This is a genomic window from Thermococcus sp. 9N3 (genome assembly GCF_012027685.1).
In the GTDB taxonomy this organism is placed as follows: Archaea; Methanobacteriota_B; Thermococci; order Thermococcales; family Thermococcaceae; genus Thermococcus; species Thermococcus nautili.
Genome location: NZ_SNUV01000001.1, coordinates 1149680 through 1204210, shown reverse-complemented (window position 1 = coordinate 1204210; position 54531 = coordinate 1149680). Strand labels below are relative to the sequence as shown.

60 protein-coding genes (2 of these 60 only partly in view) are annotated in these 54531 nt (G+C 54.9%); 30 read left to right on the top strand and 30 right to left on the bottom strand.

What is annotated here, in order from left to right:
* The 4 genes from E3E30_RS06795 to E3E30_RS06780 all read left to right on the top strand — a co-directional run.
* Positions 1 to 276, top strand: partial view of an acetyl-CoA carboxylase biotin carboxyl carrier protein subunit gene (locus E3E30_RS06795; protein ID WP_167729027.1) — the 3' portion only. The gene continues 183 nt to the left of window position 1, outside the view; only the last 276 of its 459 coding nucleotides appear in the window; the start codon falls outside the window, past its left edge; its stop codon occupies positions 274 to 276.
* A gap of 6 nt (positions 277 to 282) precedes the next feature.
* Positions 283 to 1422 carry a sodium ion-translocating decarboxylase subunit beta gene (locus tag E3E30_RS06790; RefSeq protein WP_167728803.1) on the top strand — a complete coding sequence of 380 codons (1140 nt, stop codon included), beginning with the start codon at positions 283 to 285 and terminating at the stop codon, positions 1420 to 1422.
* Positions 1423 to 1492: 70 nt separating this feature from the next.
* A complete protein-coding gene (locus E3E30_RS06785) occupies positions 1493 to 2335 on the top strand; it encodes a CBS domain-containing protein (RefSeq protein WP_167728802.1) in 843 nt (280 codons plus the stop codon).
* 36 nt (positions 2336 to 2371) lie between these two features.
* Positions 2372 to 3373 carry a homoserine dehydrogenase gene (locus tag E3E30_RS06780; RefSeq protein ID WP_167728801.1) on the top strand — a complete coding sequence of 334 codons (1002 nt, stop codon included), beginning with the start codon at positions 2372 to 2374 and terminating at the stop codon, positions 3371 to 3373.
* Here E3E30_RS06780 and E3E30_RS06775 read toward each other — a convergent pair.
* Both E3E30_RS06775 and E3E30_RS06770 read right to left on the bottom strand, forming a co-directional pair.
* Positions 3360 to 3770, bottom strand: a complete 411-nt coding sequence (locus tag E3E30_RS06775; RefSeq protein ID WP_167728800.1) for a hypothetical protein — start codon at positions 3768 to 3770, stop codon at positions 3360 to 3362. The genes E3E30_RS06780 and E3E30_RS06775 overlap by 14 nt on opposite strands.
* Positions 3771 to 3783: 13 nt before the next feature.
* A complete protein-coding gene (locus E3E30_RS06770) occupies positions 3784 to 4188 on the bottom strand; it encodes a hypothetical protein (RefSeq protein WP_167728799.1) in 405 nt (134 codons plus the stop codon).
* A 90-nt stretch (positions 4189 to 4278) separates the two neighbouring features.
* Here E3E30_RS06770 and E3E30_RS06765 point away from each other — a divergent pair, with 90 nt between their 5' ends.
* Entirely contained in the window at positions 4279 to 4803 is a 525-nt protein-coding gene (locus E3E30_RS06765) for an ASCH domain-containing protein (RefSeq protein WP_167728798.1), read from the top strand.
* Positions 4804 to 4890: 87 nt separating this feature from the next.
* The gene (locus E3E30_RS06760; RefSeq protein WP_167728797.1) at positions 4891 to 5835 is read left to right on the top strand and encodes a hypothetical protein; all 945 of its coding nucleotides are present in this window, start codon (positions 4891 to 4893) and stop codon (positions 5833 to 5835) included.
* Here the strand turns inward: E3E30_RS06760 and E3E30_RS06755 are convergent.
* The 9 genes from E3E30_RS06755 to E3E30_RS06715 form a co-directional block, all read right to left on the bottom strand.
* Positions 5822 to 6541, bottom strand: a complete 720-nt coding sequence (locus tag E3E30_RS06755) for a ZPR1 zinc finger domain-containing protein (RefSeq protein ID WP_167729026.1) — start codon at positions 6539 to 6541, stop codon at positions 5822 to 5824. The two genes, E3E30_RS06760 and E3E30_RS06755, sit on opposite strands and share 14 nt — an antisense overlap.
* 75 nt (positions 6542 to 6616) lie before the next feature.
* Complete coding sequence (sepF, locus tag E3E30_RS06750; protein ID WP_042692686.1) at positions 6617 to 7012, bottom strand: cell division protein SepF; 396 nt, start codon at positions 7010 to 7012, stop codon at positions 6617 to 6619.
* 51 nt (positions 7013 to 7063) lie between these two features.
* On the bottom strand, positions 7064 to 7351 hold the full coding sequence (locus E3E30_RS06745; RefSeq protein WP_167728796.1) for a hypothetical protein: 288 nt from the start codon (positions 7349 to 7351) through the stop codon (positions 7064 to 7066).
* A 21-nt stretch (positions 7352 to 7372) separates the two neighbouring features.
* Positions 7373 to 8191: an exosome complex protein Rrp42 gene (gene rrp42 / locus E3E30_RS06740; RefSeq protein WP_206203807.1), complete on the bottom strand. Its 819-nt coding sequence runs from the start codon at positions 8189 to 8191 to the stop codon at positions 7373 to 7375.
* A complete protein-coding gene (gene rrp41, locus E3E30_RS06735; RefSeq protein ID WP_042692692.1) occupies positions 8184 to 8933 on the bottom strand; it encodes an exosome complex exonuclease Rrp41 in 750 nt (249 codons plus the stop codon). The genes rrp42 and rrp41 overlap by 8 nt, the downstream gene beginning before the upstream one ends.
* Positions 8917 to 9690, bottom strand: coding sequence for an exosome complex RNA-binding protein Rrp4 (rrp4, locus tag E3E30_RS06730; protein ID WP_042692694.1), 774 nt, complete (start codon positions 9688 to 9690; stop codon positions 8917 to 8919). The genes rrp41 and rrp4 overlap by 17 nt, the downstream gene beginning before the upstream one ends.
* Positions 9687 to 10397: a ribosome assembly factor SBDS gene (locus E3E30_RS06725; protein WP_042692697.1), complete on the bottom strand. Its 711-nt coding sequence runs from the start codon at positions 10395 to 10397 to the stop codon at positions 9687 to 9689. Before E3E30_RS06725 ends, rrp4 begins: the two co-directional genes overlap by 4 nt.
* Before the next feature lie 11 nt (positions 10398 to 10408).
* Positions 10409 to 11191, bottom strand: a complete 783-nt coding sequence (gene psmA / locus E3E30_RS06720; protein ID WP_042692700.1) for an archaeal proteasome endopeptidase complex subunit alpha — start codon at positions 11189 to 11191, stop codon at positions 10409 to 10411.
* Positions 11192 to 11252: 61 nt separating this feature from the next.
* Entirely contained in the window at positions 11253 to 11468 is a 216-nt protein-coding gene (locus E3E30_RS06715) for a hypothetical protein (RefSeq protein ID WP_042692701.1), read from the bottom strand.
* A 54-nt stretch (positions 11469 to 11522) separates the two neighbouring features.
* Here E3E30_RS06715 and E3E30_RS06710 point away from each other — a divergent pair, with 54 nt between their 5' ends.
* From E3E30_RS06710 to E3E30_RS06695, 4 genes are all read left to right on the top strand, one after another.
* The gene (locus E3E30_RS06710) at positions 11523 to 11987 is read left to right on the top strand and encodes an HIT family protein (RefSeq protein WP_167729025.1); all 465 of its coding nucleotides are present in this window, start codon (positions 11523 to 11525) and stop codon (positions 11985 to 11987) included.
* Positions 11988 to 12048: 61 nt separating this feature from the next.
* Entirely contained in the window at positions 12049 to 12378 is a 330-nt protein-coding gene (locus E3E30_RS06705) for a hypothetical protein (protein ID WP_167728795.1), read from the top strand.
* 13 nt (positions 12379 to 12391) lie between these two features.
* Positions 12392 to 14011, top strand: coding sequence for a hypothetical protein (locus E3E30_RS06700; RefSeq protein ID WP_167728794.1), 1620 nt, complete (start codon positions 12392 to 12394; stop codon positions 14009 to 14011).
* Positions 14008 to 14907, top strand: a complete 900-nt coding sequence (locus tag E3E30_RS06695) for a hypothetical protein (RefSeq protein WP_167728793.1) — start codon at positions 14008 to 14010, stop codon at positions 14905 to 14907. The genes E3E30_RS06700 and E3E30_RS06695 overlap by 4 nt, the downstream gene beginning before the upstream one ends.
* 258 nt (positions 14908 to 15165) lie before the next feature.
* Here the strand turns inward: E3E30_RS06695 and E3E30_RS06690 are convergent, their stop codons facing one another.
* Complete coding sequence (locus E3E30_RS06690) at positions 15166 to 15453, bottom strand: hypothetical protein (protein WP_167728792.1); 288 nt, start codon at positions 15451 to 15453, stop codon at positions 15166 to 15168.
* Between the two features lie 115 nt (positions 15454 to 15568).
* Here E3E30_RS06690 and iorA point away from each other — a divergent pair, with 115 nt between their 5' ends.
* Positions 15569 to 17476: an indolepyruvate ferredoxin oxidoreductase subunit alpha gene (gene iorA / locus E3E30_RS06685; protein WP_167728791.1), complete on the top strand. Its 1908-nt coding sequence runs from the start codon at positions 15569 to 15571 to the stop codon at positions 17474 to 17476.
* Here iorA and E3E30_RS06680 read toward each other — a convergent pair.
* The 3 genes from E3E30_RS06680 to E3E30_RS06670 are packed head-to-tail and all read right to left on the bottom strand — an operon-like array spanning position 17473 to position 18844.
* Positions 17473 to 17895 carry a PIN domain-containing protein gene (locus E3E30_RS06680; RefSeq protein ID WP_167728790.1) on the bottom strand — a complete coding sequence of 141 codons (423 nt, stop codon included), beginning with the start codon at positions 17893 to 17895 and terminating at the stop codon, positions 17473 to 17475. The two genes, iorA and E3E30_RS06680, sit on opposite strands and share 4 nt — an antisense overlap.
* A 10-nt stretch (positions 17896 to 17905) precedes the next feature.
* Positions 17906 to 18121 (bottom strand): hypothetical protein, encoded by a 216-nt coding sequence (locus tag E3E30_RS06675; protein ID WP_167728789.1) that lies wholly within the window; start codon positions 18119 to 18121, stop codon positions 17906 to 17908.
* Between the two features lie 39 nt (positions 18122 to 18160).
* On the bottom strand, positions 18161 to 18844 hold the full coding sequence (locus E3E30_RS06670) for a DUF4152 family protein (RefSeq protein WP_167728788.1): 684 nt from the start codon (positions 18842 to 18844) through the stop codon (positions 18161 to 18163).
* Between the two features lie 64 nt (positions 18845 to 18908).
* On the opposite strand from E3E30_RS06670, the gene E3E30_RS06665 reads away from it, so the two are divergent.
* Positions 18909 to 19283, top strand: a complete 375-nt coding sequence (locus E3E30_RS06665) for a hypothetical protein (protein ID WP_042692713.1) — start codon at positions 18909 to 18911, stop codon at positions 19281 to 19283.
* A 6-nt stretch (positions 19284 to 19289) separates the two neighbouring features.
* On the opposite strand, the gene E3E30_RS06660 is transcribed toward E3E30_RS06665, so the two are convergent.
* Entirely contained in the window at positions 19290 to 19607 is a 318-nt protein-coding gene (locus E3E30_RS06660) for a hypothetical protein (protein ID WP_167728787.1), read from the bottom strand.
* Between the two features lie 46 nt (positions 19608 to 19653).
* Between E3E30_RS06660 and E3E30_RS06655 the strand changes: the two genes are divergently transcribed.
* Positions 19654 to 20691 (top strand): AI-2E family transporter, encoded by a 1038-nt coding sequence (locus E3E30_RS06655; RefSeq protein ID WP_167728786.1) that lies wholly within the window; start codon positions 19654 to 19656, stop codon positions 20689 to 20691.
* Here E3E30_RS06655 and E3E30_RS06650 read toward each other — a convergent pair.
* Positions 20627 to 21163: a nicotinamidase gene (locus E3E30_RS06650; protein ID WP_042692721.1), complete on the bottom strand. Its 537-nt coding sequence runs from the start codon at positions 21161 to 21163 to the stop codon at positions 20627 to 20629. The genes E3E30_RS06655 and E3E30_RS06650 overlap by 65 nt on opposite strands.
* Positions 21164 to 21209: 46 nt before the next feature.
* Entirely contained in the window at positions 21210 to 21614 is a 405-nt protein-coding gene (locus E3E30_RS06645; RefSeq protein WP_346765903.1) for a DUF2240 family protein, read from the bottom strand.
* Positions 21615 to 21659: 45 nt separating this feature from the next.
* On the opposite strand from E3E30_RS06645, the gene E3E30_RS06640 reads away from it, so the two are divergent.
* Positions 21660 to 22046 carry a PaaI family thioesterase gene (locus E3E30_RS06640; RefSeq protein WP_167729023.1) on the top strand — a complete coding sequence of 129 codons (387 nt, stop codon included), beginning with the start codon at positions 21660 to 21662 and terminating at the stop codon, positions 22044 to 22046.
* Here the strand turns inward: E3E30_RS06640 and E3E30_RS06635 are convergent.
* Positions 22016 to 22831, bottom strand: a complete 816-nt coding sequence (locus tag E3E30_RS06635) for a helix-turn-helix domain-containing protein (protein ID WP_167728785.1) — start codon at positions 22829 to 22831, stop codon at positions 22016 to 22018. The two genes, E3E30_RS06640 and E3E30_RS06635, sit on opposite strands and share 31 nt — an antisense overlap.
* Before the next feature lie 82 nt (positions 22832 to 22913).
* Here E3E30_RS06635 and E3E30_RS06630 point away from each other — a divergent pair, with 82 nt between their 5' ends.
* From E3E30_RS06630 to E3E30_RS06610, 5 genes are all read left to right on the top strand, one after another.
* Positions 22914 to 23633 carry an ABC transporter ATP-binding protein gene (locus tag E3E30_RS06630; RefSeq protein ID WP_167729022.1) on the top strand — a complete coding sequence of 240 codons (720 nt, stop codon included), beginning with the start codon at positions 22914 to 22916 and terminating at the stop codon, positions 23631 to 23633.
* The gene (locus E3E30_RS06625; RefSeq protein WP_167728784.1) at positions 23630 to 24688 is read left to right on the top strand and encodes an ABC transporter permease; all 1059 of its coding nucleotides are present in this window, start codon (positions 23630 to 23632) and stop codon (positions 24686 to 24688) included. The genes E3E30_RS06630 and E3E30_RS06625 overlap by 4 nt, the downstream gene beginning before the upstream one ends.
* A gap of 49 nt (positions 24689 to 24737) precedes the next feature.
* Positions 24738 to 25025 (top strand): helix-turn-helix transcriptional regulator, encoded by a 288-nt coding sequence (locus E3E30_RS06620; protein ID WP_167729021.1) that lies wholly within the window; start codon positions 24738 to 24740, stop codon positions 25023 to 25025.
* A 3-nt stretch (positions 25026 to 25028) separates the two neighbouring features.
* Positions 25029 to 26198 (top strand): MFS transporter, encoded by a 1170-nt coding sequence (locus E3E30_RS06615; RefSeq protein ID WP_167728783.1) that lies wholly within the window; start codon positions 25029 to 25031, stop codon positions 26196 to 26198.
* 87 nt (positions 26199 to 26285) lie between these two features.
* Entirely contained in the window at positions 26286 to 27272 is a 987-nt protein-coding gene (locus E3E30_RS06610; RefSeq protein ID WP_167728782.1) for an asparaginase, read from the top strand.
* Here E3E30_RS06610 and E3E30_RS06605 read toward each other — a convergent pair.
* Complete coding sequence (locus E3E30_RS06605; RefSeq protein WP_167729020.1) at positions 27256 to 27468, bottom strand: hypothetical protein; 213 nt, start codon at positions 27466 to 27468, stop codon at positions 27256 to 27258. The genes E3E30_RS06610 and E3E30_RS06605 overlap by 17 nt on opposite strands.
* 65 nt (positions 27469 to 27533) lie before the next feature.
* Between E3E30_RS06605 and E3E30_RS06600 the strand changes: the two genes are divergently transcribed.
* Positions 27534 to 28847 (top strand): hypothetical protein, encoded by a 1314-nt coding sequence (locus tag E3E30_RS06600; protein ID WP_167728781.1) that lies wholly within the window; start codon positions 27534 to 27536, stop codon positions 28845 to 28847.
* Here E3E30_RS06600 and E3E30_RS06595 read toward each other — a convergent pair.
* On the bottom strand, positions 28844 to 29098 hold the full coding sequence (locus tag E3E30_RS06595; protein WP_042692740.1) for a hypothetical protein: 255 nt from the start codon (positions 29096 to 29098) through the stop codon (positions 28844 to 28846). The genes E3E30_RS06600 and E3E30_RS06595 overlap by 4 nt on opposite strands.
* Positions 29099 to 29144: 46 nt before the next feature.
* Positions 29145 to 31367, bottom strand: coding sequence for a DHH family phosphoesterase (locus tag E3E30_RS06590; RefSeq protein WP_167728780.1), 2223 nt, complete (start codon positions 31365 to 31367; stop codon positions 29145 to 29147).
* A gap of 177 nt (positions 31368 to 31544) precedes the next feature.
* Between E3E30_RS06590 and E3E30_RS06585 the strand changes: the two genes are divergently transcribed.
* Entirely contained in the window at positions 31545 to 33773 is a 2229-nt protein-coding gene (locus E3E30_RS06585) for a methyl-accepting chemotaxis protein (protein WP_167728779.1), read from the top strand.
* On the opposite strand, the gene E3E30_RS06580 is transcribed toward E3E30_RS06585, so the two are convergent.
* Both E3E30_RS06580 and E3E30_RS06575 read right to left on the bottom strand, forming a co-directional pair.
* On the bottom strand, positions 33770 to 34918 hold the full coding sequence (locus E3E30_RS06580; protein WP_167728778.1) for an MFS transporter: 1149 nt from the start codon (positions 34916 to 34918) through the stop codon (positions 33770 to 33772). The genes E3E30_RS06585 and E3E30_RS06580 overlap by 4 nt on opposite strands.
* A 104-nt stretch (positions 34919 to 35022) precedes the next feature.
* On the bottom strand, positions 35023 to 36501 hold the full coding sequence (locus tag E3E30_RS06575; protein WP_240922633.1) for an S-layer protein: 1479 nt from the start codon (positions 36499 to 36501) through the stop codon (positions 35023 to 35025).
* A gap of 63 nt (positions 36502 to 36564) precedes the next feature.
* Between E3E30_RS06575 and E3E30_RS06570 the strand changes: the two genes are divergently transcribed.
* Genes E3E30_RS06570 through E3E30_RS06560 form a run of 3 tightly spaced genes read left to right on the top strand, consistent with a single transcriptional unit; the run spans position 36565 to position 38847 of the window.
* Entirely contained in the window at positions 36565 to 37083 is a 519-nt protein-coding gene (locus tag E3E30_RS06570; RefSeq protein WP_240922544.1) for a DUF2391 family protein, read from the top strand.
* The gene (locus tag E3E30_RS06565; protein WP_167728777.1) at positions 37084 to 38106 is read left to right on the top strand and encodes a DUF3226 domain-containing protein; all 1023 of its coding nucleotides are present in this window, start codon (positions 37084 to 37086) and stop codon (positions 38104 to 38106) included.
* 39 nt (positions 38107 to 38145) lie between these two features.
* Positions 38146 to 38847 carry an HAD family hydrolase gene (locus tag E3E30_RS06560; RefSeq protein ID WP_167729017.1) on the top strand — a complete coding sequence of 234 codons (702 nt, stop codon included), beginning with the start codon at positions 38146 to 38148 and terminating at the stop codon, positions 38845 to 38847.
* 9 nt (positions 38848 to 38856) lie between these two features.
* Here E3E30_RS06560 and E3E30_RS06555 read toward each other — a convergent pair whose 3' ends face one another.
* Genes E3E30_RS06555 through E3E30_RS06545 form a run of 3 tightly spaced genes read right to left on the bottom strand, consistent with a single transcriptional unit; the run spans position 38857 to position 45066 of the window.
* The gene (locus E3E30_RS06555) at positions 38857 to 44340 is read right to left on the bottom strand and encodes a DNA polymerase domain-containing protein (protein WP_167728776.1); all 5484 of its coding nucleotides are present in this window, start codon (positions 44338 to 44340) and stop codon (positions 38857 to 38859) included.
* Positions 44337 to 44810: a DUF3368 domain-containing protein gene (locus tag E3E30_RS06550; RefSeq protein ID WP_167728775.1), complete on the bottom strand. Its 474-nt coding sequence runs from the start codon at positions 44808 to 44810 to the stop codon at positions 44337 to 44339. Before E3E30_RS06550 ends, E3E30_RS06555 begins: the two co-directional genes overlap by 4 nt.
* On the bottom strand, positions 44794 to 45066 hold the full coding sequence (locus E3E30_RS06545; protein WP_042692757.1) for a hypothetical protein: 273 nt from the start codon (positions 45064 to 45066) through the stop codon (positions 44794 to 44796). Before E3E30_RS06545 ends, E3E30_RS06550 begins: the two co-directional genes overlap by 17 nt.
* Before the next feature lie 80 nt (positions 45067 to 45146).
* Here E3E30_RS06545 and E3E30_RS06540 point away from each other — a divergent pair, with 80 nt between their 5' ends.
* Complete coding sequence (locus E3E30_RS06540; protein ID WP_167728774.1) at positions 45147 to 46502, top strand: RsmB/NOP family class I SAM-dependent RNA methyltransferase; 1356 nt, start codon at positions 45147 to 45149, stop codon at positions 46500 to 46502.
* On the opposite strand, the gene E3E30_RS06535 is transcribed toward E3E30_RS06540, so the two are convergent.
* Positions 46499 to 47116, bottom strand: coding sequence for a TIGR00296 family protein (locus E3E30_RS06535; protein WP_167728773.1), 618 nt, complete (start codon positions 47114 to 47116; stop codon positions 46499 to 46501). The two genes, E3E30_RS06540 and E3E30_RS06535, sit on opposite strands and share 4 nt — an antisense overlap.
* Before the next feature lie 91 nt (positions 47117 to 47207).
* Between E3E30_RS06535 and E3E30_RS06530 the strand changes: the two genes are divergently transcribed.
* The 4 genes from E3E30_RS06530 to E3E30_RS06515 are packed head-to-tail and all read left to right on the top strand — an operon-like array spanning position 47208 to position 50578.
* Positions 47208 to 47513, top strand: a complete 306-nt coding sequence (locus tag E3E30_RS06530) for an MTH1187 family thiamine-binding protein (RefSeq protein WP_167729016.1) — start codon at positions 47208 to 47210, stop codon at positions 47511 to 47513.
* Positions 47513 to 48679 (top strand): DUF373 family protein, encoded by a 1167-nt coding sequence (locus E3E30_RS06525; RefSeq protein WP_167728772.1) that lies wholly within the window; start codon positions 47513 to 47515, stop codon positions 48677 to 48679. The genes E3E30_RS06530 and E3E30_RS06525 overlap by 1 nt, the downstream gene beginning before the upstream one ends.
* Positions 48636 to 49700 (top strand): hypothetical protein, encoded by a 1065-nt coding sequence (locus tag E3E30_RS06520; RefSeq protein ID WP_167728771.1) that lies wholly within the window; start codon positions 48636 to 48638, stop codon positions 49698 to 49700. Before E3E30_RS06525 ends, E3E30_RS06520 begins: the two co-directional genes overlap by 44 nt.
* A 32-nt stretch (positions 49701 to 49732) precedes the next feature.
* Positions 49733 to 50578 carry a deoxyribonuclease IV gene (locus tag E3E30_RS06515; protein ID WP_167729015.1) on the top strand — a complete coding sequence of 282 codons (846 nt, stop codon included), beginning with the start codon at positions 49733 to 49735 and terminating at the stop codon, positions 50576 to 50578.
* Here E3E30_RS06515 and E3E30_RS06510 read toward each other — a convergent pair.
* A complete protein-coding gene (locus E3E30_RS06510) occupies positions 50575 to 52188 on the bottom strand; it encodes a radical SAM protein (protein WP_240922543.1) in 1614 nt (537 codons plus the stop codon). The two genes, E3E30_RS06515 and E3E30_RS06510, sit on opposite strands and share 4 nt — an antisense overlap.
* Before the next feature lie 121 nt (positions 52189 to 52309).
* Entirely contained in the window at positions 52310 to 53359 is a 1050-nt protein-coding gene (locus tag E3E30_RS06505) for a P1 family peptidase (RefSeq protein WP_167728770.1), read from the bottom strand.
* An 85-nt stretch (positions 53360 to 53444) separates the two neighbouring features.
* Here E3E30_RS06505 and E3E30_RS06500 point away from each other — a divergent pair, with 85 nt between their 5' ends.
* Positions 53445 to 54531: the 5' portion of an iron ABC transporter permease gene (locus E3E30_RS06500; RefSeq protein ID WP_167728769.1), read on the top strand. It continues 539 nt past the right edge of the window; the window shows 1087 of its 1626 coding nt (coding positions 1-1087); the start codon lies at positions 53445 to 53447; its stop codon lies beyond the right edge, outside the window.

Genomic DNA, 54531 nt, shown 5'->3' with positions numbered 1-54531 from the left:
TCAGTTCCGGCCCCTGCCCCCGCTCCGGCGCCGGCACCTTCGCCTGCTCCCGCGAGTGCCTCGCCCAACACCGTCACTGCCCCAATGCCTGGAAAAATCCTGAGGGTTCTCGTGAGCGAGGGTCAGGAGGTCAAGGCGGGTCAGGGGTTGGTTGTGCTTGAGGCTATGAAGATGGAGAACGAGATTCCGGCTCCGAAAGACGGCGTCGTGAAGAAAATCTACGTCAAAGAAGGCGACACCGTCAACACCGGCGACCCACTGGTTGAGCTCGGGTGATGGGGCATGGCGACGTTCGTGGACTTCCTCAACACCATGGGCCTGCTCCACCTCACGGTAGGGAACATCATCATGATTGCAGTGGGCCTGACGCTGGTCTACCTCGCGATACGCTACGAGATGGAACCGCTGTTGCTTTTGCCCATAGGCATCACGGCGGTTCTCGTTAACCTTCCCCTCAACGGAATCGCGAACTGTCCGACCGTCGGTGGGCTGTGCTCTCACCCCGGTCTTCTTGACATAGTCTACCACTACCTCATCAAGACGGAGATAGTGCCGCTCCTCATATTCTTCGGCCTCGGAGCGATGACGGACTTCGGACCGCTCATAGCTGACCCCAAGACGGCGCTCCTCGGTGCCGCGGCCCAGATAGGCGTCTTCGTGGCGATGCTTACGGCCCTCGCGCTGGGCTTCAACATACACGAGGCCGCTTCGATAGGAATAATCGGCGGTGCAGACGGCCCGACGACGATATACCTCACCACCAAGCTCGCACCCCAGATACTAGCCGCGACCGCAGTGGCCGCTTACTCCTACATGAGCCTCGTCCCGCTGATTCAGCCACCTATCATAAAGGCACTAACAACGCCGGAGGAAAGGCGCATAAGGATGGAGCAGTTGAGGCCGGTCTCAAAGCGCGAGAAAATCCTCTTCCCGATAGTCACGATGATAGTCATCGGCCTGCTCGTTCCCAGCGCGGCGCCGCTGATAGGAATGCTCATGATGGGCAACCTCTTCCGCGAGAGCGGCGTCGTTCCAAGGCTCACCAAGGCGGCACAGGAGGAGCTCATGAACATCGTGACGATATTCCTCGGCCTCGGCGTCGGCTCAACCATGCGCGCTGAGAGCTTCCTCACGCCCCAGACCCTCATGATTCTCGGTCTCGGAATAGTGGCCTTCGCCAGCGCAACTGCTGGGGGAGTGCTCTTCGGAAAGCTCATGATGAAGCTCTCGGGCGGAAGGATAAACCCGATGATAGGCGCCGCGGGAGTTTCAGCTGTCCCGATGAGCGCGCGCGTTGTGCAGAGACTGGCCAGCGAGGAGGACCCCGGCAACTTCATCCTCATGCACGCAATGGGTCCGAACGTCGCGGGAGTCATCGGAACGGCCGTCGTTGCCGGTGTTTTCCTCGCCCTCCTGGGCTGACGTTTCGCCCATTTCCTTTTCTAAAACCTTAAATAGGGGGACACCGTCTTAGGTTAAGCGGTGGTAGAACATGAGGGTAAAGACCCTGATGACAAAGGACCCAGTGGTAATACAGTTGCCGGCGACGAGGGATTACGCACTTGAGCTGTTCAAGAAGCACAACGTTCGTTCCTTCCCGGTCGTTAACAAGGAGGGAAAGCTCGTCGGGATAATAAGCATAAAAAACGTCCTCATACATCCTGACGAAGACCAGCTCGCCATGCTCGTCAGACGGGATGTTCCGACGGTCAAGGCGAACGACGACCTTAAGAAGGCCGTTAGGAGAATGCTCGAGACCGACTACCGGCGCGTTGTAGTTGTTGATGACGAGGACAGGCCGATAGGAATACTTACCGTTGGCGACATCGTTAGGCGCTACCTGGCCAAGAACGAGAAGCTCAAGGACATAACGATTGACCCCTACTACCAGAGGAACGTCGGTGTCGTCTGGCGCGGAACTCCCCTCAAGGTCGCGCTCAAGGCCCTCCTCCTCTGCAACGCAATGGCGATTCCGGTCATAGACGACGACGGCAACCTCGTCGGCATGGTCGACGAAACCGACCTCCTTAAGGACGGGGAAGTGGTTAGAGTCATGAAGCAGACTGCGCTGGCCGCTTCAAGTGAGGAGGACTGGATTCTGGAGAGCAACCCGACGCTCCTCTTCGAGAAGGCTGAGCTCCAGCTTCCCCAGAAGCCGGTTGAGGAGATAATGAACCCCAACGTCGTCGTTGCCACACCACATATGAGCGTCTACGAGGTCGCGCAGAAGATGGTCCAGCACCACATCGAGCAGCTGCCCGTCATCAAGGGTGAGGGCGAGCTCGTCGGCATAGTCAGGGACATGGACATAATCAAGGTAATCCTCAACAAGTGATTTAAGCCCCTCCTCCTTTTCTATTCCGGTGGTTGGATGGAGGTGAAGGTTGGGCTCTTCGGCTTCGGCAACGTTGGCAAAGCCGTTGCTCGCGTTTTGATTGAGAAGGAGCGCTTCTTCCGGGAGAAGTACGGTTTATCCTTCAGGGTCGTCATCATTTCAGACACTAGCGGAACCGTGTGGCTTCCCGAGGGAATTGACCTGAGGGAGGCTCTGCTCGTCAAGGAGAACTTTGGAAAGCTCTCCGCGTGGACGAACGACTACGAGGTCTACAGCTTCTCGCCGGCTGAGGCGGTTAAGGAGATTGAGGCCGACGTGGTTATTGACGTGACCAACGATAGAAACGCCCACGAGTGGCATTTGGAGGCGCTGAGGGACGGGAAGGCTGTCGTTACGAGCAACAAGCCACCACTGGCGTTCCACTACGCGGAGCTTACTGGTGAAGCCGAGCGGAGAGGTCTGCCCTACCTCTTCGAGGCGACGGTTATGGCAGGGACGCCAATCATCGGGCTCCTCCGCGAGAACCTGCTCGGCGACACGGTAAGGAGAATAAAGGCCGTCCTGAACGCGACGACGACGTTCATACTCTCCAGGATGGAGCAGGGAATTGACTTCGAGAAGGCGGTAAAGCAGGCTCAGGAGCTTGGTATAGCCGAGAGGGACCCGAGCGGAGACGTCCTCGGAATTGACGCCGGCTATAAGGCCACAATCCTCCACTGCGTTGCCTTCGGGCCGATTACCTTCGACGAGATTACCGTCAAGGGAATCGCGGAGGTTACTGTTGACGAGGTTAAGAGGGCCCTCGCAAAGGGAAAGAGGATTAGGCTCGTCGCGACAGTCGAGGAAAACAACGTTAGGGTCGCCCCGGAAGAGGTTTCAGGCCCGCTCGCGGTTTCAAGCAACGAGAACGTTGCCCTAATCGAGACCGACCTTCTGGGAGAGCTCCTCGTTAAAGGAGCCGGCGCCGGGCTGAAGGAGACGGCGAGCGGGGTGGTGAGCGACCTCGTGAAGGCATCGCTGAAACTCAGGGCAAGGTGATTTCTTTTCCTTCGGCCTTTATTCTGAGCTCCACTTTGCCAAAGCGATGTCTAATCGCGCGGATTCCCAGCGTTCCACAGGGAGTTTCGAGCGTTTTCTCCTCGAAGAGGGGGAAGAAGTCCCTTGCGAGAACCTTTCCCTCCGTGTCCTTGAGGGTTATGGTGGACGTTGCGTAATCCGGAACGAGGAGAAGCGTTTTTCCGTTGCACTCCACTCTGAGGGCACGAAAGCGGTTTGCCAGGGCGAGGAAACCGAGGGCTATAAAAACGTTCATCAGCGATAGGACTGGCCGTTTTTCAATTAATCCCACCGTGAGGAGAAGGAGTGAGAGGGCAAGGTATGACAGACCAAACTTCCAGAGGCGCTGGTTTTTGACACGGGTCTTTTTCACGTTCACTTCACTGCCCCCCTTAGGGCAGACGGTACCTCCTACCTTCCACCTCAACAATCAGGACGGTTCCGAACCAAGCGGGATTGTGGTAGAACTTAACAGGGACTCCGCACACGGTGGTCTCAACGGGTTCTTCCACCCAAATCTCCCGTGAGGTGTACTTATCCTCCAGAATTATGACCTTCTTCAGGCCATCGTGGGCCGAAATCTCGCAGACCCTTCCGCCCTTCTCTATCCTTAAAACCGGTGTTCCCCATATTGCCTGCCCCAGGAGTGGTCCTATTACAAAGCTTCCTACGAGGATGTAGAAAGCAGTGGAAGGAATTTCGAGAAAGAGAAGGAATACTAAGAGTACAAGCCCTACCACGACTCCAAGGACTGACGCCCTAAGCTCCTTCCGCCGGGTCTTTTTAACGGTTACCATCCTAATCCCTACTAAAATTCAACCTTGGGAAGTTAAAAGCTTTGCCCAAACCTTTTTATTCCCTCCATCGAGGGTTCGCCAGGTGAAAGCATGGAGCACGTCATAGCGCTCCACCAGGTTTACGCCGAGCTGATATTCAGGGGCCTCAAAACGGTCGAGGTCAGGAAGAGGAAGGCCTTCGACGAGGGTGACCTGGTGTTCCTCTACATAGCGCGCGGAAACCCCTACGAGCTGAGAGACACGCTGAGGAGGCTCAACCTTCACGAGGAGCAGACTCTGACTCAGAGGGGAACCATCGCCGGGGGCTTTGAGGTCGGCGAGGTGATAAAGGCTGACTTAGAAACTCTCTGGGAGATGGCGAAGGATACGAGCGGTTTAACCCTCGTCCACGGCGAGAACGGGAAGAACTGGCTGGCCAACTACATCAAGGACTACGGCTACGTCTTCACCATCGAGAGGCCGTTTCTCTTCAAGGAACCGATGAGCAGGGAGGAGATGAAGGAGCGCTACGGAATCCACGTCGAGGGCATAATTCACCTCTCAAGGAAGACGAGGAAGCCCTGGGTAAGGGCCCTGATTGAAGATTTGCTCGCAAGGGACTACTTCTACCCCTGATGATTTTAGGGCTTCCTAACGCGCCTGCAAACCTTTTTAAGCTCCTCCTTCTCAGTTCAGGATTACCGAAGTATGGATGTGTTCTGAATGAGGTTTGGGATTAGATACGTTCTGGCGTTTCTTCTCGTGGGACTCGTTCTCGCGGGAAGCGGGTGTATGAGCTCTGGAACAGGCAGTTCGACTCCGTCTGCAACAGACACCTTCTCAGAGAAAAGCTCCGAGAAAACCCCGACCGAGACAACCGAAGACGTCAAGCTCAACGCCGACCTGCCCGTCACGCTCAAGTTCGACACGATGAGGGTCGTTGTATCGGACGTTGACGAGCCCCTCATCGAGGTCATAACGAGCGAAACCGGGAGCACCGACGCGGTCGTGGTTGTTCCGGAGGACTCCTACGAGGTTCTCGAAACCGACGACGGCTACGTCGTTAAAATAGACTACTCAGACGGTTACTACGTCAACATTGACTACTCCTACAGCGACGATGAACCCCTCAAGACGTTCTATTACCTTGAAACCGACGATGACTACCTCGTTGTCAAATCGCGCGACTATTTTGGCGCGGTTGACGACACCGACCTGGATGGCGACATCGAAAATGCGGTGGAGCTGGCCAAGAGCGCGGACAACCTTGGCGAGTACACCCTTATGGTGGCCGAGCCCAACGGTAAGCACATGACTTTCAACCCGAACAGCGATGACGTTGACATCCTCACGGGCAACATTTACATGGCCGATGAGGACGTTGCGAAGGTTGACAAGCCCTACGTTTTCATTCAAATCGTTGACAACGGCGATTCACTCGACGTGAGCGACGTCACCAAGGGCGTCGCCGGCGACATGGCCTTTGGAATACCCTTCATACTTGAATACTCCAACTACGTGAACGGCGACAACGTCTTCAGCGTCATCGCGGTAAGCATGGACGACTATAAGAAACTCGCGAACGGGGAAGCTGAACTCAACTTCGACGGAAGAAACGTGGAGGTAAATGGAATCGAGGACAAGGTCTTCGTCCTCATTTCTCACTGAGCTCTTTCCCCTCTTTTTCGTTTTCTCTTGGGTTTTTACCGCCTTCCTCGGCCTCTTCTTGCCCTTCAAGCTCCTCCGGGTTAACTATCTGGTAGGGCCCGAGGCTCAGCTTCTGGATTTCCTCCTCCGTCAAAAGCCTGCTCTTGACCTTCTCGCCTATGAGCGCGCTGTTGCCAAGGGGGTCGGCTATCTTCACCGTCAGCGGCTTCTTCCCTTCCTTGACGTCCTCGATGTACTGCAGTATCTCGTCGGCCTTCTTTACCGCTTCTTCGTCGCCCTCCTGCTTCCTGAACTCCCTCGCCATTAGCAGGGTTTCGCGAACCCTCTCAAGAACGCCCTCGACGTTCGTGATGAAGCCTTCTGCGGCCGGTCCCGGTTCAATCTTGACGCCTATCTCCTCCAGCTCTATCGTCCCGCTCTTGCTCCTAACCACGCGGGTGAAGAGGTCCTTCTCGTTCTCGACCTTAACCGTGTAGAGCTTCGGTGGCCTGTCCTCGAGTATCATGACGTCAGCGTTTCTGTAACCACACTTCTCGCAGATTATCGTGCTCTCCATGACCTTGCCGAAGTAGGGAATCTCGTGGATGTGCTGAATGGCCTTGAGCGTTCCCTTTCCACCGCAGATGGGACAGTCGCCGAGGCTTATGACCTGAACCTCGCCGAGTTCGGGATTAACCTCAACCTTCTCGCCTTTCTTCTCGCCCATGAGCATCACCGAGAAGAGAACCAGGGATGCCTTTATAAAGTCATGGTTTCGGTTGAAGTTTGAAAAAGGAAAACCTCATTTGGCAATCTTTATGTCCTCAGGAAGGAGGATGAGCTTAACCTCGGTCTTGCATATCTTCGCCGCCTGTCCGCCGAAGGCGTTGACCATGCCCTTAATCTGCTCGGCGACCTTTTCAAGGACGTCGGGCCTCTTCTCGAGCGGGGTCAGGTCAACTATGACTATGTTGCCCTCCTGAAGCTCGCTGGAAATCCTCTCAAGGTCGGAGTAGCTGGTCACGGTTATCTTCTTCAGGTAGCGGAGCTGGGGCTTAACGAGCTCCTTAGCAAGAACATCCTCCTCAATCGGTACGACATCGATGTCATGCCTGGGAGCGACTTCCTTCTTAACGCTCGCGGGAGGTTTCATTTTAGGCTTGTTCTCCTTCTTTTTGAGGCTGTCAAACAATCCCATGAGGGTTCCCCCCGGTTAATCGTAAAGCCGTTTAGTTTTATGCCTTTTCCTTTATAGCTCTTTCCCAAACTCCTTGGGGCTCTCCTCGCGAAGCTTGAAGAGCCCAAAGAAGGACAGGGAGAAAGCCACAACGCCCGAGAGCATCACAAGGGCGCTTGGAATGCCCCATCCCTTCTTTCCGGCGATGTAGAGACCCCACACGAAGAGGGCCAGACCCCAGAGGGCCGTTGTGAGGAGCAGGTCCTTTTTCCTCTCCTCCCGCAGAAGGAGGTAGACGGTCCTCACCGCGAAACCGGCGAAAATTACTGACGCAACGATGCTCATGAAGTCCATCGCCACCACCGGAAAAGAGGGAAAGGGTCAGGCCTTTCCAACGGCCTCAAGGACGATTTTCCTGAGTTCCTCGGCCTTCTTGAAGGCGGTATCCACTGCGTACATGACCTCTTCAAGCTTGAAGCTTCCGCCCTCGCCCTTCTGAACCGCTGAAATGTGGCCGTTCTCGTCGGTGGTTATCGTAATCCTGCCGTCCATGACGCGCTCCTCGTCTATGTTGGGGTCAACGACCATCGTGTTGCCGATTTTCGCGAAGGTGACCGGTATCGGGACGCTCTTAACCGGCAGGGGCTCGTACTCGTCGAGTATCTTTACCTCCCCACTCTCCTCGTCGTACTCAATCTTCGGAATCTTGGTGCTCATCAGGGCCGCTATTGCACCTATTCCGCTCGCGTCGAGCAGGTTGCCGTCGTGGTCGAGAACGTGGACGTCGATGAAGATAACCCTGACGAGCTTGCCGGGGACGATGACGAGCTTCTCGAGCTCAACGGCCCCGCTCTCCCTTATTCCCCTGTCCACAACACGGGCGAGCTCGATGGCGTTCTCGTCCGGCGGACCGGGCTCGAAGGTCGGCGAGGCAAGGGGAACGAGCTCGACGTTGGTCGTCATGACGCCCTTCTCCGGCAAATCCGGAAACGGCTCGCCGAGGTCAACCTTTATTCCGACGAGGACCTGCGTGTTGCCGAGCCTGACCCAGGCAGAGCCCTCGGCCTTCTCTATGACGTTGACCTTGACCTCGAGGTCGCGGTAGTCCTCGAAGCCCCTTCCGTCAATCCTCTTGCCCTCCCTGAGGAGGTTTATGATGTGGTCGCGCATTATGCTGGCCATGACTTCCATCTCACTCATTGCCCGCCACCTCCTGGGCTATGCGGAGGTATTTTTCTTTGAGCGCTTCCCTCTGCTTCTGGTAAACCGCCTTGGCTCCTTTTATGGCGAGCTTCACTGCCTCAATGAACTCCTCCCTCGTCAGGTAGCCGTCCATCTGAAGGAGCGTTATGTCGTTCTTGAGGGGCATTATTGCAACGGGAACGTCTGCTTCACCGTAGTTGTCCTCGTCCTTGTTGAGGTCGAGGACTATCTCTCCGTCAATCTTTCCGGCGGCGCACGCTGCCACAAGGTCTTTCATCGGTATTCCAGCGTCCGCGAGGGCAAGCGAGGCCGCTGTTATTCCGGCAACCCTTGTCCCTGCGTCGGCCTGGAGAACCTCTATGAAAACGTCTATCGCCGTTCTCGGAAACATCTCGAGGATTAAGGCCGGCTCAAGCGCGCCCCTTATGACCTTGCTTATCTCGACGCTCCTCCTGTCCGGTCCGGGCTTTTTCCTTTCCTCAACGCTGAAGGGAGCCATGTTGTAGCGGACGCGCAGAATTGCCCTGTCCGGCCTCTGGAGGTGCTTGGGATGAATCTCCCTTGGGCCGTAGACAGCGGCCATTATCTTGTTCTTGCCCCACTCGACATAGGCCGAGCCGTCGGCGTTTTTGAGGACGCCAACCTCCATTTTAATGGGCCTAAGCTCGTACTTCTTCCTGCCGTCGATTCTCCTACCGTTCTCGTCGATGAGCTTTAAACCCTCAGGCCTGCCCATCATCATTCTCACCTTCCTTCTCCTCAAGCTGGGGGATTTCCTCAATAACTCCCTGCTCCTTGAGCTCCCTGAGCCTCGAAAGCAGGTACTCCTTGACCCTGTCGGTCAGCCCCTGCGTGTGGCTCTCGCGGTCAACCTTGAGTATCGCCTCTATCGCGAGCTTCTCGAGCTCATCGTTCTTTCCGCTCACCCAGACCCAGCCGTTCTGGCCCACTATGATTCTCGTCCCGGTGAGCTTCTTAATCATGTTAATCATCGAACCGCCCTTGCCTATGAGCCTCGGCACCTTGGAAGGCGTTATCGTGACGAGCTGTCCTCCCCTGAGCGGGCCGCCCTTGAAGGGCATACCCTTCGTTGTGAGGTCAATCTGGTTTATCTCGTTGAAGGCCTTCACCTTGGCGTAGATTATGTCGCCTATGTCGTAAATCTTCCGCAGGTCGGTCTTGAGCAGGTCTATGCGCTCCTCAACCGCGTCCTGAACGCGTAAATTGGCCTGGTACGGTGCCCCTATGTCAACGGTCCAGTTGGAGAACTTGACGTCCACTATCTTTCCGAGGACGTTGTCCCCAACCTCCGGGATGTAGGGCCCTTCGAGCGGAATGACCCTTATGAGGTCTCCCCTTATCTCGACGAGTCCTATCACCGTTGAGTAAATCCTGTTGCCTTCCCTGAAGGTTCCCCTTCCGTTCTTAAACGGCCCCTGGGCGAGCAACGTCCCAGGGACGACCAGTTCCCTTGGTTTTACAAAAATCCGCCTCATAGTCCCTTCCTCTCTACAAGTTTAGTAAGAGCGGTGCCCTTCGTCAGGGCGTTAAGCTTCTCATAAAACTCCTCCTCGATTCCTCCGGGAATCTCGATGAGGAACATCCACGAGCCGTCGCTGGCCCACTCCTCGCGTTTTATCGTTCCGAACTTTCTAACCTCGCCGTAGGCCTTCCCAACGTAGTCGCTCGGTATCTTCACCGCTATGACCTTGACCTCGAGCTTTATCGGGAGCAACGGTCTAATCGCCTTGATAACCTTCGGAACCTGCGCCTCCGCGTCCTTGAAGAGGTCAATGTGAACCCCTGCCTCTTCCATCGCCCTCAGGATTCTGTCCACCGGGTGCGGATAGCCGGTCCTCGGGTCAACCGCGTGCCTGTGGATTATCGTCGCTATGTAGCGCTTTTTCTCCTCGAGCATCTGCCTCCTCTGCTCCGCGGTGAGCTGAACCTCGCCCTTCTGGAGGATTATTTTAGCGACTTCATAGGGGTCGCTGGTTCCGAAGATTTTCTCCATCTCGTGCTCGCTCGCCTTGTCGCCCTTGTGGGCATCTTTGAAAACGTAAGGAGTTGCGAGGATTTCTTCTATGGGAACTTCCTTGCCCTCCTTGAAGTCCCTCGCGAGGTATGGGTCAACGAGTATCTCGAAGGTCTCGCCGTGCGTCTTCAGACGGGCGATTACCGCTTTGTCAACGCTAATCGGCATCGCCCGCCACCTCAGTAGTTCTGGTCGAGCTCGGAGTAGTCCTCGGCCTTCTCCTCAACCTCTTCCTCTTTAATCTCCTCGAGGACCTCGTTGAGGTACTTCTCAAGCTCTTCCCTTGGAAGCTTCTTCCAGCGCTTGTCCTCGGTGGTTATGTAGGCCACCTCTATCGAGTCGGCGGTTGGCTCCTCAAGGGTCTTTGAGAGTGCCAGTATGGCGAGCTTTATTGCCCCGTCCCTGTCAAGGTTCTCGTCGTAGTGCTCCTCGAAGATGGCCATCGCCACGTTCCTTCCGCTTCCTATGGCGACGGCCTTCCATTCGAAGTAGGCACCGCTCGGGTCGGTCTCGTAGAGCTCGGGCTTGTCGTTAACGCCCGCCATGAGCAAAGCGGCACCGAAGGGCCTCACACCGCCGTACTGGGTGTGGGCCTGCTTGAGGTCGCAGATTTTCTTCACCAGAACGGTGAGCGGAACGGGTTCGCCGTAGGTGAGGCGGTAAATCTGGGCCTCCAGCCTGGCCCTGTCAACGAGAACCCTTGCATCAGCGATGATACCGCTCGGAGCGGCCGCTATGTGGTCGTCAATCTGGAAAATCTTCTCGTAGCTCCTCGGCTCAATGAGCCTGCTCGTGATTCTCTTCTCAACGGCCAAAACGACTCCGTCCTTCCACTTAACTCCTACAGCCGTTGCGCCTCTTTTTACAGCTTCCCTCGCATAGTTTACCTGAAACAGCCTTCCGTCCGGGCTGAAAACGGTTATCGCCCGGTCGTAGCCGGCCTGCGGTGGTACAAACGCCATTCTACATCACCCCTGTTTCTCACTCCTTTTCGATAGTTGCCGGGTTTTCTATTAAGCTTTTCTATCCTCCCCTGAAGGCTATAACCGCCATCCTCCTCGCGGTTCTCTTGGCGAGCTCAAGCGGTATGAAAGCCAGCGCGAAGACGACGAGACCGATGTAGAGGGACGCCTTTCCCAGAGGCTTGAATATCAACAGTGCAAAGCCGAGCAGGAGGGTGAGCAGTCCAGCCGAGAGCAACTTCTTATAGGTTCGCTCCATCTCCTTGAGCTCCTCCATGCCACCACCGGGAGCTTTTTTAGGCGGGAGGATTTTAAGCCTTTGGTGTTGCCGATGGAGTGCCCCTTCTGCAGACCGCCGAGGGAACAACTCCTCTACGAGGATAGCCTAATAAGAATCCTGCTCGACGCTTACCCGGCCAGCAGGGGACACCTCCTCGTCGTCCCGAGGAGGCACGTCGAGCGCTGGGAAGATTTGACGGGAGAAGAGAAGCTCGCCCTGATAAGGGGCATGGAGCTGGCGATGGAAGTCCTGAGGGAGACTCTGAAGCCAGACGCCTTCAACGTCGGCATGAACCTCGGAAAGGAGGCAGGTCAAACGGTCCCGCACCTGCATCTGCACGTCATTCCACGCTGGAGGGGCGACAGCAAAAACCCGAGGGGAGGAGTTAGAAAGGCAGTGCTGGATTTAGAGGACGAAAACTTAAGTTTGAAGGAGCGGTGGGTGAAGAACCGACTCAAACCCGAAGAGGTTTCACGGTTGAGGGAGGCTTTTAACGGGGTCTTGGGTAGTGGTTAGTCTGTTCCGCAATATTTTTAATTTTTGGAATCTCAGTTTCACACCGGAACAACATTCGGTGGTGATAAAAGTGAGAAAGGCGGTTGTGGTGTTTCTCATTGTGCTGGTGGTTTTGAGCGGGATGGTGCATCCAACTGTGAAAGCACTGTCAAAAACCCAAACTGGGGAGAGGGGCGTAATTAACCCCTTCTTCGAGGGATACCTAAAATCCCTTCAGAACGCCACTCCTGATGAGCGGAAGGCGATTCTTGCCCTGATTGAGGTCCTCTTAAACGGGACTCTGAGCGGTGATGTCGTGGTTTCGGACTACATGAAAATCAAAAACGCCCACTGGAATGGGACTGACCTGATATTCCAATCTGGTGGTACAACGGAACCGAGCCGGCTTTAATCAAAACGTATCTGTGGCAGAACCCCTATTCTGCCCTCAGTGCAGTTGCAACGTCGGCCCGAGGGACCCTGACAAAGACCTCAAGGTTTACGTCAAATACGAAAGCATACTTGAAAAGGCCGGAATTGGGGGTGAAATCATCGGCATGAAAACGATTGAAGGCGTTAGCGACGTCACGGTGAAAGATGGAACTACAGCATTCTCAATAGCAAAACCGAAAAGCCTGAAGGTTGCACAGGTCAGGCTGGAGAACGGAACGGTAATCAACGTCACCCTCGTGAACACCTACGGGGCTAAGCTGACTTCTCCAAGGGATGACGTCGTTGCGATGGCGAACTCTCCAAGTTCCGCTGAAGTTTTGGGCAATGAGATTACAGGCAACGATGCAGTGACGTTCAAAGGTGACGTTAAAGCGGTGACTCCTTCCGGAGAAGTGCCCCTGAACTCCAATCTGGTCGTCACGTACTCCTCGGCCGATGCACCGGACGGCGAAATCTGGTTCGTTGTAACCACCAACGACGCCGACGGAATACCCTTCTACCGCGAAATCGAGCTGAACAGGGAGCTTGAGGCGAACGGATTTACCGTGCGCTTTGACCCAACGGACAAAAATAACGCCGACCTGAACGGTGACTACGACGGCGACGGCGTTCCTAACGCGGTGGAGCTTTTGATTGGGAAAGACCCGGCGAAGAGAGATATACTCGGCATTGAGCTGAATATCTCAGTAGAATGGAAGATGAGCGAAGAAGACAAGAAGAACCTGATTTACAGCATCAGGAAGGCGAGTGACTTCATCTACGACTACACGGATGGCTACGCGATGATAACCAGGGTTACAATCTGGGATGACAAGAGGAACTGGGACATGGCAGATGTTAGGGTTCATAATGAGGTAGTGGACTTTTGGGAAAGGGATTCGGATGCGTGGCCACATGCTTCAGTTGGTGGATACTGGATACGTAGGGATGGGGCAATACAAGATAAGTACAAATCCAATGTCCACGTTGAATTGCCAAAAGCGTTTGGGTCTCTGCTAAGGAACATTGACCATCTTGATGAATACATCCAAACGTGTTCAGCGATTCCGGGTATAGGTGCGTGTGTTTTGGCAAAACTTCTTGGTGATAAAGTGGAAATGGGCTCAGTGGACTATGATAGGGCTATTGCCCATGAACTCGGTCACTACGTGTTCATACTCGGCGATGAGTACATGGACTGGAAGGGCAGAATTTACTACACTTATGACCTCTTTGATAAACTCATATTCATGAGCGATGCGTGGTGGTTCTACCATAACAACGTGCCTCCACACTCAGTAATGAACAATGCCTACAGGTATAGTGAGTTGAGCTGGCCTGCTGATTACGAGAGGTTCAAGGCTAAGCTGATACAGAGATTCGGAGACAACTGGGAAGAACATATGACGGACCAGTGGGGTAAATGGAAAGAATGTTCTCGTGAGACTTTAAGTCAGTTACTCGACGGAAACTTGCAATTTACATTTCAGATGGATAATTCCACAGTTACTATACGTCCCAATAAGGCAGGAATTGAATTTTTACTATTAGATACTCCCTATACTGGTCCCTATACCGGCGTCGGCTACTTCATGGAGGTGATTTGGGGATGAAATGGACCGGGGCTCTTTTTATTTTTATTCTTCTCGCAGTATCACTGTGGGGCCTCCAGGCTTACAAAGTCCGCGAGACGTTAACAAGTCCAGATAAGACCTTTGAGATGGCAACCGTAGAGAACGCACAACTAATTGCCGCATACGTCGATAAAGGAATACTCGCCCCCACATGGCATTTCGCCTTCTACAATCCAAAAACACGGGAGATTTTTGTTACCAGCGTAAAGGGAAGCCTCTGGCCATGGCCACACGTCACTCTCAAAAGACAGACTTACTCAACCGAGTATAATTACTCCTCTCTGGCTCTTCAAAAAACACTCTTGAAAAACTGGAGGGGGCAAGCTCCCGCGCTCCTCTTCAATGACACATGGTACTCTCAGGATAATCAAAAAAACGTACTTTCAAGGCTCACAAGTCTCAGGATTCAAAACGCATCATTTGGTAAAATTGGATTGTTCTACTCTAAAAATGGCTTCTGGGTGGGGCTAAATGAGATAAAATCCTGTGGAGGAGACTACTCTTTCCCACCCGCTGGGCCTGGAGGCATTTTAGTTCCTCCAGAGTTGTCAGGCAAAAATCTCCCGACAGTCATAGAGATTACGTGGAACTCCCCCTACGGCTCAGAAAGAGCATTGGTGTTTTTTAATGGAGCCATGATTAAAGCCCATACAACAAAACCCCTCACCTGTCCGTTTGAACTTCAAAACCTTACCAGCGCTTTGAGAATCTGGAGGGAATACTTTGAATACAACCCCAATAGAATGGCACTGTGGGTCTCCCGCCCCCTTGATACTTCGTCCAAGGAGTGCACCAACGAAACAACATGGGTCATCATTGCCCTCCGTAATGGAGATTGTGGAAACGAATGGTGGGGAAACCTTGAGGACACGTGATGCCAAAGAGATTAATCTAAAAACCGGCCCATACACTGGCGTTGGTTACTTCATGGAGGTGGTTTGGGGGTGAGGGTTAAGGTTTTGCTTGTTTTTCTCATTATTTCCTTCCTGCTTGGCGGATTAGCTTATACAAAGCACGCAAGGAACGAAGAGTTAAAGGATCCAAAATTCGTTTACGAGCATTATCTAAAAACCTATGAGGTGGAAAACTACACTCTCCCAGAGTTTACTTTGGAGCTTGATAGCGTCCTTAAATCAGTAGGCGTAGCTCTCGCTCTTCCTGAGGAGTTCGAGGGTCTTCAGGAGTCTCTCAACTTCTTCCCTTGGGTAATACTCCTCGACGTCGCTCTCCGGGTCGAGCCTCCCAAGTTCCGCCCTGAGCTTTTCTAAATCTTCTAAATCCTCCTGAATCTCGACGGCCCTCTGGGCGAACTCGTAGCTCGTGTAGGGGCTCTCAAAAATCCTCTGCTGGTTGACTACGAGCGCTATCCGGAGGTGGCCTATCGTTTCTTCCAAAAGCTCAAGGAGTTCTTTGACCTTCATAAAACTTCCTCTACGTCACGGTATATAAGCCTTGGTTCGAAAATCTTTCGAAATCCGTGCGGAGCGGTTGAAGGCAGAGTTTTAACCTCCTGTGTCAATCCACTACGGTGGTGACATGGAGGCGGTTAAGGCTTACCCTTCTGATTCGGCCGAGGTGAAAGGTGAGAGGCGAGAGAAGAAGCTTCTCATGGGAAACGAGGCGATAGCCTACGGCGCCCTTGAGAGCGGCGTTGTTTTTGCCACCGGCTACCCCGGAACGCCTTCAACTGAAGTGATAGAGACGATAGCGAGGCTCAAGCCAGAGGTCTTCGCCGAGTGGGCGCCCAACGAGAAGGTTGCCCTTGAGGAAGCCGCAGGAGTTGCCTACACCGGCCTCAGGGCGCTCGTTACTATGAAGTGCGTCGGTTTGAACGTGGCAGCGGACCCGCTTATGAGCCTCGCCTATTCCGGCGTCGAGGGCGGCTTAGTAATCCTCGTGGCGGACGACCCCGGACCCCACACCTCCCAGACGGAGCAGGACGACCGCTATTATGGAAAGCTCTCCCTCCTGCCCGTTCTCGAGCCGGCCGACCCGCAGGAAGCTCACGACCTGATTAAGTACGCCTACGAGCTGAGCGAGAGGTACAAAGTCCCGGTCATCTTCAGGACAACGACCAGGGTTAACCACACAACCGCCGATGTGGAAGTCGGCGAGTTCATCGAACTCGACAGAAAGCCCGTCTTCAAGAAGGACATCGAGCGCTACGTGCGCGCGAGCATGGAGGGCAACAGGAAGAGGCACAGGTGGCTCAACGAGACACTCGCCAAGATTGAGGAGGAGTTCAACTCGATGCCCTTCAACTGGGTCGAGGGGAGCGGTAGAATCGGAATAATCGTCGAGGGCGCGCCCTACAACTACGTGAAGGAGGTCCTCCCGGGAATCAACGCGGACTTTAAAGTCCTCAAGCTCTCAACGCCCCACCCGCTTCCGAGAAAGCTCGTTGTTGATTTCCTCAAAACCGTTGATTTCGCGATTGTAATCGAGGACGGCGCGCCGTTCCTCGAGGAGGAGGTCAAGATAGCCGCTTACGAGGCCGGCTTGAACGTCCCGATATACGGCAAGAGAACCGCTCATTTACCGCTTGAGGGCGAACTAACCCCGAGCCTCGTCAGAAACGCCCTCCTCAGGCTAATCGGTGAAAGCGAGGAGACCTACGAGAAGCCGGAGGAGGTGAAGCTCGCTGAAAGCCTCGCCCCGAAGAGACCGCCGGTGATGTGCCCCGGCTGTCCGCACAGGGGAAGCTATAGGGCCGCTTTGGATGCCCTCCGCGACCTCAAGCTCGGTCGCTATTCCGTCCCCATTCATGGAGATATCGGCTGTTACGCCCTCTCGCTCCTGCCCCCGCTCGAGGCAATCTGGACCGAATACGTCATGGGTGCGAGCATCAGCTTAGCGAACGGCCAGAGCGTCGTTATGAACAAGAAGATAATCGCGACAATCGGTGACTCGACGTTCTTCCACAACGGAATTCAGCCCCTCGTTGATGCTGTCTACAAGAACCTGAACGTTCTGGTGATGATACTCGACAACAGAACCACCGCGATGACCGGCCACCAGCCTCACCCGGGAACCGGTGGAAGTGAAACCGGCAGGAAGTTCAACGAGATTGACATAGAGGCCCTGGTCAAGGCCCTCGGAGTGAAGTACGTGAAGACCGTTGACCCATACGACCTCAAGGCCACGAGGGAGGCTATAAAGGAGGCCATGCAGGTGGAGGGGCCGGCTGTGATAATAGCGAAGCGCGAGTGCGTCATTCCAGTGATAAGGCGCGGTGAGATAGGCGAGATTCCGCTCGTCGTCGAGGACAAGTGTACTGGCTGTAAGGCGTGCATACTCCTGACCGGCTGTCCGGCGCTCGTTTACGACCCCGAGACGAACAAGGTGCGCATAGACAGCCTGCTCTGTACGGGCTGTGGCGTCTGCAACCAGACGTGCCCGTTCGACGCCATAAAGTTCCCGAGCGAGCTGGAGAAGGGGGCTTAGCCCCCAATCACTTTTAAAAACTTTATCCCCTCAAAATCCCTATCAAACGTGGCAATCTCTGTTATTCCGTGCTTTAAGCATGTAGCAACTATTATGGCGTCATTTGGCAAAAGACCAAACTTCTCTGAAACTGTCATAATGGTTTCAATATCGTCTTCTTCCTCAATAATCTCAATGCCTGAAAGATTTACAAGCTCCAGAACAAGGGAGTACGCTCTTTTGAGTATCAAACGGCCTTCTTGGCTCTTTGCGAACGCTTTGGCGTCGTATATGTTAGTAACGCCCTTCTCTTTTGCAAGCCTCCGAAAAGTCACATAGATGGCCTCATTTATTGTTGTCTTGGAGGTGACTTTGTTTGGGTATTCAAGTATTCGCTCAGCACTTTCGCTCATCGGCGTTTCAAAGAGGTAGCTGTACATGACGTTCGCGTCAATATAAATCACCGAACTCAGCCTCCAGCTCGTATGCATTCAGTTCCTCAAATTCGGCCTTTCCCAGAATCCCTCTGAGTTTCCTGAAGTCGCCTTTCGGCCGTTTTTTCTCCTTTACAAGCTCCCTGCGGAGCAGTTCAAGTTCCAGGAGCCTCTTTAATTCGTCGGGGTCAGTGTTCTCGGGAACGTTCACCCTGAGGGTAATGACCGGCATATGACCACCATAAAAATTTGGACGGGAAAGTTAAATCCCTTACTCCCTCCAAACCTCGAGAACCATGAAGCGCCTGACGAGCGGATTCGGGTAGAGCTCCCAGCCGATTCCCTCTGTTTCCGCTTCGATTTCCCCGAAGAGACCGCCCTCGCGCGGGTCGAGGCTTTCTCCGTAGATTTTTCCGGGCCTTATCTCGACTTTCATGTAGCGCGGGAGGCCGACTATCGCTTTCCCTTCCTTCCTCGCGTACTCTATGGCCCACTTCGCCGTGTATAAGCCGGCGTAGATTTCCGCTATCCTAACCGGGACACTCGACTTGCCGATGGCTATTATCTCTATCCCGGTCTCCTCCCAGAGTTTCTTCGCCAGCGGTTGGAGGTCCTTCGCGAGGTCCTTCCATACCTCCTTCCCGCGGTCGGTTATCGTTAAGGCGTCAATCGTCGGCTCGTCGAGCTTTCTCACCTCTATCCCGCCGATGGTCGAGTCGAGATGGACAACGTCCGGTTTGACCTCCCTTGCAAGCTCCACCGCGAGGAAAGCCTCATCCCTGATGGCCTGCCTTCCGCTCATGTCGTAGTCGAAGGGGTTGGCGTAGCGAACCCTGCTGAGAGTTGCGGTTCTGTAGGGCTTCTCAACCAGTACTGCCGCCGTTGCAATGAGCCCTATCGGCTCGTAGTCCTCGGTTAGTAGGGCCCCACCCGTGTCGGCTGAAACAATCCTCATGGCAACCACCGTTAACGACCAATTACCGATATACTCTCAAGTTCAAATACGTATGGTGAGACCGATGGATAGGACAGTTTATGAAGCTTTGGGGAAGTACGTTGACAGCTTATCAAACTCCCTGTACCTGGGCACGAGCCGGGGGACGGTTTACCTCGAGGACGAGCCCGTAACCCCGGAGGATGTAAGGCTCTCGCTCTTCTTCTCGGGAAAATCAATAGAGATAAGCTCCCTGTGGGGCAGGGAAAATCATGGGGCGCTCTATTTGAGGGGCTCTCCCAAGGTTCGCTTCCGCTCCGGAAGGATTGAGCTGCTCTTCCTCACGAGAAAGGGTCATGTCCTCGTTCGGCTCAGGGCAGGCAGGGGCTTTGCCAAAGTCCTCGCGAACACTGCCTCCCAGTGTAGCGGGGGCGTTGGTTCGCTCTGGGTCAGAGGCTGAGTCTCGTCACCGCTCGGAACTCGGCAAACTCATCATCCCCTTCAGTTCTTCCAGCTCCTCCCTTAAAGCTCTTGCCGTTTCCTCGCTTCCCGTGAGAGATGAATACTTTCTCAGGGCCCCCTCAAGCTCCGGCCATTTTCCAAGGAAACCGCTGAGCCTCTCTGCCGGAACGAGCATTCCGGTTTCCCTGTAAACCACCAGCGCGCCGAGCGTTTTCAGGGCGTCGAGAAGGGCCTCGAAGGCCTCGCCGTATCGGCCCTCTTCAATCAGCCTCTCGCCTCTCTCAAGGTATGAGATGAACCTCTCAACCAGCGCCTCCTCCATACGACCACCGGCGGGTTTTTATAGTCGGGGCTAATAAACCCTTGGGATGAAGACCGAGGAACTCGTCTGGGGCGCGGTCATAGCAATCATCCTCTACGTAACCTGGAGGGTAGTGCATCCCCTCGTGACTCCCATATTCTTCGGGTTCGTTCTGGCCTACGCTTCCTACCCGATTCAGCGCAGGCTCTCTGTAAAGCTTGGAAGGAAGCGCTCCGCCCTCGTGATAAGCCTTTCAATGCTCGTCTTTGGCGGAGCACTGACGCTGGAACTCCTCCTCGTCTCTGTTCAGGTTCTCATGTCCTTTTACGACAGCGTCGTGAACGTCTTCAACTGGCTTCTGACCCTTCCGCTACCTTCGGACGTCCTCAACTTCCTCCAGCACTTTCAGGACCAGGTGGTTCCCAGGATAGCTGATTACCTCTCAAGGCAGGCGTTCTCCCTGCCCTCTTACCTCCTCCAGCTCTTCGTGTTCTTCTTCACCTACTACTACGCCCTCGCCTACGGGGAGGAAATCCGGGCCCAGATATACGCCCTCCTGCCCGAGAAAAACCGCGAGCTCGGCGAGGAAATCTTACGGAGCGTGAACAAAACCCTCTCCGCCCTCGTTAGGGCATGGCTCCTCCTCAACGTGGCCAAGGGAATCCTGATGACAATCGGCTTCACAATCTTCCGCGTCTCGGACCTCTACACGGCCATAGTCGCCGGTTTCCTGACGTTCGCCTTTTCCTTCGTCCCCCTCTTCGAGGGCTGGATGATTTGGCTCGCGGCGGCGATATACTTTGCTGTCAAGGGCGCTTATCTACACGCCCTCGGAATAGCGCTCTACGGCTTCTTCCTCGTCTCCCCGATGCCCGACTACACGATAAGGCCAATGCTCGTGGCGAGAGACACGGAGCTCGACGAGACCCTCGTGTTCATTGGAATGATTGGCGGAACCTGGGCGATGGGGCTGAAGGGCCTTATAATAGGACCAATCGTGTTAAACCTGCTCCTCGTCCTCCTAAAAGAATGGAAAAGGCTCACAGAATCTTCACGCCGGCCTTCTCAAGCTCCTCAAGAGCTTTCTTCTCGTCCTCCGGGTTGATGCCCTTGACCGCGTCGCTCAGGAGATAGACCTCGAAGCCGTGCTTCACGGCATCTAAGGCCGTCGCCCTGACGCAGTACTCCGTCGCGACACCGCAGACGTAAACCCTCTTAACGCCCTTCTCCCTGAGTATCTCTGCGAGATTCGTCCCCTCGAAGCCGGAGTAGGCTTCCTTGTCCGGCTCGGTGGCCTTGGAGATTATCACCGCGTCCTCTGGCAACTCGACAACGAACTCCGCCCCCTCGGTTCCCTGAACGCAGTGCTTCGGCCAGGGGCCTCCCTGCTCTTTAAAGCTTATGTGGTTTTCCGGGTGCCAGTCGCGCGTCGCCACTATCAGCGCTCCCTTCTCCTTGAACTTCCTGATGTACTCGTTGACCTTCGGAATTATCTTGTCGCCGTCGGGAACCGGCAACGCTCCGCCGGGCATGAAATCCCTCTGCATGTCCACGACGATGAGAGCCTCCTCGGGCATGGCGGTCACCAATTACAGAATCGGGGTGGAGGTTAATAAGGGTTAATCAGACGTCAATCCTGTCCCTGAACTTCGACATGTCAATGCCCTTCTCAAGGCCGAAGAGGTAAGCTAAAATCCGCTCGTCCAGGTCGCCGTAGCGCTCGCGCAGTGCCTTTATCCCCTCCATCACCTCAAGCTCGCTCCACCCGAGAGTCCTCGCTATATGAACAACCATCTCCCCGAGCAGGTTTTCGGGCTTCTCGGCCTCTTCAAGGGCCTCAATCCTCGCGTGGAGCTTTCCCTCGCGCTCCTCCAGGAGACCTTCCTTAATCCACTCCTCTATCAGCTCCTTTGCCTCACTAACCGAGAAGCGCCGCAGGCGAAAGCTCAGGATTCCGACCAGCTCGCTCCTCGTGAACTCGGTTGAGCCCTTGACCCGGACTGCTTCCTCCAGCGGGTGCATAGGCATCAAGCTTTTTAGGGCTCTCGGATAGATAAACTTTTGGTGTGGGAAATGGAGCAGAGGACGCACAGGCTTACCTCTGAGAGGCTCGTCGGAAGGCCGCTGAAAATCGAACCCGGGAAAGCTGAGGTCGAGCTTTTAACTACTGAGGAGATGGCGGTTGATGAGTACGGCCTCGTTCACGGCGGCTTTACCTTTGGACTGGCAGACTACGCGGCTATGCTCGCCGTGAACGAGCCCACCGTCGTCCTCGGAAAGGCGGAAGTGAAGTTCCTGAGGCCAGTTAAGGCCGGTGAGAGGCTGATGGCCAAGGCCGAGGTAATCGAAGACCTTGGACGTAAAAAGCTGGTGAAAGCCGAGGTTTTCAACGAGAAGAACGAGAAGGTCTTTGAGGGAACGTTCCACTGCTACGTCCTTGAAAGGCACGTGCTCGAATAGCCGTCCAGCTTCCTGAGGTAGTACTCCACGACCTCCCTCTGGATTACGGGGATGAAGGGTATCTTCACGAGGATGCCCTTGATTCCGCCTTCCTCGTAGACGAGGAGAGACTCCCGGGAGTCCCTGACGAAGAGGCCCTTCACGACGTAGCGCTCCCCTGTGGAGAAGAGGGCCCTCGCAACTGCCTCCATGAAGTCCCTTGGCTCACCTTCGAGGACCTTTGAGAGGGGGAGGTAGTAAACATCTCCCAGTTCCTCAAGTCTGCTCTCGCGGAAGGCCTTCCTCGTGAGTATGAGGATTTTTGGAGTTATTCCTTTCTCCTTCGCCCTCTCAAAGGCCTTCCTGAACTTCAGGACGAGGGTAGGTTCCATAAACGTCGCCACGAACTCTTCTCCGGTTTCTTCAGCGAGCTCCTCGGCGCGGCTCCTAACGCTCCACTCACCCTGGAGGTACCACACGGGGAGCCACTCCTCCTGCCGGTCCCTCTGGCGGCTCTTGAGCATTATTATCGCCTCCTCCGCTGAGCGAATGTAGTCGTCCCTAAGCGACGCTATCACCTTCTCGGGCTCAACCGCCCTGAAGTACGCCGGACTGCCCTCGCTGACCTCAACGAAGCCCCTCTTGTGGAGCCTCTTCAGGACGTCGTAGACCCTGGGCCTCGGGACGCCGCTCTCTTTGGCTATCTCGCTCGCCTTCGCGGGCCCGGTGATGACGAGGGCCACGTAGACCCTCGCCTCGTACTCCTTCAGACCAAGCCTCATCAGCCTCTCAACGAGCTCCTCCATGGGACCACCCTTTAAAATTTGTAACTCTTTCAGTTACAACATCCTTATATCCCTTTTCCCGGAGGTGAACCCGGTGGTGGCGATGCCCGCCCTCGTTGTTAAGGAGCTCAGAAAGAGCTACGGGGACTTTGAAGCCGTCAGGGGGCTCTCCTTCGAGGTTGAAAAGGGAGAGATATTCGGTCTCATCGGGCCGAACGGGGCAGGAAAGACGACAACGATAAAGACAATAGTCGGGCTTCTGAAGCCGGATTCCGGCGAAATCGAGCTTTTGGGCAGGAAAATGCCGGACAAAGAAGTTTTGGCCAGGGTCGGCTACATGCCGCAGGAGCTGGCCCTCTACCTGAACCTCACCGTCGAGGAGAACCTGTGGTTCTACTCCCGCCTCTACGGCCTCCCCCGAGAGGAGTTCGAGAGGAGGAAGGAGGAGGTGCTGAGATTCGTGGGGCTTGAGGAGTTCCGGGACAGGCTTGTTGCGGAGCTCAGCGGTGGGATGCAGAGGAGGGCCTCCCTCGCCTGCGCGCTGGTGCACGAACCCGAGTTTCTAATCCTCGATGAACCCACCGTGGGGGTTGACCCGGGGCTGAGGGCAAGCTTCTGGAGGTACTTCCGCGAGCTGACAGACGAGGGTGCTTCAATCCTTATAACGACGCACTACATGGACGAGGCCGTGAACTGCGACCGCGTTGCGATTGTGATTGCCGGAAGGGTCCTCGTCACGGCGACTCCTGAGGAGATTATGGCTGAGACCGGCTCGGCAACGCTCGAAGAGGCCGTTCTAAAGCTCACGGGGGTGAAAGGATGAACTCAGGAAGGGTTTTGGCCGTGGCGAGGAGGAGCCTGCTGGAGCTGAGGCACGATAAGAGGCTCCTGAGCTACGCCCTAATCACTCCGATTGTCCTCATGGTGCTCTTCGGCCTGGCCTTCGGCGGCCACGTCCACGACGTTAAGGTGGTCGTCGTCAACGACGACGGAAGCTTCGGCTCCGAGTTCATTGGGAACCTCAACGCGAGCATGTTCTCTGTTTCGAGGGCGGAAACCCTGGGGGATGCCTTGAAAGAGCTGAGGGACGGGAGGTGCTGGGCCGTCATCTACTTCCCGGAGAATCCCGGGGAAATCAGGGTCTACCTCGACAGGAGCAACACCTACATAGCCGACGCCGTCGTTTCGGGAATCAACGCTGCGCTCATGAGAACCCTCGAGGGGAACGGCCTCAGACTGCCGGTCAGGGTCAGCTACAATGCCGTGTACGGAAGGAACGCCAAGTTCATGGACACGTTCCTGCCGGGGGTCATGTCGCTCGCGGTGTTCCTAATCTCGACGGTGCTCTCAATCCTGTCCTTCATAGGTGAGAGGAACCTCGGAACGCTCGACAGGGCCCTGGCGAGCCCATTGAGTGAGGGGGAGGTGGTCCTCGGCTACTCGATAGCTTCGGGTGTGATAGGGACAATCCAGGCGGCGATAATGCTCGCCATAGCGGTCTTCGGCTTCGGGGTGAACGTTGAGGGGAGCCTCCTCTTGGCATTCGCCCTCGTGGCGCTCCTGGCAATCGTCGGCGTCAACCTCGGGATACTCCTCTCCAACCTCGCCCGGAACGAGGCGCAGGCGGTCCAGTTCGTCCCGATGATAGTCGTCCCCACGTTTCTGCTGTCGGGCATCTTCTGGCCGGTGGAGGCCATACCGAAGTACCTCCGGCCGTTCTCCTATCTTCTCCCCCCAACGTACGCGGTGGATTCCCTCAGGTCGGTCATGATTCGCGGCTGGGGACTCAATAAAATATGGGGCGACGTGGCCGTTCTTCTCGGCTTTGGGGTCCTCTTCCTCGGCCTGGCGGTGCTCAACATGAAGCGCCGCCGCTGAGCCAAAATTTTTTATACCCAAATATCGCATCTCGATATCGGTGTTCGATATGAAGTACCGGGACTTCCTAACGCTCCACGTCCTCCACCACGCGAGGGAAGGCGTCACAGGCAGTTTCATGATGGAAGAACTTAGGAGGCACGGCTACAAACTCAGTCCCGGCACGATTTACCCCCTCCTCCACGAGCTCGAGCGGAAGGGCCTCCTCACGAGCAGGGAAGAAGTCCGGAACGGGAGGAGGGTTAGGGTTTACACGATAACGGAAAGGGGCCTTAGGGCCCTTGAAGAGGGAAAAGAGAAGCTGAGGGAGCTCTGTGAGGAGCTTCTGGAGGAATGAAGGATGGACGAGAAAGAAAAGAGGGTCTTCGGAATCAGCTGGAACGTCTTTCTCCTCGGCATCGTCAGCTTCCTCAACGATATGAGCAGTGAGATGATAGCGCCGATAGTTCCGGCTTACCTGACGGTGGTTCTCAAAGTCGGGAAGCTCGCTGGCGGTTCGATAATGGGCCTCATCGAGAGTGCGAGTTCGCTCTTCAAGGTTCTCTTCGGCTACTTCAGCGACCGTTTCAGGAAGCGCAAGGCCTTCGTGTTCACAGGTTATGCTCTCTCAACGCTCTCCAAGGGTCTGCTTGCCTTTTCGCGCGGTCCGCTCGACTTCCTCGCGCTCAGACTGCTCGACAGAACGGGGAAGGGGATACGAACGGCCCCGCGCGACGCTCTAATAGCCGAATCGAGCAACGGAAAAACCGGAAAGTCCTTCGGCTTTCACAGGATGATGGACACCCTTGGCGCGGTTGCCGGTCCCCTCGTGGCGGTTCTGCTAATCGGACTCCTCTCCTACCTGCCGAAGGAAACCCTCTACAGGAGGATTTTCCTCCTCTCCGCCGTCCCGGGCCTTCTCTCGCTAATCATAATAGCGCTCTTCGTCAAGGACAGGGGCGGGGAAGTTAAGAGGAAAATAACCGCCGTCTCGTCGCTGAGGAGCCGTTCCCTTCAGCTCTTCCTCGCGGTCGTTGCCATAGGAACCCTCGGCAGATACAGCTACGCCTTCACCCTCTGGAAGGCCGAGGAGCTCGGCTACACGGTTCTGCAGGGTTCTGCCTTCTACGCGCTCTTCAACCTCATCTACGCCCTCTCAGCCTACCCGATAGGCGTTTATTCGGACAGGGTGAGCAAGAAGGCCTTAATCGGCGTCGGCTTCCTTCTCTCGGCCCTCGCAAGCCTGTGCTTTGCCTTCGCGAGGGACTTGACGGTTCTTCTCCTCGCCTTCGTCCTCTACGGCCTCTACATGGCGGTGATTGACACCGTTCCGAGGGCGTACATGGCTGAGCTGGCAGGGGAGGGCGAGAAGGGGACGGTTATCGGTGCATACCACACGGTGGTTGGCGTCTTCGCCTTTCCGGCCTCGCTGATTGCCGGCTACCTCTGGAGCGCCTACTCCTTAACCTACAGCTTCCTCTTCGCCTCCGCCATGGCCTTCTTGGCCTTCGTCCTGCTCCAGTTTGATTGACGTTCTGCCAATTTTTTCTGTCCCTTTTTGTTCATTCCCCGTCAAAAAGACTAAAAACTGCGGGGCCTACTCGGCACGGTGGTGGGAGTGAGGATTCTAATAATAGGCACCGGCGGGACGATAGCGAGTGCGAAGACCGAGAAGGGTTACAAAGCCACGCTGAGCGTCGGCGAGATACTGGAGATGGCCGGGATAAAGGGTGACGGCGTTGAGATGGAGGCGAAGGACATACTCAACCTCGACAGCACGCTGATTCAGCCCGAGGACTGGATAACGATTGGAAAGGCCGTTTTTGAGAGCCTGAACGACTACGATGGAATCGTCATAACCCACGGAACGGATACCCTCGCCTACACCTCCTCGGCTTTAAGTTTCATGCTGAGGAACGTTCCGATTCCTGTAGTTCTGACGGGCTCGATGCTCCCCATAACGGAACCCAACAGCGACGCGCCGAGGAACCTGAAAACTGCCCTAACCTTCGCTATGAAGGGCTTTCCTGGGATATACGTCGCCTTCATGGACAAGATAATGCTCGGCACGCGCGTTTCAAAGGTTCACTCCCTCGGCCTCAACGCTTTCCAGAGCATAAACTATCCCGACATTGCTTACATCAAGGGTGAGGAGGTCGTTGTACGGCACAGGCCCGAGCTTCCCGCCGGAGGACCGTCCTTCGACCCGAGGATAGACCCGAATGTTGCCTACCTTCGCCTCACGCCGGGCCTTTCCCCGGAGGTCTTTCTCGCGGTTGCGGAGAGGGTTCACGGCATAGTTCTCGAAGGCTACGGCGCCGGGGGGATTCCCTACCGCGGGCGGAACCTCCTCGAGGCCGTCTCAAAGGTCGCCCGCGAAAAACCCGTGGTCATGACGACGCAGGCTCTCTACGGTGGCGTTGACCTGACGCGCTACGAAGTTGGCAGAAGGGCCCTTGAGGCCGGCGTTATTCCCGCCGGAGACATGACGAAAGAAGCAACGCTCGTCAAGCTCATGTACGCCCTCGGCAGGACGGGGGAGGTTGAAGAAGTGAGAAGGATAATGGAGAAAAACCTCGCCGGGGAGCTCAGCTCAGCTTTTTGAGCTCCTCGTCGCCTATTATGAGGGGTCTCTCGGCCTCTATGACGTAGCTCAGCTTCCACTCAACCTCTCCCCTGTTCATGAGCTCGGCGTAGCGCTTTGCATTCTCCTCAGCCTCTTCAAGTGAGGAAGCCTCAACGATTCTCCTGACGTACCACTTTCTGTCTCCAAATCTGAGCTTGAACTCGGCCATGAACATGGGCATCACCGTAGGGGTTTGGGAAATGCCTTTTAAAACGTTGACCAAAGCAATTCGGTGGTGGGATGGGGCTTGGGACTGGCGTCGCCAAGGTGTTCGCGATTTTCCTCGTTACGTTCCTTCTGCTGGCAAACTTGGTTGCCCCTCCAGAGGTTAAGCTGAACTCTCCCTCCGGCCCCGAACGCTTTCTCGTCGTTCCAATCAAGTTCATCCAGTACCGACTTGGTCACGGTGAGAACTACAGCGTGGAAAGTCCATACTCCCCGTTCGACTTTAAGCTCGGCGAGCCCCGCGATAAAGTTCCGGTTTGGACGTTCAACGCGAGAGTCCTCCTCAGTGATGTTGATGGAGAGTACGTTGAAAACTACGTTGACGAAACGGTCGAAACTGCCAGGGGATGGGTTACACACGCGGGATATGCGCCAACACCGGAACTCCTCAGGGGAACGGCCTTCATGGTGATGTGGTCCAGGGGCAGGCTCTATGAGAACATTGGGGGAACGCATCTCCCCTCCCGCACGATTTCCTCTGGTGGCGACTGTGACGACTGGACGATGGTTCGCTGGGCGATAATACGAAGGATAAACGAGGAAGCCGGTATAAGGGCGCTCTACTTCTTTGTGGAGGTTACCGGGGAAGTTTCATCCCACGTCTTTTTGGCCGTTTATTACCCCTCTACAGGGGATTGGGAGCTCTACGACTGGTTTGCCGTCAGAAATCTCTTTGTGGTTCTTTATGGCTCATGTCCTCACTGCGTTGCCAGGCCAATCAAGTTCCCGGATTTGAAGACGGCCCTGACCGCCTACTATCTCGGTGCGAGGGGCACGATTTACTGGGGCGACGTTCTGGCGAAGTACGGCCGTGTGAACGCTTATCTCCTCCCCACCGAGCACGACCCCCACGTTTACCCCCTTGAGTTTGAGACCCTTTCGGGAATCCGGTACTTCTCCCCCACGAAAAGCGATTTGGAAAGGGCGAGGAGGATTGTTGAGCTCGCCTGGGCCAACGTTACTGCCGGTGGCTCCGGTGAAAACGGGACTTATGTGGTTAGCGTTCTCTTCAATGGTAGGGAAGTTTCATCACTTCAGCTCTCCCCACACAATGGCGGTCTCTGGGTTTCCCTGAACGTCGAGGGGCTCTCCGGTGAGGTCACGATAACGGCTTACGGCGGCTACTTCAGCTTGGTTAACTCAACGGAGGTCGTGCTCAGGGAGTGGGAGAAACCGGGAATGATAGGAGACTTCCTGGCCTTTGGAAGGGCAGGTGTTCTTCTAAAGTCCCCTAAGTTGACCCTTCTCGTTTCACCCAAGGACTTTTTGAGAATCGTGCTTGAAGATAAAAGGGGAAACCGGCTCTCAGTGTTCGTTTCCAGGGTTTAAGGCTCGGCCGCGAGGTATCTCCCGTCCCTCTCAAAGGCCTCGAAGACCTTTCCCCCTTCCTTCGTTTTCAGCTCGACGAGGACCTTCTTCGGGGGTTCCTCAACCTCTGCCTCAACCTTCTGATTGCTGAGAACCTGAATGAACGCATCGCCAAGCCTCTCGAACTCAAAAACGAGGTTTCCGTCCTCCCATCTCGTACCGCGGAAGTTCACTCCGCCCATCCTGAAAGTTACCTCAAGAACTACCTTCAAAGCTTTCACCGGGATAATTAGGAGGGGGAGGTTAAAAAGGTTGGCCTCAGACCCTCTTCAGCTTCACGACTTCCTTGGCGAACTCCTCAAGCACTTCCTTGCGCATGCCCTCAAAGAATTTGATTGACCCCGCGTAGCTGTGGCCTCCCCCTTCAATTCCAGCTGAAGGCAGCTTCTCCTGGAGCCTTGGGATTATGGCGTTGAGGTCGAAGTTGTAAGCCGCCATCCCGTCGCTCGCTCTAACCACGGCGAAGTCCGGTCCGTAGGCGAGGGTTAAGATTGGAGAATCCTCGCCGTATTTCTCCTTGAAGTGGTCGTGGATTAAACCGCTCAGCTTGCCCGGTGAAGGATAGCTGAACTTCGGTGCGAAGAGCTCGACATCGATGGTGTTGAACCTTATGCCGTTGGGCAGAACGACGCTCTTGACATGGGGCAGGGAGGCCCTTAAAGCTTTCTCCTGCTTCTCCTTGACCTCTGGATAAATCGCGTTTATCAGCTCGCGGTGCCTCTGCAGGTTCCCGGTCAGGAGGAGAATCTCGTCTATTATCCCGTGCCCGTCCATGAACTTCCAGTAGAAGGCCTCGTGGTCTATGACCTCGGCAATCTTCTTCAGGTCTTCCTCGGTGAGGCCCTTCGCCTTCTTGGCAATCTCAAGGTACTGGTAGAACTCTGGAGCCTTGCTCCTGTCGCCGGTTCCAGCGATGGCAGGCAGGTGCTTTATCTTGTCCTCAACGTCGGGGTTGACGAAGCGGGCCACCTCGGTGGCAAGCATTCCGGCAGTTAGTTCGTAGTAACCGCGCTTGACGTGGTGCGGATTGACGTGAACATCGACGTACTCGTCAACCTTCGCCTTGTCCTCGCTTATCCACTCGCGCGGGTCGTGGTGGTCTATGACCACTATCGGAACCCCGTAGGCTTTTATCCTCTTGTAGGCTGGAATGTCCTCGCTCGTTCCGCCGTTGTCCACTATGACGACGAGCGGGAGCGGGTCTCCGAACTTCTCGTGGTCCTCGACCATGAAGATTATGTCCTTGAGCACATCTTCCAGCTCGTAGAAGGGAGCCCTGCTCGGTCTGCGCTTGAAGAGCTTCCACCTCGCCTGCGGGTCCGGGGATATCTTTTCAATCAGCGGGACTATCGCGTATTCAAGGGCCAGGCCTGAGGTGTAGCCGTCGGTATCCGAATGGTGCCTCAGGAGAATCGGCCTGCCCTCGAAGATGGCCCTCCTAATCATGAAGGCGGCCTTCATAATCTTCGGTTTGAGCTTCTCCAAGACCTCGCTCTGGACGAGGAATCCTACGTCCTTCGGCTGGGCGCGCTTGTCGAGCTCGGCCTCTATCTGCTGCTTCACTCTCGCTGCATCGGGCCCCCAGAGCCTCGCCATGTCGCTGACTTCAATCTGAATCTCGCCCGAGTGGAAGGCTATCTTGCCTATGACCTCGACGATGTCGCCGACGTTTATGTTCGGGTAGGCCCTCACTCCCGGCGCCTCAAAGGCGGCCGCCCACGTTATTCCAGTTCCGTCGGTTATCGTGAAGACAGTCGGCCCGCCGGTGACCTGTATCTGGGTGACCCTTCCCTGTATCCTCACGGTCTTTCCGGCCATGTCCTTGCTGAGCTCGGCTATCGGCGTTACGGGCAGTTCCTTCTTGACGACGACGGTCTTGTAGTGCCTCTGCGGCGACTCGATGAGGTCTATCTCCCTCTTGTCGGGTCTGACGTCGAGAACCTGAACGATTATCTCCTGTCCCGGCAGGTACTCCCTTCCGCCGAGGAGGTCCTTCCTCTTGATTAGACCAACGACATGCGGGTTGAGCTTGACGAAAACTCCGAAGCGCTCGACCCTGTCAATCGTTCCCTTGTAGAGGCTTCCGATTTCCACATCTTCGTAGTCGCAGGTCTTGTCGAGTATGAAGACGACCTTGTACTTCCTGAGGCAGTCCGGGCAGACCCACGTCGTTTCCATTCCCGGCTCCCAGGGCTCCTTTATCTTGCCGCAGATGTCGCAGACAAGGACTTTGCCCGTTCCGCCACAGGTTGGGCAGGTGTCGTAAACCGGAACCGTTCCCTTGCCGTGACACTCTGGACAGGGGATTTCATCAACCTCGTCCTCGACGCCGAGGTGGTCGAGGTTTCTGTAACCTTTCAGCTTGTCGCCTATCTTGAAATCAGCCGGAACGTAGCCCCAGCCCTCGCAAACGGGGCACTCCTTCTCGCCTACCTTGACCTTTCCCGTTCCGTGACACTCTGGACAGTCCTTAACCGCCATCCTCTCACCCCGCTTAGGTTACGGCTTTGGCTTAAAAACGTTAGCAGGTTCTCGCTTCTCCTGCCTTCATTTCGTGGTTCGAACCTACATGATGTCCTACACAAATCGCTTAAAAGGGCCCAAGTGGAAGATTTTTCATGGTAGTAATGACGGAATGAACAAACGGAGGGAAGAGCTTTGAGATTCAGGCAGAAGCTTTACCTCGTCCTCGTTGGGACCGTCATCACAATAATGCTCATTATGGCCCTGGCTCAGGTCAGGGGTATCGAGCGAATGGGAAACTCTATGGAACAGACTATGGGGCCCACGATAACGGACCAGGCGAAGAGAATTGCCCTCCTTGAAAGTGAGAAGTACGCGCTCATGATTGACGAGCGGCTTCGTCCTCTCCAGCTTGTTGCCGATTCCTACGCCAAGTCCATAGCCAGTGAGTACGCTGTCAACGAATACCTGCCGGGGTACACCCAGAGCCCGACTTTCTGGAACACCGTTGAGAAAAAGCTGACTGAACTGAAAAACTCTGAAGAAGACATAATCAACGCTTACTACGCCGACAGCACTGGGAAGTTGAAGATAGTCCCTCCTGCCCAGCTTCCGCCCGATTTCAACGCCACTAAGTCCATCTGGTACCGCAGGGCCGCGGAAAACGGTTCTTTCTGGATGGAACCCTACACCGACATAATCACCAACAAGACTGTGATAAGCTACATAACCCCCGTCGTGTACAACGGCGTCGTCGAGGGTGTTCTTGGTATAGACGTTGACTTCTCCGCCCTTTCGGAGGAGATAACATCCACCAAAATTGGGGAGACAGGTTACCTCTTCGTCCTCAGCCCAAACGGCACGATTGTAATCCACCCCAGAGGAGAGCTCATTGGCAGGGTGAACGTCTTCACGAACGAAAGCTACGCGCCCCTAGCCAGCGCTATGAAGGGGGAGGAGAAGGGCGTCGTCGAGGTCGAGCTCGATGGTAAAGTAATGGTAATGGCCTTCGCTAGGAGCCGCGTCACGAACTGGACGATAGTTGCGGTTGCCCCAAAGGACGAGCTTATCGGCGCACTCGTGAAGTCCCTCGACAGCGCGAAGTCAGAGGCCTCCAAAAACCTCATCTTCAGCCTTGGCCTTGCCTCGCTGATAGCATTGGGTCTCGTGCTCGCTGGCGTTCAGTACCTGAGAAAAGCGTTGAAGCCGATAGAGGAACTCACGAACGCGGCGGAGCTGATAGCGGAGGGCAGGCTTGAGGAGGCAAAGGAACTCGTTGGCTCAATAGACTACCCCTACCGCGACGACGAGATTGGAAAGCTCCTTACTGCCTTTGAGGCAATCTCGCGCGACGTTATTGGAACCCTCAACGGCGTCATCCAGAAGCTCGAGCGCCTCGCCGAGGGCGACCTGAGCAACGGTTTGAGCGTCGAGGCCAGGGGAGACCTGAAGAACATAATAAGCGCCCTCCGCGAAACGTCGGCCAAGATGAGGACGCTGATAGGCAACATCCGCCACATTGGTCTACTGCTCGACCAGCAGGCAAGCGAACTGGCGCAGATTGCTGAAAACGTTCGCGGTTCGATGGAGCAGGTCGGTGAAGCCATAGAGCAGGTCAGCGTCGAAGCCCAGAGACAGCAGGAGAGCATCAACGAGATTACCGAGGGAATGCGCCTCGTTGCCCAGGTCACCGAAGAAACCTCAAGCATAATGGAGGAGTTTGAGAGGGCCGTCGAGGAGGTTACGAGGACGGCATCCGAGGGCGGACGGAAGGGCGATGAGGCAATACGGGACGTTGAGAGCATCAAGCGCTCGATGGACTTCATTGACGAGGCGGTGAGGGCCGTAAGTGAGATGAGCAAGAGGATAGGCGAGATAACCCAGACGATAGGGAACATCGCCGAGCAGACGAATCTCCTGGCTTTGAACGCCGCGATAGAGGCGGCACGTGCCGGAGACGCAGGAAAGGGCTTCGCGGTGGTTGCCCAGGAAATCCGCGGTCTGGCCGAGGAGAGCAAGGAGGCCGCGGAAAAGATACGCGAAATCATAGCCGAGATGGACGAGAAGGTCAGGAGGGCCGTTGAGGAAACGAAGAAGGGCGTTGACACGGTTTCAAACTCGACCGAGACCCTCAAGGAGAGCCTTGGCTACCTCGGATACATAGCGGAGATGATTGGCTCGATAGGCGAAAGGGTCTCTGAGGTAAAGGAGCAGGCCGAGAGGACGAAGGAAGAAGTTGAGAAGGCCCTTAGAGCCCTTGAGAACCTCGCCGCGAGCGCCGAAGAGACGACCGCCTCTGCCGAGGAAGTCAGCTCGGCGATGCAGGAGCAGAGGGCTGAGATAGAGGCCCTAAGCGAAGAGGCCAGGAAGCTCAAGGAGATAGCGCGGGAGCTCCGCGAGAACGTGGAGCAGTTCCGCCTCTAATCCTCTTTTTTGAATGTTTCCCAGAAGACCGCCATCGAGAGCGAGTAAAGTAGAGCCGTTATGAAGAAGGGCCATGTTAGTGAGACGTCGAAGATGAAACCTCCGATGAACTGGCCCACTCCAAAGGTGGCCGTCCAGGAGAGGTTGTTGAGCGCCATCGCGGTTGAGCGCTCCTCCTTGCTGAAGAAGCCCATCATGAAGGAGCTCCATATCGGGTTGACGATGTTCATCAGGATTGTCCTGACGGTGTAAAGGAGCGCTGCGACTGGAAAGCTCGGGGAGAGGGGCATCAGGGCAATCAAAGCGCTCGCGCTCCCGTTGAAGGCCACGATGGTCTTCACACTGCCCATCCTGTCCGCGATTATGGGGAGGATGAACGTGCCGAGACCCATTATAAACTGCTGAACCGCGAAGAGCCAGCCGATGCTCTCAAGGCTCGTCCCAAAGCGCTGGTTGAACCACAGCCCAACGTAGGGTATCGCTATTCCGGCTCCAAGGCCTATTAACGCCTGCGGAACTGCGAACTTCGCGATTCTCCGGAGGATTTCTCCCCTGAGCTTTATCCCCCTTCCGCCGTTGAGTACTGGTCTCGTGGGAAGGATTACCAAAAAGCGGAGGGGGATGACAAGCAGGACAAGGGCGAACGTTTCTCTGTACGTCAGCCACCGGGGGAGAACTCCAGCGATGATTAGTCCAATAGCCGAGCCGATGGTTCCGAGGGCAGAGGACAGGCTGAACAGGTAGTGCCTCTTCTCGTCGCTCACCTCTCCGCTTAGGAGGGAAGTAAAGGACGGGCTCTCGAAGGCGAGACCAATTCCAACGAGGGCACCGCCGATGACCAGGGGCAAGAGGGAAGGAAATGCCACTTGGATGGCTCTCCCTGAGAACATCAGCCCCAGTCCAAGGAGGATGGAGCGTTTATAGCCAAGCTTCGCGCTCAAAGGGCCTGAGAAGAGGAGTGCCAGCGCCTGTGCGAGTGTTGATGCCGAGAACACCACACCGACGTCACCGTAGGTGTAGCCGAGGGACTTCATGTAGAAGGGCAGGATGAACCACGCTATGTTCCCGCCTAGCCAGGCGATGAAGGAGTAAAGCACAAGCAACCAAGCGTCCCTGGAAAATCCCCTGTACTTCTGTAGAGACATGAACGTTTAGATGGCTGTCGAGTATATAAAACTTGTGAGAAGCGGGCGGGATTGGCAGGAGATGTTTGAAACCGAGAAAAAAGTGGAAGAAGGGGATGTGGAAATCAGCTCGAAGATTTCATGAACTCCTCAACGGCCTTCGCGGTTTCACGGTAGGTCTTTCCTGCAAGGATTACCACGTAGTAGTTCGGATTGTACGGGTTCTTGAGCTTGGCCACAATGTAGCCCTTGCTCATAAGCTCGTTCTTGAGCTCGTTGACCTTGTCTGCGCCGTAGACTTTCTCAAGAACCTCCCAGGCCTTGTTGCTAACCCACCCTCCGATTATCACGACGTTCTTGTCCTTCGGAAGGCCGTTGTCGAGGATGTAGGTGTCGTTGACTATGAGGGAGTTTACATCATTCGTCGCCGTTACGGCAGGCGCGGTAATCGAGACGCTCTTGGTGACGTACGTGCTCCTGACGAATCTGTACCCGAGGATTCCGGTTATTGCCCCGCCGTCTGCGGTTCTGTTGAAGACTGGGACGAGCTTTAGGTTCCATCCCTTGACCGGAATCTTAAGGGAGGAGCCCGAACCGATGAACACCGGTGGGTATTCCGTTCCGTTGACGTGGAGGTAGAGCACGTATATGTCGTTCTCCGGCTGAATGTCCCAGACCCACTGGCCGCTGTAAACGTCGCCATCGCTGTACTGTTTGGCTTTTTTGTAGAACCAGTAGTCGTAGGTCACCATCTTGGCCTGGTTTATTCCAACGAAAAAGTCTGTCGGGGTAAAGAGGAAGACCCCTTTTGCACCACTTTTGAGAAGGTCATCAATGACAGTAGTTGGGTTTGAGGAGTACTCTTTGACCTCAAAGGTTCCGTTTGCGAGGACGTACATTAGGTAGTATGTGTCCTTGAGGAGGCTCGTAAGTTTTACGGTTCCATCTGGATAGTAGAGCTCAACAAGTGTCTTCAATTGCTTGGTGTCTATGTCTATGAAGTGAATCTTCCAGCTTCCCATTTTCACCCAGTCGCCAAGCGAGCTCGTGTTGCCTGTTGAGTACCGGTAGTCGTAGAAGTACATGACATCTCTGCCCTCAACGGTTGTATAGACAACTTTGTAGTTGCCCCCAATGTCGAGTGGAGTAGTGTTCTCGTTGAAAAGTATTTCAACGCTCCTATCAAGGAACTCGGCTGCGTGTTTGGTGGAATTGTAGAACACTTTTGAAAAGTTGACTCTAAGCACAACGGTCTTCCCAACGGGTTCAGTGCCAAGGTTCAGCCCCAGGTCGGGCATATCGTTGCTGGTCAGTATGTAAGTCTGATTTTCATCGGGTATGAGAATGCTGTGGTACTCAACAGGCACAGTAACGGTCTTTGTGTACGTCTTGGTTTCAATTCCATTGAGCACCAAAAATGCTCCGAGCTTTGCGCCTGCTATGGCGTCTTCATTTATATGGAGGGGCATGTTGTTAACAACTTTGGTGGTCGGGAGAACGACTATTGTGTTAACCGAGTTGAACCCGGCACTTACCAAAGGCACGGCCAGAAGAATCCCGACCAAAAACACCATCATCGCAGTTTCAAGTCGCCTCATGGGCATCACCGTTCTTCATAGTGAATGTTAACCTTTATAACCCTTCTCGGTGAAGCGTTTTCCGCGATGATGAGTGAATCCAATGCTGACGGGATGATGAACCCCGAACCTGAGCGCGAGGTGGTTGAACTGGAGAAACTCCGGAAGAGCGTTGAAGAGCTGACAAGACAGGTTGCCAGGCTGGAGGAGAGTAGAAAGCCCGACTCCCTTGGCTGGGACGACATAGCCCAGGAGATAGTTGGGGCGATAACCTTCGCGCTCCCCTTCATCTTCACGGGTGAGGTATGGGACGTGGCAAAGGACATCTCGGTCGAGCGCTCGCTCGCCATCTTCCTCATGACGATTGGCCTCGCTTATCTCTTCCTCACCAAGGCCCAGCTCGGGAACCTGAAGCGCGAGGAAATCTTCCACGTTCCCAAGAGGCTTATAACCGTCGCCCTCATCTCCTACGCCGTTTCCGCGGTTCTAATCTACCTCTTCGGCATAGACTACATAGCTCACTTCGACGCGGTTCAGTACTTCAACGCGACGGTCATAATAAGCACCTTCGCGGTCATAGGCGCGATAGCGGTTGACATGGTGAGGTGAATGAAAGTAGTAACCGGAAAGCGCTGGGAAGCCTTCGCCGATAGTGCCGTTCTCTTCCCAGAGTACTCGAAGAACCGCGACGAGCTAATTAACTTCGTGAACTCGCTGAAGGGCGACGAGACGATAGTAACGGCAAGTCTGGAGCTGGTAGACCTGATAGCGAACCGCTTTAGGAAAGGTGAGGAGAACGTTCTAATATACTCGGACACAGGGAGGAGCATAACGCTCAAGGAGACCTACGAGCTGAGGAAATACCTTGACTTCGACGTTCGCGGGGGCTTCTCGGGGGAAAATGCTAGGGCGAGCGTCCTCTTCGTCGAGGGGAAGACCGACGCCAAGTTCTTCAAGGCGGTCTTCAAGAAGCTCTTCGAGTTCAGGGAGAGCCGAAATGCCCCGTACCAGTTCAGGTTTATAGAGCGCGTCTTTGAGCGCGACAACTTCGACCTCCTCAGGCGGGAATCTGACGGGGCTTACCTCGCCGTTATCCCTAGCGAGGGCAACTCCGGGGTGATTAGAAACCTCGGAAACTTCCTAAAAGCCATGGAGGTCTTTAATTTCAGCGTTGACAGGCTCGGCGTTGCGGTTGACATCGACGAGAGCAGGGAAAGCGCACTCGCCTCGATAGCTGGGAAGCTCTCTGGCTTTGAGCACGAAACGACCACGAGGGGCTATCTCGTCGGAAAAACCGAGGTAATTCCGCTCGTTATCGGACTGCCCTTCGAGGACGAGCTAATAGAGTGGAAGAAACCGACGGTCGAGGACCTGATGCTCCACCTCATCGAGCGCGAGGGACTACTCGACAGGGTCAGGCCGGGCATTAAGGCCCTAAACGAGAGCCTCGGGAGAAAGCTCAAGCCCAAGGAGGTCATGTATCTGGCCTTATCGGCCTACGGCCACTGGGGCAACCTCGAGGGCTTCTACGAGCTGTTCGTCATGCGCTCCAGGTTCAGGAACCTCAAGGCGGTTCTGAGGGAAGCAGGGCTTATGGAGGGCCTCAGATACCTCGCATTTTCAGAGCGCTGAACTTTTAAGTTCTCCCTCCAATCCCCTTCGGTGATAAAGGTGAAGCTCGTCTCATTCGACGTCTGGAACACCCTCCTCGATATAGAGGTCATGCTCGATGCCCTCACGGTGGAACTGACGAAGCTCATGGGAGCGTGCATACTCGACGTGGCCGAGGGAATAATGCTGACGCGCGAGAGGATAAAGGCAATGCGCGCCAGAGGTGAAGGCGACCCGAGGCGGGCCTTAGAGGAAAGTCAGGAGATGTTGGCAGATTTACTCGGAATAGACGTCGAGCTGGTGAAGCGGGCCGCGGCAAGGGCGGTCCTCAAGGTCGATGAGGAGATAGTGCTCCCCGGAGCCAGAGAGGCCCTCGAAGGCGTCAAGCGGAAGGACCTGAAGGTTACCGTCACGGGCAACGTGATGTTCTGGCCGGGTTCATACACGAGGCTTCTGCTCGAGCGTTTCGGGCTCATGAACTACATCGACAAAACCTTCTTCGCCGACGAGGTTCTCGCTTACAAACCCCTGCCAGAGATGTTTAGGAAACCTTTGGAGACCTTCAACGTAAAACCTGAGGAGGCCATACACATCGGCGACACGAAGGCGGAGGACTTTGAAGGTGCATTAAGGGCCGGCCTCTGGGCGGTCTGGATTAACCCCGAGGCCGAGGGCGTGAGGAGAATCCACGAGAGGGGCTTCGAGGTGCCGAGCGTCGAGGGGATTCTGGAGGTTTTGGAGAGAATGGAAAACGGGGAATAACCCGCCTACTTACTTCTTCACCTTCAGCCACGCGCCCAAGCCGACCTGCTTCGTCTTCTGGTAGCGCAAATCCTCCTTCCGATAGCCGAAGGCTTTTAGAATCCTCTCCACCGCTGGCAGAACCTGGTTCTCGATGTAGTACTCCGCATCGTAGCGGTGCTTCGTCGGGTCGAACTCGTCGGCGGGAATCGCTCTGTCGCCTATCCTTCCAGAGCCCTTTAGGACGATGTAGCTTATCACCGTGCCCGGCCGGATTTTCACTCCACGCGCCGCGAGCCTCTTCGCAACGGCAACGTGTGGACCTGTGGCTTTGTAATCCCTCAAATCGCGCGTTATCTGCTCGTGGATTACCAGCTTCTCGGGCGGGACTTCATACTTGCTCAGCTTTTCCGTCACTTCCTTGACTATCCTGACGGCCTCCTCGACGTCACCGTGCTTGAGTATCGCCTCGAGAACCCTGGCCTGCGTCTCCTTCGCTATCTCGCTCCAGTCGCGCCTCACAATCTCAAGGCCCCTCGTGATTATCTTGCCCTCCTCGTCTATCACCGCGTACTTCTTCTTGGTCACGAAGAACCCCCTCACGTAGAAGCCCTCGTACTCGAGTTCGAGCAGGCCGGGCAGTTTCGCGTTGATATATTTGAGGAACTCCTTGGCCTTCTTCTTCACGGTCTCGGCGTCGGCTCCGGGGATTGTTGCAAAGAAACCGTCCGTATTGTGGACCAGGATTCCGTTTGCGAAGAACCGGTGCGTCCCATCTACCTCGATGTCGTAAACGTAGCCTTCGTAGGGGATTTCTTCTATCTTTGCGGGCTGAACGTGTTTGACCCCGGAGAGCCCTTTCTCGACTGCTATTAGAGTTTTTCCCTTAATTTCGGTTGGTTTGGCCTCTTTCAAACCATTTTCGGCAACAATCAGAGAATGGTCCTCTGTAACGTCGAGATACCACGAGTTCGTGAACCAGACGCGGTAGATTCTCTTGTTTGTCCTGTGCCTCATTACATATGGAACTTTTCTCCAAACGAGCCGGCCTCTGTTATCCAGTGTCAGAGCCTCAACGCCTTCAAGAACGCAGTATTCTTTCTCCCCAATCCGATAATCAACACGCTGGAAGAGCTCTTCAATCGGCACGAATTTAACCTTTCCGTTCCTCCTGATTATGATTTCGGTTTCGCCAGTAACGCTGTCCGCGTAGAGCACTTTAAAGCCAAACTTTTCCTCTATTTCGCGAATGGTGGTTTCTATGTACTCCCTTCCCCATGCCGTAACGCTCTCGGCGCACTCCCTGCAGTACCACCGGGCCTTGGCGTAGCCGTAGTAGCCGTAGTAACTGTTGTGCGCGTAGAGGAGTCCAAAGCCAGCCAAAAAGTTCTCGTCCTCCTCGACGCTCAGGTCGTAGACGTGGCCTTCATAGTGTCTCTTCTTGACTTCCACGACCCTGTCGAGGACGATGTCCCCACTGATTAGCCATTTTATTCTCTTGGCCTTCTCCCCGTCGAGTCTTCCGTTATCAACGAGCTCCCGGAACTTTTCGTAGCTCATGTTCTTCTGGAAGACCTTACCGAACGTTTCCCCAAGCACTTCCTTAGGTATGACGTGGGAATAATAGGCGTTCTTTTTCTTTTTGTAGTCCGTGAACGGAAGCTCCTCGTTAACGTAGACCCTGTAAACTCCGCTGTCGTATCTAAGCCTGATGGCAGAGACGCCGAGGGAGTTGAGGAGAAGGACCAGGCCGTTCACCAAAATCTCGCTCTTTGTCGAAAGGCGAACCCCCTTGTTCGGGTGAACGTCGCCATCGCCGATGAAGTATCCCTCAAGGAATGCCCAGCGCACGCTCTCAGGAGATGTGAAGATTACCTCTGGAACCCGCTTGTTCTCCGCTAAAGTCCCGCAGAGAGCCTCAAAGATAATGCACGCCATTTTCTTTGGAATCTCGACGTAGTTCTTCCCACGCCTCACCTTTCCAAAGAACCTTTCTGAGAGACGCTCCATGTCGTCGAGAACGCTCTCATCGTTGTTGTAAAGCTTAACGGAATAACTCCAGCCGTTCTTTGGGTTCCTCTGCTTGCCCGCGTAGCCCTCGCTCACGTAGTAGCCAAGGAGCTTTGCGAAGTTCTCATCGACCTCTATAAACGGGCTCATTTTAAAGCCGTTTCTGGTTCCAATTTTCCACTCCTTCAGCTCCTCCTCAGGCATGAGCGCTATAACGTCTCTAACGGCGTTGAATTCGATGAGATACTCCCTTCTATTGCGGTTGTATCTGACGGCTTCCACCAAGCCCTCGTAGAGGGTCCTGTACTTTTTGAGCCCTTCCCCGTCGATGATTTCGTAGCCGATTTTCCTGAGTTTTACGTATCCGAGCTCCTCCAGGTGCTTCAAGTAGCGCCTCGCAGTTCTCGGCCTCTTTTCCTCACCGAAAATCCACCGGAGGGTTCTGAGCATTCCCTTGAAGAAGTTCTTTCTGCCTCTCGTCGGAATCGTCAGTACTATGTCCTCCGTTTCTTCCTCCGGCAGTTCGAGAAGTAGTTGGACAATGTTCAACGTTTCCTTTCTTTCGGGCAGGTGCACGCGCTTTGGAACCGCGAGGAGGTCTCCGGCTCTGATTTCCCCGCCAGTTACCTCCGCGAGCTCCCCATTCCTGTAAGCGAAAAGGCTGTGGCCCTCTGTTACGGTTATTCTCCTGCCTGAGCTCAGGGTTATCTCGTAGACGTTTCCAGAATAGCGATGCCTTATCAGGGCTTTCACTGGCATTAGGCGGGCTTTCTTGGATTTCCTGTCAAACGAAAAGGCGTGAATTCCACTGACCTCCAGAACCTCAGTGTTTCCGTCCCTTTTGACCCGCTCCTTTTCGTCCTTCATGAGTCCATCAACGAACTCGCCAATCCTGACGAGCTTGATGTCTCCGTTCTTAACTACCGGAATCCATTCCTCTGGCAGGAGACTGTTGGCTAAGATTTTGATAGCCCTCTGCCTGTAATCGAGGAGCTTCTTCTCCAGCGGGTCAACCGTTGCCTTCATCTTCCGCTTTATCTTCTGCCTCTCCTCGAGCAAGTCTCCCAGGAGGCTCGGTATGAAGCCGGGGAAGTCCTTGCAGAACTTGTGTCCAACCTCCGGGGCGACGTCGTACTCTTTACAGCCCTCGCGGTTGAGCGTGTCCGGCGAGACGTTGTGGGTTATGATGATTGAGGGGTACAGAGAGTTGTGTGTCAGTATGCCGTTGGCGAAGTAGTAGGGCGTTCCCTCCAGAGTTAAATCGTAGACCTTACCCTTGTAGTACTCTTTAGTTGCTTTGAACTCAGAGAGGCTGTAAAAGGCGTTGTCTTCGAGGCGGTTCATCTCTCTGCCCATGATTGCCTCGCTAAGAGCCTGGTTCTTTTCCGTGCTTATGAACCCCACCAGCGTTTGGAAGAGTATAAGGCCGTCCCTGCCCGTAATTTCAATGATGTACCTCGTCAGGTTCTTCCCCCTTTCGGTGTACTCGTAAGTGTACTTGCTGTGGGGGATTTCGAGTTTTTCTAAGAGCTTTGATACGATTTCGATTTTCCACTTGTTGTTGGTGCCTTGGTTTGCGACTATCGTCCTGCGAACCCTGTTGACCGTTCCGTCGCCTTCAAAGAAGCCTCTCAGAACGGAAGGAGCGTGAAGGTTCTCAACGTTGTCCATGAGTTCCTTGACCTTGAGGTAGACCTCTTTCTTGGCGACTTTGAGAGTTACAGCCTTGGTGCATTCTTTCCTGGTGATTCTGGGGGTTACACCAAAGAGTTTTTCGAAAATGTAGACTATTCTCCCTATGAACTCTTCCTCATGTTCTCCAACGGTTATCTCGACCCTGTACTGATGCGATATCCTCTTCTTGCCCCGTGATGAATCAAAATACTCCACGTCTTTCCTTATGAGAGTGCCTTCTGCGAGGATTATCCCCGCAAGTTCTCCCTTAAGCACTTCCTCCTCGGACACGTTCTGCCCCGCAATCCTTCCAATTTTTTCAAAGAGCTGTGTGGTTATTAACCTGCCCTTAACTTTCTTTGTAAGGAACGACTTGGCGAGGCTGTCCCTTATCCTGGTCTGTCTCTCGTTCTTTCCCACCACTGGTAGCTTGTGGTTGGGGGTACACTTTAGACCGTTTATATTGATGAGTTCTCCTTCGTAGTCATACTCCCAGACTTTTTTGACCTTCTGCCAGCCATCTATACCAAGGACGTAGTCTCCCTCCCGTACTTCGCTTATGTTGATTATGCCCTTCCCCTTGACTACAACCTTTGTGTCGGCTGGGTGGCACCTAAAGTCTAAATACACAATATTGTCCCATAATCCTCGCTCTGGTTCCTTAACGTACCCACCTGCGTAGCCCCCGCGCCGTCTCGCAAGTTCTTTCTCGTCGGGCTTGTTTGGGGCCAGTTCGTTTCTCTCGTAGGCCTTCCGCAGGAGGAACCACTCCACCAAATTTCCGGTGCTCGAGCGCGAGACGTCCCAGAGGCTCTGGCCGATTAAACGGGAGAGCTGGGCCTCCATCGGGAAGAACTCCCTCCCCAGCTCGTAGGTCACCTTCGCGTCCTCCATCGAGTAGCGGGCGACCCTTTCAAGGCCCTCCCCGCTCTCCCATGCCTGCGCTATCTCCTCGGCGTAAACCTTCTCCTTGGGCTTTCCAAAGACCGCCTCGTAAACGGCCTCAAGGGTGTAGGTTGGGAGGTTTATCGTGCGCCGGATTACGGGATAGAGGTCAAAGTGAATCCTGCCCTTCACCTCGACGGCAAACCTGTCCCCCATGCGCTGGATTTTCGGCTCGCTCCCGTCCCTGCCGAGGGTGAACTTTATTCCGAGTTCCTCACAGCGCTTCTTCAGGTAGGCGAAGTCGAAGTTGTCGCCGTTGTAGGTGATGAGCACGTCGGGGTCCTTCTCCCTGACGACGCGGAGGAAGCGCTTAATCATCTCCTTCTCGGTCGAGACGACGTCAACGTACGGAAGGTCAATCTTCTTCCAGGTTATCACCCTCGCCTCGCTCCCGTCGGCGTAGCTTATCATGAGAATCGGCCCGGTTCCGAACTCCTCGCCCTCGTGATAGAGCGTTTCGATGTCGAAGGCGAGCATCGTAAGCTCCTCGTCGCCCTCCATCGGAATCAGGCCCTTGTCGATGAGGTAGCGCTTGGCGAAGGGTATGTCGTACTCGTAGATGTCAACGACAGCGGGGTGGGCGCGTATCCTGTCTCGAATCGCCGGGACGTCCTGAGGATGGTTGAAGTAGAGCTTCCAGACCTCTATCGGCCTGCCGAGGAACTTCTTCTGCACCTTCTCGGCGCGCTTCACCTTGACAACCGTTCCGTGCCTCTTTGCCGTTACCTTCTTGACGTCCTCTATCGCAGAATCGTCCTTCAGAAGGGCGTAGAAGTAGGGCTCGAAGGTTCTGTCGTACTCGATTTTAAACTCGCCGTTCTCCTTCTTGAAGACCCTTATCACGGGCTTCCCGTTCTCGGTGATGTAGTCGGTATCGAGAATCATGAGAACTCACCACCCATAACCTCGTAAAACAACTCTGGACGAATCCTAAAACCGATACGGTTCAGTTTACTCAGAAGCTCATCGGGTTTCTCTTCAATAAGCCCACCGTCAAGTAAAATTTTCAATATGCCCAGCGTTCCAATGACACGTATTCCTTCAAGCCTTGCGGCTTTTCTGGCCTTTAAATCATCAAGAACGACGATTGAGTCAGTTTCCTTTGAGAGCGCTATTGCCTCGAGCTCTCCCCTGTGTAGGCCGGGATACACTGGAGTTGAACTGACCTCGTGGAGTTCTATGCGTTTTTCTTCAATGAGCCTAAGTACTGACGAACTGGCATCATCTTCTTTCGTCGTAATCTCCTCCAAAACTCCTCTAGGAATTATTGCTTTTTCAAAAAGACTAACCGCAACGTCTAGGTATCCCAACTTGGCTAGGGTTATTAGAGGCGAAGAGTTAAAGACGGCCCTCACGTTTCAGCTCCTCCAAAATTCTTTTTGCTTCTTCCTTTTCTAACCTCGCCTCCTCCTCATCGAGAAGGGAGTACTCAACACCTAACTTGTCGAGGAGAAACGCAAGTTCATCTAACCTCATATCGAGCAACTCTGCGGCTTTCTCAAACGTTATCTGGTGGCTTACGAGAAGTCCAACCACCTTTAGGAAGCGCTCTTTCTCACGGTAATCTTTGAACAGGGGAAAGTTGAAGACGAGCCTGTCAACCTCTTCCATGCTCCCACCGGTGGGAGATTGCATTCAATCCTAATAAACCTCACCGCCACCTTTTTAAAGCGTCCCGTAAAGCCCCGAGCATGGAGCTGTTTTACAGGGTGAGCTTTCAGGAGGTCGTTGTGGACGCTTTGAGCTTAGTTGAGGAGCGCGAGCTCTCCTCCAAGCACGCCCTTGAGCGGGTCTTCCGGAAGGTTGCCGGAAGGGACAGGGAGAAGGCTCGCGGATTGGCTCATGCCTACGTCTTTGAGATTGAGAAGTGGAGGGCCAAGATAGATTTCATCATAAACTCCGTGCTGAAGGGCTCGAAGGTTGAAGACCTCGACCCCTATCTCGCCAATCTCCTCCGCATCGGGACGTTTGAAATCCACTTCCGGAAGGTTCCTCCCGCCATAGCTACCGACTCCGTCGTGAGGGTCGTCAAGGAGCGCTTTGATTTCAGCCGGGCGAAGTTCGTCAACGCGCTGATGCACTCGATAGAGAAGTTCGACGTGGAGAGGGCTTTGAAACGGCTCAAGGAGAGGGATAGAATTGAGTGGCTTTCTGTTCGCTTCTCCCACCCGCGCTGGTACGTTGAGTACGTGATAGAGCTTCTGGGCTACGACGAAGCTGTAAGGCTTCTCCTCAGCAACAACAGGCCTCAGAGGTACTACGTTCGCGCGAACACGCTCAAGACCGACGTAGATTCTCTCCGCGATTACCTTGAGGAAAACGGCGTGAGGACTGCCCTAACGCCAGTTCCGGACGTTCTAAAGGTTCTCGACTACAAGACGCCGGTGACGAGGCTCGACTGGTATAAAGAGGGGAAGTTCGTCATTCAGGATTTAGCGAGCGCTTACGTCGCCCACGTTCTCAACCCAGAGCCGGGCGAGAGGGTTCTAGATTTGGCCGCCGCCCCCGGTTCAAAAACCTTCCACGCCGCCGCGTTAATGGAGAACAAAGGCGAGATAGTCGCGGTGGACTACTCCTACGACAGGCTGATGCGCATGAAGGAGAAGATGAAGCTCCTAGGGATTAAGAACGTCAAGCTGGTTCACGCGGACGGGCAGAGCTTTAAGGACAAGGACAGGTTCGATAAGATAATCCTCGACGCCCCGTGCTCAAGCTCCGGAACCTACAGACAGTTCCCTGAAGTGAAGTGGCGCTTCGACGAGGGGAAAATCAAGCGCATAATAAGCGTTCAGAGGAACATGCTCCGCAACGCCTACGAGAACCTCCGTGATGGAGGAGAGATGACGTATTCGACGTGCTCGATTAGGGTTGACGAAGACGAGGAGAACGTCCTCTTCGCCGTCGAGAGGGTTGGACTGGAGCTTCTTCCTTACGATTTCAGCTGGGGCGATAGGGGCTTCCTCGAAATCGGCGATAAAGTCTTCCGCGCGTGGACGCACAGGCACGACTGCAACAGCTTCTTCATAGCGAAGATGAGAAAGGGTTAAATCACCGGCTTCCTCCTCACCGGTCCCCTCGGCCACTCCTCCTCGAAGATCTCAGCGGTGAAGCGGTAGACCTTTGTATCCGGGTCGAGCCAGCAGTCGGGCGGTAGGCCGGCCTTCCAGCAGGTCTGGGCCAGGAATTCTTCCTCGTCCCAGCCCCACTCTATCGGCACCTGCGGGAGCAGTAAGCCCGAGTAGATGCCCTTCTCGATTATCAGGCCGTCCCTGCCTACCTTTATCTTCCTCGGCCTCTCCTCGGGTGGGCCCTCTACCGGTTCAGGCGGGGTCAGGACGCTGACCTCGATGGTGAGCTCGTCGAGCTCCTCTGGTCTAACGGGCGGGAAGCGCGGGTCTTCCACGGCCGCGTGGATTGCCGCCTTTATCGTCGCCTCGACCAGCGGGTAAATCGGCAGGGGAAAGCCTATGCATCCCCGGAGCGCCATCTGAGGCGGGACGTTGTAGCGGTTGAGGGTCACGAAGACACCCATTTTCTCCCAGAGCTCCGGCGGTGTGTCCTCCGGAGGTTCGATGACCCTCCCGTTCCTCACGTACTCCTCGATGGCTCTCCTTGCGAGCCTAACTAAGAACTCACCCCACTCGTCCTTAATCCTGTACATGCTCTCACCCGTTAAACTTACTTCTCGTTAGTTTATTAACCTATCGCAACCCTTAAATTACTGCCGAGAAAGATTAAAGCGGGTGTCGAAGGTGGTCATCGTCGAGTTCGTGGTCGTTCCCCTCGGGGAGAAGAGCCTGAGCAGGTACGTCGCCGAGGTGATAAAGCTTTTAGAGAGGAAGGGCGTTAAATATCAGTTGACGCCGATGGCCACCATCATCGAGACAAAGACCGTTAGAGAGGCCTTCGATATAATCGAAGAGGCCCACGAGCTGATGTTCAAGCTCGGCGCGGAGAGGGTTTCCACAACGATAAGGATTGACGACAGGCGCGACAAGGAGAGGCACATGGAGGACAAGGTCAAATCCGTCCTCGAAAAGGTTGGAGAGGTGCGGTGATGAGGGTTCTCGTTCTGGCAATTGACCGCGATGACGACTTCGGCAAGAAGGCGGGCGTTAAGGGGCCGGTCATAGGGAGAGATGCCTGTATCGATGCCGCCCTGAAGCTCAGCCTCGCCGACCCGGAGGACAGCGACGCGAACGTCGTTTACGCGGCCGTTAAGCTGAGGGACGAACTTGAGGAGAAGGGTGAATTCGACGAGGTTGAGGTTGCGATAATAACCGGCCACCCGAAAGTTGGGCTAAAGAGCGATATGGAACTCGCGAGACAGCTTGAGGAAGTTCTCAAGGTCTTTCCGGCCGATGGAGTTATCCCAGTTACCGATGGGGCCGAAGACGAGCAGATTTTTCCGATTATCACCTCAAAGGTCCCAATCATAACCTCCCACCGCGTCGTCGTCAAGCAGAGCCCGAGCATCGAGACGACCTGGTATATCATCGTCAAGTACATGAAGGAAATCCTGAGCGACCCCGAGGTCGCGCGCGTTGTCTTCGGCATTCCTGGTCTGATGGCCTTACTCTACGGAATAGCCAAGCTCGTCGGTGTGTGGTATCCCGAGAGTGAGAAGATAGTTTCAACGGTGATTTGGGGGACTGTCCTTCTCATAATCGGCGGGATATTCTTCACCAAGGGCTTCAACTTCAGCTTAGGTCACCTTTTGGCGTCCCTCAGGAAGGCAGTCGTTGAGCAGTTCGTCGTTGTCCTCTCCTTCGTTGCGGGAATACTCGTCATAGCGAGCGGTGCAATCAACGCCTACCTGAACCTTGAGAGCTATTCGCTCAAACTAATCGGCAGTTATCCGGGAACGTCGCTCCTGGCGACTCTGATTTACCTCAACGCCCTTGCGGGCTCGATTGCCCTGGGAATCGCGGTTATGATGGCCGGAAGGGTAATCCAGGCCTACCTCAAGAGGGACCACCACATCTGGTACTACGCGTCTGCCCTTCTCATGACGCCGGCCCTCTGGGTGACTATTGACCTTACCACCCGCTACGCCCTCGCGATACTGACGATTTCGGACATAGATGTCTTCCAGAAACTGCTCTTCGCGATTGCCGACGTTGCGCTCGCCGTCGTGGTTGGTGTTTACCTCCGTGGAAAAGTTAAAGGATGGATGAAGGTTGAGACTGGAGGAAGCGATACGGGAGTACGAGCTAAGGCGTGAAGAAGGCCTGAAAAAGGCCGAAAAACTCAGGAAGAAGTACAATAAGTGGCTTGGCAAGAAGAAAAAGGAACTTCTCAAGGCCGTTGGGAAGCTGGAAAAGGCCAAACCCCCAAAGAACGTGGATGAGAGGCTCCTCCAGATAGTTGAAGCCGACCGGAGGAACTACGTAAGTGCGATGAGACACGCCGTTGAGGGAATTCAGACCATCGATGACCTCGGAAAGCGTCTTCCAGACCTTGCGAAAGTCCACGTCGACTACGGGAAGCACGTTATGATTCTCTTCGAGAAAGAGGTCTACGCAGTCAATTCCCTTCTCAAAGAGCTCAGTGAAGGTTATACTGAGTTCAGAGCAGAACTTGAGGGAACTATTCCGCCCGAGATTGACGTCGTGGAGAAGCTTGAGGAGCTCAGAAAGGCTCAGCGTGAATTCCAGGCCAAGAGGGATGCGCTTTCAAGACTCGCCCACGAACTCGAAGAGGAGAGGAAAAAACTCGAGTCCCTTCTCTCATCGGAGGAGTTCACGAGAGTTGAGAAAGAGGCTCGTGAAGTTTCTTCTAAGATTCGTTCAATCGAGCTTGAACTCCGTTCGAAGGTCTCAAAGCTCCAGAAACCGCTTAAGAGGATGCGCCTCGGCGGAATAGCCGATGAGGTTGCCCGAGACAGCGGGGTTGCAATTGAGAGGCCCAAAGAGTTCCTGTCCCTCCTCGTCAACGTCTACCCGAGACTTGAGGGAAAAGCCAAAAAATCGGCGGAGTGGCTACTCGAAAACCTTGAGGGCAAGCTGTCCGAGCTGAGTGAACTTCGTAGGGAACTGAAAGGGCTTGAGGCACAGCGGGAAGAGCTCCTGAGAAGCGTTAAGCCCGTTCAGGATGAACTCCTTGCCATAGAACGGGAGCTGTCCCTGCTGGCGGACGACGTTAAGAAACTCGAGAGAAAACTTCTGAGAATCGAGGCCGAGCTCAAGGAGGAGTTGAAGAAGCTGGAGGACTACCTTGGGGAGAAGGTGGAGGTAAGTTTTTAAGTTAGGCTTCCCTAATCAAACCGGTGGGAGAGATGTTCAAAGTAGACAGGTTGCGTTTCGGAACCGCTGGGATACCGCTCTCAACGCCGAAGCGCTCAACGATAGACGGCATAATCCACGTGAGGAACCTCGGGTTAGATGCGATGGAGCTGGAGTTTGTCAGGGGCGTCAACCTCAAGCCAGAACTCGCGAAGAAAATCAAGTACGTCGCTAAAAAGCACGACGTCCTGCTCACGGCGCACGCTCCTTACTACATCAACCTCAACGCGAGCGAGAAGGCAAAGGTCGAGGCGAGCAAAAAGAGGATAATCCAGAGCGCCGAGAGGCTTTACGACGCCGGCGGCTGGAGCGTCGTCTTTCACGCCGGTTATTACCTCAAGCAGGACCCTGCGAAGGTCTACAACAGAATCAGGGACGCGCTGAAGGAGATTGAGAGGGAACTCCTGGACAGGGGCGTCAAGGTCTGGCTCAGGCCCGAGCTGACCGGAAAGCCGACCCAGTTCGGCGACCTTAAGGAGATAGTGAAGCTCAGCGAGGAGCTTGAGACGGTTCTTCCGACGATAGACTTCGCGCACGCCCACGCGAGGAACCGGGGCAAATGCAACTCCGTTGAGGAATGGCGCGAGATGCTGGCCTTTATCGAGGACAGGCTTGGCAGAGAGGCCTTAGACAACATGCACATTCACATGAGCGGTATCGAGTACACTGAGAAGGGGGAGAAGAGGCACCTCCCGCTCCAGGAGAGTGACATGAACTGGGAGGACCTGCTCAGGGTTCTAAAGGAGTTCCGCGTCAAGGGCGTCGTCATAAGCGAGAGCCCCAACATCGAGGAGGACGCGCTCCTGATGAAGAAGAAGTACGAGGAGATAAGGGTTTAGTAAGCCTCGGCGAAGCTTGGCTGGTCGTACCATCTGTGTTCATCCACATCCACGTGCAAATCGAGTGGCTCTAGGGGTTTAACTTCGTAGCCCCTCTTCTTACCCCATTTCTCTATCTGCCTGAGGACGGCTCTCACGCCAAGGCGTGCAAGGGGGTAGAAGGGAATCAGGAAGGGATTTCCGCGGAGCAACTGCGGCAGTCCCCTAACGACTTCCTTTCCGAGGTGCTTCCATGCGTAGTAGAGGTGCAGGAACTGGCCGTAGGTTATCATGTCCTCGATGCGGTAGAACTCCTGGTCCTTTAGGAGTCCCATTGGCACGAAGGCGAGGGGCGTGACGGTAAAGTGGGCCCTGTTGCCGAGTTTGGTCTCGAGCTCCCTCTCCATCGTGATTATTAGCCTGGCGGTTTCTATTTCATACTCGTCGGTGTCACCGGGCAGACCGAGTATCGTGGTGTACGCCGGGAACCAGTAGTTCTTGTTGAATACGTAAGTTCCGTTGAGCAGAACCCACGGCCACTCCTCCGGCGAGAACGGCTTCATCTTGTTGTTCATGTACTTTCCAATGAGCTCCGGCGCCGCGGTCTCGAAACCTACCTGTATTCCAATCCAGTGGTTTGGACCGGCGTCAACGATGCCCGAGATAACCTCTATCATGCCGGGTGCGGCCAGCGCCGCCGCAACGGTTCCGTGGGTGGGGTTCACGTTCCCCGTGTACTTCCTGGCGGTCTCAAAGAGCTCAACGACCGCATCGACGTTGGGGTAGAAGGTTTTCCTGTCCTCGACCCTGTAGAGGAAAATATCCTCACTGTGGAGCCATGCGTGGTCTATCCCTGCCCTGACGTTGAGCTTTATTTCCTCCTCGATTCTCTCAAGCGGCATAAAGCGGGCGACCCTTAGGTTTGGCTCGCAAAAGCGGCAGCCCCTTCCACAGCCCCGCATGACCTCAACGAGCCCCTTATAGGAGGGGGCGACTATCGTTGGAATCTGCTCAACCCTCGGCCATCCCTTAACCATCACGGTCTCGTCAGCCGTTCCAGATTCTATCTCCCGAAAGAGCTCTCCGGCGATGTGGTCAACCTCTCCGATGACAACGTGGTCTATTCCGAGCCTCTCGCGCTCTTCCCTCCTGAACTCCAGCTGCCACGCGCCCGGGCCCCCGACGACGAGCTTGAAATCGAGGCCCCTCCTTTCCCTGACCGCGTTTATCCTCTCCACGAGCTCCCTGAACTTGACGCTGGTGTAGTTCTTCCACTGTCCCCCGTTGGTGAACATCATGCTCACTGGACCGAGACCAAGGGGGTCCATCTCGTAGAGCGCCACTACGGTGGTATCCGCTCCTATGAACTTCTCGACCTTCCGCGGGTGGGCAACTACGACCTCGCTCCGCTTAAACCCGTCCCGAAGGAGCGCTGCCTCAACCTTCCTGAGGCCGTAGGGGGCCTGCGTTAGAACGCCGTCCCTGTCAGGGAGCTGGGAGTCCATCACCCTGAAGACCCATTTGGGGAGTTTGTCGTAGGGAGCACAGCCCAGAAAGTCGAGCAGTGGGACGTCGTGGTATGTGCTCGTCAGAGTCTCGTCGGCCGTTAACACTATCCGCGTCAAGTTCATCACCCCCGATTATGAAGAAAAAATTGCATATTTAAGAATTTCTATCTTCCGTTGTTTTTATAGTGCCAACTTAAAATATTCCAATAAGCAACTACTAAAAAGTGTAAGAAAAACCACAAACTCACTGGGTGCTTCTCTCGAGCCTCCCGTACCTTTCCATTATCTCGAGCAGTTTCTCGACCGGCAGAGCGTACCTCACGTGGCCGTTGCCCTCGACGGTTTTCGCTTGGAGGAGGGCGTTGATTATGGCTTCTTCCGTCGCCTCAGCCGTTGCCTTGAAGAGTCTGCTGAGGGAGTTGTCCGGCAGGAAACTTATCGGGTGTGGTTCTTTGTCGAAGGGAACGGTTTGAGCGGTCGAGAAAGCTAAGACGACGTCGCCACTGCCGTGGTAGGCGTAGCCACCGGTTCTCGCGAGGCCAACAACTGCCCTCTTCGCGAGCCTCTTCAGTTGCCTCGCCGTTAGCGGAGCGTCCGTTGCAACGACCATCGAGATGCTACCCTTACCAGAGGTTCCCCTTCCAGGGTAGTCCTTCAGCTCGAGGCCAACCGGAACTCCAGCTATGGTCAGGTCCTCCCGTTTTCCGAAGTTCGCAAGGACGAGCGAGGCAACGGTGTACTCTTCACCACCTATCTCGACGACCCGTGAAGACGAGCCTATTCCTCCTTTGAACTCGAAGGCGCTCATTCCGGTTCCCGCTCCAACGGCACCTTCCTCGAAGTCCAGCGAGGCGTTTTTGAGGGCCTCGAAGTAGTGCTCCTCCTTAACTGCCATTTTCCTGACGTTGTTGAGGTAAGCGTCATTGCACTCCATGACGACCGGGGAAACGCTCTTTAAATCGGGGTTCAGCTCAATCATATGCTTCACCATCGCGCTCGCAACCGTGTAGACGCTCAGCGTGTTCGTCAGAGCTACCGGAGTCTCGATGTAGCCGAGCTCGTCAACCTGAACGAAGCCTATCGGCTTGGAGAAGCCGTTCATGACGAAGGTCGAGGCGAAGAGCCTCTCTTTGTAGGGGTTCTTGACCGGTGGCAGAAGAACCGTCACGCCAGTTCTCACGTCTTCTCCCTCGATGAGCGTCGCGTGGCCGACTTTAACGCCCAAATCTGCTATCGAGTTTCTCTTCCCGTGTTCGTAAACGCCGATTTTGATTCCCAGCTCGGGGGCCTTCATGGTATCACCGGTGAATAGATATCACACTGGATTTAACAAACTTGCCCAATCAACGCTTATAAAGAGGCAAAACCGAGTTTTGGCCATGAGGTTTAGGGCCGGCTACGTTGTCCTTGTCATCCCGCTGGCGTTCCTGCTGGTCTTCTTCTACCTGCCTATGGTGGATATTCTAAGGCTGGGCCTCTGGGATAACGGTCCAACGCTCAAGTTCCTCTCGGCAGTCCTCGGCAACTCCTACCACCGGTGGGTTATACGCTTTACAATCGGCCAGGCGCTCGCCTCGACCGCTCTTACGCTCCTCATTGGCCTCCCCGGGGCGTACATATTCGCCAAGTACGACTTTCCGGGCAAGAGGGTAATCCGGGCCATTCTGACGGTTCCCTTCGTAATGCCCGGAATAATGGTTGCCCTTGGCTTCATCCTGCTCTTCGGAAAGGACGGTTTCATAGCCCACCTAATCGGACGCGACCTGAGGATAATCTACACGTGGAAGGCCATACTCCTCGCCCACGCCTTTTACAACTTCCCGATAGTGGTTAGGATGGTCTCGTCGCTCTGGCAACGCGTTAATCCCCACTACGAGGAGATGGCCAGGACGCTCGGGGCGCGGGGTTTCAGGCTTTTCTGGAAGGTGACCCTGCCCCTAATTTCGCCCGCAATCTTTGCCTCCGCAATGCTCACCTTCGTCTTCTGCTTCCTGAGCTTCTCAATCCCTCTAATCCTCGGTGGCTACCGCTACGTGACCATGGAGGTGGACATCTTCTCGACCGTCATGACCCTCCTTGACTTCCGGACCGGCTCCGCTCTGGCGGTGATTCAGATAACGCTGAGCGCCCTCTTCATGTACCTCTACCTCCGTTCCCTCGATGCCTACTCGAAAAGGGAGGAGCAGAGGGTTCTTCAAAGACCTCAGAAGCTTGGTCCGAGGGATTTCCTCAGCATCAAGGGGCTGGGCGTGGTCCTGTATTCGGTTCTCGTGTTCGTATTCATCGTCGCCCCCCTGCTGGCAATAGTTTACGACTCCCTTCTCTTCAACGGTCACCTAAGCCTTGAGAACTACCGCAGGGTCTTCTCGCCGGAGTACAACCCGATGTTCGGCGTCTCGACCCTCGGTGCGATAAAGAACTCCCTCCTCTTCGGCTTCACGACCGTTGTAATCTCGATTCTCGTCG

Bases quoted from the DNA above. Each gene is read 5' to 3' on its own strand.
- E3E30_RS06790 (WP_167728803.1), top strand. From the start codon at position 283: ATGGCGACGTTCGTGGACTTCCTCAACACCATGGGCCTGCTCCACCTC.
- E3E30_RS06785 (WP_167728802.1), top strand. From the start codon at position 1,493: ATGAGGGTAAAGACCCTGATGACAAAGGACCCAGTGGTAATACAGTTG.
- E3E30_RS06780 (WP_167728801.1), top strand. From the start codon at position 2,372: ATGGAGGTGAAGGTTGGGCTCTTCGGCTTCGGCAACGTTGGCAAAGCC.
- E3E30_RS06770 (WP_167728799.1), bottom strand. From the start codon at position 4,188: ATGGTAACCGTTAAAAAGACCCGGCGGAAGGAGCTTAGGGCGTCAGTC.
- E3E30_RS06765 (WP_167728798.1), top strand. From the start codon at position 4,279: ATGGAGCACGTCATAGCGCTCCACCAGGTTTACGCCGAGCTGATATTC.
- E3E30_RS06760 (WP_167728797.1), top strand. From the start codon at position 4,891: ATGAGGTTTGGGATTAGATACGTTCTGGCGTTTCTTCTCGTGGGACTC.
- E3E30_RS06755 (WP_167729026.1), bottom strand. From the start codon at position 6,541: ATGGGCGAGAAGAAAGGCGAGAAGGTTGAGGTTAATCCCGAACTCGGC.
- sepF (WP_042692686.1), bottom strand. From the start codon at position 7,012: ATGGGATTGTTTGACAGCCTCAAAAAGAAGGAGAACAAGCCTAAAATG.
- rrp42 (WP_206203807.1), bottom strand. From the start codon at position 8,191: ATGAGTGAGATGGAAGTCATGGCCAGCATAATGCGCGACCACATCATA.
- rrp41 (WP_042692692.1), bottom strand. From the start codon at position 8,933: ATGATGGGCAGGCCTGAGGGTTTAAAGCTCATCGACGAGAACGGTAGG.
- rrp4 (WP_042692694.1), bottom strand. From the start codon at position 9,690: ATGAGGCGGATTTTTGTAAAACCAAGGGAACTGGTCGTCCCTGGGACG.
- E3E30_RS06725 (WP_042692697.1), bottom strand. From the start codon at position 10,397: ATGCCGATTAGCGTTGACAAAGCGGTAATCGCCCGTCTGAAGACGCAC.
- psmA (WP_042692700.1), bottom strand. From the start codon at position 11,191: ATGGCGTTTGTACCACCGCAGGCCGGCTACGACCGGGCGATAACCGTT.
- E3E30_RS06715 (WP_042692701.1), bottom strand. From the start codon at position 11,468: ATGGAGGAGCTCAAGGAGATGGAGCGAACCTATAAGAAGTTGCTCTCG.
- E3E30_RS06710 (WP_167729025.1), top strand. From the start codon at position 11,523: ATGGAGTGCCCCTTCTGCAGACCGCCGAGGGAACAACTCCTCTACGAG.
- E3E30_RS06695 (WP_167728793.1), top strand. From the start codon at position 14,008: ATGAAATGGACCGGGGCTCTTTTTATTTTTATTCTTCTCGCAGTATCA.
- E3E30_RS06690 (WP_167728792.1), bottom strand. From the start codon at position 15,453: ATGAAGGTCAAAGAACTCCTTGAGCTTTTGGAAGAAACGATAGGCCAC.
- iorA (WP_167728791.1), top strand. From the start codon at position 15,569: ATGGAGGCGGTTAAGGCTTACCCTTCTGATTCGGCCGAGGTGAAAGGT.
- E3E30_RS06680 (WP_167728790.1), bottom strand. From the start codon at position 17,895: ATGTACAGCTACCTCTTTGAAACGCCGATGAGCGAAAGTGCTGAGCGA.
- E3E30_RS06675 (WP_167728789.1), bottom strand. From the start codon at position 18,121: ATGCCGGTCATTACCCTCAGGGTGAACGTTCCCGAGAACACTGACCCC.
- E3E30_RS06670 (WP_167728788.1), bottom strand. From the start codon at position 18,844: ATGAGGATTGTTTCAGCCGACACGGGTGGGGCCCTACTAACCGAGGAC.
- E3E30_RS06665 (WP_042692713.1), top strand. From the start codon at position 18,909: ATGGATAGGACAGTTTATGAAGCTTTGGGGAAGTACGTTGACAGCTTA.
- E3E30_RS06660 (WP_167728787.1), bottom strand. From the start codon at position 19,607: ATGGAGGAGGCGCTGGTTGAGAGGTTCATCTCATACCTTGAGAGAGGC.
- E3E30_RS06655 (WP_167728786.1), top strand. From the start codon at position 19,654: ATGAAGACCGAGGAACTCGTCTGGGGCGCGGTCATAGCAATCATCCTC.
- E3E30_RS06650 (WP_042692721.1), bottom strand. From the start codon at position 21,163: ATGCCCGAGGAGGCTCTCATCGTCGTGGACATGCAGAGGGATTTCATG.
- E3E30_RS06645 (WP_346765903.1), bottom strand. From the start codon at position 21,614: ATGCCTATGCACCCGCTGGAGGAAGCAGTCCGGGTCAAGGGCTCAACC.
- E3E30_RS06640 (WP_167729023.1), top strand. From the start codon at position 21,660: ATGGAGCAGAGGACGCACAGGCTTACCTCTGAGAGGCTCGTCGGAAGG.
- E3E30_RS06635 (WP_167728785.1), bottom strand. From the start codon at position 22,831: ATGGAGGAGCTCGTTGAGAGGCTGATGAGGCTTGGTCTGAAGGAGTAC.
- E3E30_RS06630 (WP_167729022.1), top strand. From the start codon at position 22,914: ATGCCCGCCCTCGTTGTTAAGGAGCTCAGAAAGAGCTACGGGGACTTT.
- E3E30_RS06625 (WP_167728784.1), top strand. From the start codon at position 23,630: ATGAACTCAGGAAGGGTTTTGGCCGTGGCGAGGAGGAGCCTGCTGGAG.
- E3E30_RS06620 (WP_167729021.1), top strand. From the start codon at position 24,738: ATGAAGTACCGGGACTTCCTAACGCTCCACGTCCTCCACCACGCGAGG.
- E3E30_RS06615 (WP_167728783.1), top strand. From the start codon at position 25,029: ATGGACGAGAAAGAAAAGAGGGTCTTCGGAATCAGCTGGAACGTCTTT.
- E3E30_RS06605 (WP_167729020.1), bottom strand. From the start codon at position 27,468: ATGTTCATGGCCGAGTTCAAGCTCAGATTTGGAGACAGAAAGTGGTAC.
- E3E30_RS06600 (WP_167728781.1), top strand. From the start codon at position 27,534: ATGGGGCTTGGGACTGGCGTCGCCAAGGTGTTCGCGATTTTCCTCGTT.
- E3E30_RS06590 (WP_167728780.1), bottom strand. From the start codon at position 31,367: ATGGCGGTTAAGGACTGTCCAGAGTGTCACGGAACGGGAAAGGTCAAG.
- E3E30_RS06580 (WP_167728778.1), bottom strand. From the start codon at position 34,918: ATGTCTCTACAGAAGTACAGGGGATTTTCCAGGGACGCTTGGTTGCTT.
- E3E30_RS06575 (WP_240922633.1), bottom strand. From the start codon at position 36,501: ATGCCCATGAGGCGACTTGAAACTGCGATGATGGTGTTTTTGGTCGGG.
- E3E30_RS06570 (WP_240922544.1), top strand. From the start codon at position 36,565: ATGAGTGAATCCAATGCTGACGGGATGATGAACCCCGAACCTGAGCGC.
- E3E30_RS06565 (WP_167728777.1), top strand. From the start codon at position 37,084: ATGAAAGTAGTAACCGGAAAGCGCTGGGAAGCCTTCGCCGATAGTGCC.
- E3E30_RS06555 (WP_167728776.1), bottom strand. From the start codon at position 44,340: ATGATTCTCGATACCGACTACATCACCGAGAACGGGAAGCCCGTGATA.
- E3E30_RS06545 (WP_042692757.1), bottom strand. From the start codon at position 45,066: ATGGAAGAGGTTGACAGGCTCGTCTTCAACTTTCCCCTGTTCAAAGAT.
- E3E30_RS06540 (WP_167728774.1), top strand. From the start codon at position 45,147: ATGGAGCTGTTTTACAGGGTGAGCTTTCAGGAGGTCGTTGTGGACGCT.
- E3E30_RS06535 (WP_167728773.1), bottom strand. From the start codon at position 47,116: ATGTACAGGATTAAGGACGAGTGGGGTGAGTTCTTAGTTAGGCTCGCA.
- E3E30_RS06525 (WP_167728772.1), top strand. From the start codon at position 47,513: ATGAGGGTTCTCGTTCTGGCAATTGACCGCGATGACGACTTCGGCAAG.
- E3E30_RS06515 (WP_167729015.1), top strand. From the start codon at position 49,733: ATGTTCAAAGTAGACAGGTTGCGTTTCGGAACCGCTGGGATACCGCTC.
- E3E30_RS06510 (WP_240922543.1), bottom strand. From the start codon at position 52,188: ATGAACTTGACGCGGATAGTGTTAACGGCCGACGAGACTCTGACGAGC.
- E3E30_RS06505 (WP_167728770.1), bottom strand. From the start codon at position 53,359: ATGAAGGCCCCCGAGCTGGGAATCAAAATCGGCGTTTACGAACACGGG.